This window comes from Pseudomonas sp. Lb2C2 (genome assembly GCF_052112205.1).
Taxonomy (GTDB): Bacteria; Pseudomonadota; Gammaproteobacteria; order Pseudomonadales; family Pseudomonadaceae; genus Aquipseudomonas; species Aquipseudomonas kilonensis.
In genome coordinates this window covers 1-57,671 of record NZ_JAUTYW010000001.1, presented here as the reverse complement: position 1 = coordinate 57,671, position 57,671 = coordinate 1, and the positions used below count along the sequence as shown (strand labels likewise).

47 protein-coding genes and 1 pseudogene are annotated in these 57,671 nt (G+C 61.3%); 15 read left to right on the top strand and 33 right to left on the bottom strand.

The window, feature by feature from the left end:
* Nucleotides 1–91 precede the first annotated feature (91 nt).
* Nucleotides 92–961, top strand: a complete 870-nt coding sequence (locus tag Q7F16_RS00240; protein ID WP_041476012.1) for a LysR substrate-binding domain-containing protein — start codon at nucleotides 92–94, stop codon at nucleotides 959–961.
* A gap of 230 nt (nucleotides 962–1,191) precedes the next feature.
* On the top strand, nucleotides 1,192–2,412 hold the full coding sequence (locus tag Q7F16_RS00235) for a multidrug effflux MFS transporter (RefSeq protein WP_409555370.1): 1,221 nt from the start codon (nucleotides 1,192–1,194) through the stop codon (nucleotides 2,410–2,412).
* Nucleotides 2,413–2,456: 44 nt separating this feature from the next.
* On the opposite strand, the gene Q7F16_RS00230 is transcribed toward Q7F16_RS00235, so the two are convergent.
* The 7 genes from Q7F16_RS00230 to Q7F16_RS00200 form a co-directional block, all read right to left on the bottom strand.
* Nucleotides 2,457–3,662: a DSD1 family PLP-dependent enzyme gene (locus Q7F16_RS00230; protein ID WP_409555609.1), complete on the bottom strand. Its 1,206-nt coding sequence runs from the start codon at nucleotides 3,660–3,662 to the stop codon at nucleotides 2,457–2,459.
* Nucleotides 3,663–3,844: 182 nt separating this feature from the next.
* A complete protein-coding gene (locus Q7F16_RS00225; RefSeq protein ID WP_409555369.1) occupies nucleotides 3,845–4,729 on the bottom strand; it encodes an alpha/beta fold hydrolase in 885 nt (294 codons plus the stop codon).
* On the bottom strand, nucleotides 4,716–5,621 hold the full coding sequence (locus Q7F16_RS00220) for a DMT family transporter (RefSeq protein ID WP_014339012.1): 906 nt from the start codon (nucleotides 5,619–5,621) through the stop codon (nucleotides 4,716–4,718). Before Q7F16_RS00220 ends, Q7F16_RS00225 begins: the two co-directional genes overlap by 14 nt.
* Before the next feature lie 5 nt (nucleotides 5,622–5,626).
* A complete protein-coding gene (locus Q7F16_RS00215) occupies nucleotides 5,627–6,238 on the bottom strand; it encodes a flavodoxin family protein (RefSeq protein ID WP_014339011.1) in 612 nt (203 codons plus the stop codon).
* A gap of 3 nt (nucleotides 6,239–6,241) precedes the next feature.
* On the bottom strand, nucleotides 6,242–6,925 hold the full coding sequence (locus Q7F16_RS00210) for an iron-containing redox enzyme family protein (protein WP_003200648.1): 684 nt from the start codon (nucleotides 6,923–6,925) through the stop codon (nucleotides 6,242–6,244).
* Between the two features lies 1 nt (nucleotide 6,926).
* Nucleotides 6,927–7,472, bottom strand: a complete 546-nt coding sequence (locus tag Q7F16_RS00205; RefSeq protein ID WP_046062793.1) for a hypothetical protein — start codon at nucleotides 7,470–7,472, stop codon at nucleotides 6,927–6,929.
* Nucleotides 7,473–7,480: 8 nt separating this feature from the next.
* Complete coding sequence (locus Q7F16_RS00200; RefSeq protein ID WP_046062794.1) at nucleotides 7,481–8,833, bottom strand: phenylacetate--CoA ligase family protein; 1,353 nt, start codon at nucleotides 8,831–8,833, stop codon at nucleotides 7,481–7,483.
* Nucleotides 8,834–9,490: 657 nt separating this feature from the next.
* Here Q7F16_RS00200 and Q7F16_RS00195 point away from each other — a divergent pair.
* From Q7F16_RS00195 to Q7F16_RS00185, 3 genes are all read left to right on the top strand, one after another.
* Nucleotides 9,491–10,960: an anthranilate synthase component I family protein gene (locus Q7F16_RS00195; protein ID WP_046062901.1), complete on the top strand. Its 1,470-nt coding sequence runs from the start codon at nucleotides 9,491–9,493 to the stop codon at nucleotides 10,958–10,960.
* Nucleotides 10,957–11,541, top strand: coding sequence for an anthranilate synthase component II (locus Q7F16_RS00190; RefSeq protein ID WP_409555368.1), 585 nt, complete (start codon nucleotides 10,957–10,959; stop codon nucleotides 11,539–11,541). The genes Q7F16_RS00195 and Q7F16_RS00190 overlap by 4 nt, the downstream gene beginning before the upstream one ends.
* 81 nt (nucleotides 11,542–11,622) lie before the next feature.
* Nucleotides 11,623–12,441 carry an autoinducer binding domain-containing protein gene (locus Q7F16_RS00185; RefSeq protein WP_003200638.1) on the top strand — a complete coding sequence of 273 codons (819 nt, stop codon included), beginning with the start codon at nucleotides 11,623–11,625 and terminating at the stop codon, nucleotides 12,439–12,441.
* Here Q7F16_RS00185 and Q7F16_RS00180 read toward each other — a convergent pair.
* Nucleotides 12,380–13,393, bottom strand: coding sequence for an AraC family transcriptional regulator (locus Q7F16_RS00180; RefSeq protein WP_046062795.1), 1,014 nt, complete (start codon nucleotides 13,391–13,393; stop codon nucleotides 12,380–12,382). The two genes, Q7F16_RS00185 and Q7F16_RS00180, sit on opposite strands and share 62 nt — an antisense overlap.
* A gap of 201 nt (nucleotides 13,394–13,594) precedes the next feature.
* Here Q7F16_RS00180 and Q7F16_RS00175 point away from each other — a divergent pair, with 201 nt between their 5' ends.
* Both Q7F16_RS00175 and Q7F16_RS00170 read left to right on the top strand, forming a co-directional pair.
* Nucleotides 13,595–14,446 carry a 3-hydroxybutyryl-CoA dehydrogenase gene (locus tag Q7F16_RS00175; RefSeq protein WP_409555367.1) on the top strand — a complete coding sequence of 284 codons (852 nt, stop codon included), beginning with the start codon at nucleotides 13,595–13,597 and terminating at the stop codon, nucleotides 14,444–14,446.
* Entirely contained in the window at nucleotides 14,433–15,053 is a 621-nt protein-coding gene (locus Q7F16_RS00170; protein ID WP_409555366.1) for a TetR/AcrR family transcriptional regulator, read from the top strand. The genes Q7F16_RS00175 and Q7F16_RS00170 overlap by 14 nt, the downstream gene beginning before the upstream one ends.
* A 9-nt stretch (nucleotides 15,054–15,062) precedes the next feature.
* Here the strand turns inward: Q7F16_RS00170 and Q7F16_RS00165 are convergent, their stop codons facing one another.
* Nucleotides 15,063–15,698, bottom strand: coding sequence for a response regulator transcription factor (locus Q7F16_RS00165; RefSeq protein ID WP_046062798.1), 636 nt, complete (start codon nucleotides 15,696–15,698; stop codon nucleotides 15,063–15,065).
* Nucleotides 15,699–15,702: 4 nt separating this feature from the next.
* Complete coding sequence (locus tag Q7F16_RS00160; protein WP_409555365.1) at nucleotides 15,703–17,988, bottom strand: PAS domain-containing sensor histidine kinase; 2,286 nt, start codon at nucleotides 17,986–17,988, stop codon at nucleotides 15,703–15,705.
* 238 nt (nucleotides 17,989–18,226) lie between these two features.
* On the opposite strand from Q7F16_RS00160, the gene Q7F16_RS00155 reads away from it, so the two are divergent.
* Together Q7F16_RS00155 and Q7F16_RS00150 are read left to right on the top strand one after the other, a co-directional pair.
* A complete protein-coding gene (locus Q7F16_RS00155) occupies nucleotides 18,227–19,849 on the top strand; it encodes an acyl-CoA synthetase (RefSeq protein ID WP_409555364.1) in 1,623 nt (540 codons plus the stop codon).
* 156 nt (nucleotides 19,850–20,005) lie between these two features.
* On the top strand, nucleotides 20,006–21,778 hold the full coding sequence (locus Q7F16_RS00150; protein WP_046062801.1) for an acyl-CoA dehydrogenase C-terminal domain-containing protein: 1,773 nt from the start codon (nucleotides 20,006–20,008) through the stop codon (nucleotides 21,776–21,778).
* Between the two features lie 96 nt (nucleotides 21,779–21,874).
* Here Q7F16_RS00150 and Q7F16_RS00145 read toward each other — a convergent pair whose 3' ends face one another.
* Both Q7F16_RS00145 and Q7F16_RS00140 read right to left on the bottom strand, forming a co-directional pair.
* Nucleotides 21,875–24,898, bottom strand: coding sequence for an EAL domain-containing protein (locus Q7F16_RS00145; RefSeq protein WP_409555363.1), 3,024 nt, complete (start codon nucleotides 24,896–24,898; stop codon nucleotides 21,875–21,877).
* On the bottom strand, nucleotides 24,886–25,905 hold the full coding sequence (locus tag Q7F16_RS00140) for a substrate-binding domain-containing protein (RefSeq protein ID WP_409555608.1): 1,020 nt from the start codon (nucleotides 25,903–25,905) through the stop codon (nucleotides 24,886–24,888). Before Q7F16_RS00140 ends, Q7F16_RS00145 begins: the two co-directional genes overlap by 13 nt.
* Nucleotides 25,906–26,367: 462 nt before the next feature.
* Between Q7F16_RS00140 and Q7F16_RS00135 the strand changes: the two genes are divergently transcribed.
* From Q7F16_RS00135 to Q7F16_RS00120, 4 genes are all read left to right on the top strand, one after another.
* Entirely contained in the window at nucleotides 26,368–27,342 is a 975-nt protein-coding gene (locus Q7F16_RS00135) for a quinone oxidoreductase family protein (RefSeq protein WP_409555362.1), read from the top strand.
* Nucleotides 27,343–27,375: 33 nt separating this feature from the next.
* A complete protein-coding gene (locus Q7F16_RS00130) occupies nucleotides 27,376–28,299 on the top strand; it encodes a LysR family transcriptional regulator (protein WP_409555361.1) in 924 nt (307 codons plus the stop codon).
* 312 nt (nucleotides 28,300–28,611) lie between these two features.
* On the top strand, nucleotides 28,612–28,851 hold the full coding sequence (locus Q7F16_RS00125) for a hypothetical protein (protein WP_018600403.1): 240 nt from the start codon (nucleotides 28,612–28,614) through the stop codon (nucleotides 28,849–28,851).
* A gap of 269 nt (nucleotides 28,852–29,120) precedes the next feature.
* Nucleotides 29,121–29,855, top strand: a complete 735-nt coding sequence (locus Q7F16_RS00120) for an EthD domain-containing protein (RefSeq protein WP_409555360.1) — start codon at nucleotides 29,121–29,123, stop codon at nucleotides 29,853–29,855.
* Nucleotides 29,856–29,952: 97 nt separating this feature from the next.
* Here Q7F16_RS00120 and Q7F16_RS00115 read toward each other — a convergent pair whose 3' ends face one another.
* The 19 genes from Q7F16_RS00115 to Q7F16_RS00025 form a co-directional block, all read right to left on the bottom strand.
* A complete protein-coding gene (locus Q7F16_RS00115; RefSeq protein WP_409555359.1) occupies nucleotides 29,953–31,086 on the bottom strand; it encodes an FAD-dependent oxidoreductase in 1,134 nt (377 codons plus the stop codon).
* Between the two features lie 408 nt (nucleotides 31,087–31,494).
* Complete coding sequence (locus Q7F16_RS00110) at nucleotides 31,495–32,964, bottom strand: NAD-dependent succinate-semialdehyde dehydrogenase (protein ID WP_409555358.1); 1,470 nt, start codon at nucleotides 32,962–32,964, stop codon at nucleotides 31,495–31,497.
* A gap of 16 nt (nucleotides 32,965–32,980) precedes the next feature.
* Nucleotides 32,981–33,997 (bottom strand): dihydrodipicolinate synthase family protein, encoded by a 1,017-nt coding sequence (locus Q7F16_RS00105; RefSeq protein ID WP_409555357.1) that lies wholly within the window; start codon nucleotides 33,995–33,997, stop codon nucleotides 32,981–32,983.
* A 28-nt stretch (nucleotides 33,998–34,025) separates the two neighbouring features.
* The gene (locus Q7F16_RS00100) at nucleotides 34,026–35,036 is read right to left on the bottom strand and encodes an ornithine cyclodeaminase family protein (protein ID WP_079304122.1); all 1,011 of its coding nucleotides are present in this window, start codon (nucleotides 35,034–35,036) and stop codon (nucleotides 34,026–34,028) included.
* 99 nt (nucleotides 35,037–35,135) lie between these two features.
* Entirely contained in the window at nucleotides 35,136–36,050 is a 915-nt protein-coding gene (locus Q7F16_RS00095) for a LysR family transcriptional regulator (protein ID WP_046062819.1), read from the bottom strand.
* Nucleotides 36,047–36,832: a cyclase family protein gene (locus Q7F16_RS00090; RefSeq protein WP_079304120.1), complete on the bottom strand. Its 786-nt coding sequence runs from the start codon at nucleotides 36,830–36,832 to the stop codon at nucleotides 36,047–36,049. The genes Q7F16_RS00095 and Q7F16_RS00090 overlap by 4 nt, the downstream gene beginning before the upstream one ends.
* Nucleotides 36,819–37,826 (bottom strand): NAD-dependent epimerase/dehydratase family protein, encoded by a 1,008-nt coding sequence (locus Q7F16_RS00085; RefSeq protein ID WP_409555356.1) that lies wholly within the window; start codon nucleotides 37,824–37,826, stop codon nucleotides 36,819–36,821. The genes Q7F16_RS00090 and Q7F16_RS00085 overlap by 14 nt, the downstream gene beginning before the upstream one ends.
* On the bottom strand, nucleotides 37,817–38,809 hold the full coding sequence (locus Q7F16_RS00080) for a fumarylacetoacetate hydrolase family protein (protein WP_046062822.1): 993 nt from the start codon (nucleotides 38,807–38,809) through the stop codon (nucleotides 37,817–37,819). Before Q7F16_RS00080 ends, Q7F16_RS00085 begins: the two co-directional genes overlap by 10 nt.
* Nucleotides 38,806–39,378 (bottom strand): cupin domain-containing protein, encoded by a 573-nt coding sequence (locus tag Q7F16_RS00075; RefSeq protein ID WP_046062823.1) that lies wholly within the window; start codon nucleotides 39,376–39,378, stop codon nucleotides 38,806–38,808. Before Q7F16_RS00075 ends, Q7F16_RS00080 begins: the two co-directional genes overlap by 4 nt.
* A gap of 63 nt (nucleotides 39,379–39,441) precedes the next feature.
* On the bottom strand, nucleotides 39,442–40,392 hold the full coding sequence (locus tag Q7F16_RS00070) for a PDR/VanB family oxidoreductase (protein ID WP_409555355.1): 951 nt from the start codon (nucleotides 40,390–40,392) through the stop codon (nucleotides 39,442–39,444).
* Nucleotides 40,392–41,429 (bottom strand): Rieske 2Fe-2S domain-containing protein, encoded by a 1,038-nt coding sequence (locus Q7F16_RS00065; RefSeq protein WP_409555354.1) that lies wholly within the window; start codon nucleotides 41,427–41,429, stop codon nucleotides 40,392–40,394. The genes Q7F16_RS00070 and Q7F16_RS00065 overlap by 1 nt, the downstream gene beginning before the upstream one ends.
* 48 nt (nucleotides 41,430–41,477) lie before the next feature.
* Entirely contained in the window at nucleotides 41,478–42,680 is a 1,203-nt protein-coding gene (locus Q7F16_RS00060) for an MFS transporter (protein WP_409555353.1), read from the bottom strand.
* Between the two features lie 126 nt (nucleotides 42,681–42,806).
* Nucleotides 42,807–45,335: an efflux RND transporter permease subunit gene (locus Q7F16_RS00055; protein ID WP_409555352.1), complete on the bottom strand. Its 2,529-nt coding sequence runs from the start codon at nucleotides 45,333–45,335 to the stop codon at nucleotides 42,807–42,809.
* Between the two features lie 4 nt (nucleotides 45,336–45,339).
* Nucleotides 45,340–46,443 (bottom strand): WD40/YVTN/BNR-like repeat-containing protein, encoded by a 1,104-nt coding sequence (locus Q7F16_RS00050; protein WP_409555351.1) that lies wholly within the window; start codon nucleotides 46,441–46,443, stop codon nucleotides 45,340–45,342.
* Nucleotides 46,444–46,515: 72 nt separating this feature from the next.
* Nucleotides 46,516–47,880, bottom strand: coding sequence for a DUF1329 domain-containing protein (locus Q7F16_RS00045; RefSeq protein ID WP_409555350.1), 1,365 nt, complete (start codon nucleotides 47,878–47,880; stop codon nucleotides 46,516–46,518).
* A 12-nt stretch (nucleotides 47,881–47,892) separates the two neighbouring features.
* Complete coding sequence (locus Q7F16_RS00040; protein WP_409555349.1) at nucleotides 47,893–49,572, bottom strand: DUF1302 domain-containing protein; 1,680 nt, start codon at nucleotides 49,570–49,572, stop codon at nucleotides 47,893–47,895.
* A gap of 128 nt (nucleotides 49,573–49,700) precedes the next feature.
* On the bottom strand, nucleotides 49,701–50,825 hold the full coding sequence (locus Q7F16_RS00035) for an FAD-dependent oxidoreductase (protein ID WP_079301930.1): 1,125 nt from the start codon (nucleotides 50,823–50,825) through the stop codon (nucleotides 49,701–49,703).
* Between the two features lie 178 nt (nucleotides 50,826–51,003).
* Nucleotides 51,004–51,366, bottom strand: coding sequence for a Rieske (2Fe-2S) protein (locus tag Q7F16_RS00030; protein WP_046062906.1), 363 nt, complete (start codon nucleotides 51,364–51,366; stop codon nucleotides 51,004–51,006).
* 15 nt (nucleotides 51,367–51,381) lie between these two features.
* Nucleotides 51,382–52,320, bottom strand: a complete 939-nt coding sequence (locus Q7F16_RS00025) for a VOC family protein (protein ID WP_409555348.1) — start codon at nucleotides 52,318–52,320, stop codon at nucleotides 51,382–51,384.
* Nucleotides 52,321–52,647: 327 nt separating this feature from the next.
* On the opposite strand from Q7F16_RS00025, the gene Q7F16_RS00020 reads away from it, so the two are divergent.
* Nucleotides 52,648–53,559, top strand: a complete 912-nt coding sequence (locus Q7F16_RS00020; RefSeq protein WP_046062833.1) for a LysR family transcriptional regulator — start codon at nucleotides 52,648–52,650, stop codon at nucleotides 53,557–53,559.
* Nucleotides 53,560–53,584: 25 nt separating this feature from the next.
* Here the strand turns inward: Q7F16_RS00020 and Q7F16_RS00015 are convergent, their stop codons facing one another.
* Nucleotides 53,585–54,385, bottom strand: a complete 801-nt coding sequence (locus tag Q7F16_RS00015; RefSeq protein WP_409555607.1) for a methyl-accepting chemotaxis protein — start codon at nucleotides 54,383–54,385, stop codon at nucleotides 53,585–53,587.
* Nucleotides 54,386–54,442: 57 nt separating this feature from the next.
* Nucleotides 54,443–54,739 (bottom strand): annotated as a pseudogene (locus Q7F16_RS00010) (HAMP domain-containing protein); the annotation flags it as partial.
* Nucleotides 54,740–55,935: 1,196 nt separating this feature from the next.
* On the opposite strand from Q7F16_RS00010, the gene Q7F16_RS00005 reads away from it, so the two are divergent.
* Entirely contained in the window at nucleotides 55,936–57,093 is a 1,158-nt protein-coding gene (locus tag Q7F16_RS00005; protein WP_409555347.1) for an alpha/beta hydrolase family protein, read from the top strand.
* Nucleotides 57,094–57,671 lie beyond the last annotated feature (578 nt).

The window sequence follows — 57,671 nt, the reverse complement described above, 5'->3', positions numbered from 1 at the left end:
GAGTCTCTTCACTCAAGGAAAACACAGCACAAAACCGCAAACCAATAATATAAAGTGGCCTCGGTATAAGTTGAATTTATAGGGTAGGCCCATGCGAATCCGGCAGCTTGAGTGTTTCAGGACCTTGATGATCCACGGCACGATGACCCGCGCGGCAGAGCTTTTGAGCATCTCTCAGCCGGCCATCAGCAGCACCATCGCCAATCTGGAACATGAGACGGGTCTCAAGCTGTTCGTGCGCAAAGGCGGTCGCCTGCAACCCACACCTGAAGCCCGACTGTTTTTCGTCGAAGCTGAGCGTGCGCTGGAAGCGGTGGAAAAAACCCATCGCATCGCCAAGGAGATCAGGACGGGAAAACGGGGCCATCTGGCGATCGCGGCCTACGCCAGTATCTCGATCAACCTGCTGCCGCGGTTGATGGCCGAGTTCGCGAAGGAGCGTCCAGGCCTGGAGCTCAAGATCATCACCCGAAACTCCCAGTCTGTCCGTGAGTTGATGACAACGCAGCAATTCGACCTGGCCATTGCCGAACTGCCGCTCGACTACCCGACCGCCAACATGGAGGTGATTTCGTATGAATGCCAGTGCATGGTGCCGATGGGGCACCCTCTCGCAGAGTTGGAGGTGATTACCCCGGCAGATCTGGATGGCGTACCGTTCGTTTCGCTATTCAAGGGCGATCCTATCTATCAGCAGTTGGCCATGGCTTTTTCGGCCTACGGGTCGTCCTGGAACGTGGTGGCCGAGACAGAGTTCTTCTCGACGGCGTGCGAACTGGTCGGCGCCGGCATGGGTGTCGGGATCGTCGATCCGGTGGTCAGCCGATCCTTCACTCGCCATCTTGTCCTGAGGCCCTTCTCACCGGCGATCAGATACGAAATTGCGCTACTGCTTCCCACACAGGAAGAGCCGTCACAGCTGGCGCGAGAGTTTGTGCATTACCTCAGGCAACACCTTTGACATTCGTGGTTACGGCATCGCTAAGCACAAGCGATGCGCCTCATACCTGTCCCTGAATCCAAACCACCAAGAATTAACTTGACGCCTGAGATGATGATCATCATATTTAGTCGAAATATTATGACCATCATGTTGTTGACGAGCCGTTACAGCGTGATGGGCATGCCAGCAACGCCACGGGCCGCAGACTCAGGTTGAGGCACGCCATCCACCCGCGTAGGAGATGACGTATGGAAGCCAGAACTTCATTGGCGATCACCGCTGCGCAACCGCACGCCACCACACAACCATTGACCGGCAAAGTCGTAGCGCTGCTTGCAGGCCTGGCGGCGATCAGCATGCTGTCTACCAACATCATTCTCCCGGCGTTCGCAGATATCGGCGAAGACCTGGGCGTGACTGCTCGCGAGCTCGGCCTGACGCTGTCCAGCTTCTTCATCACGTTCGCCTTGGGCCAGTTGGTGGTCGGGCCACTGGCCGACCGCTACGGGCGCCAGAAACTGGTGCTCGGCGGCCTGTCGGTGTTCGTGGTCGGCACCGTCATCGCCGGCCTTGCCACCACCCTTGATGTGCTGATCGCCGGACGTGTCGTCCAGGCGCTGGGCGTGTGCGCAGCCTCGGTGCTGTCGCGCGCCATCGCACGGGATCTGTTTGAAGGCGAGACGCTCGCCCGGGCCCTGTCGCTGACGATGATCGCCACCGCCGCGGCGCCGGGTTTTTCGCCGCTGGCCGGCAGCGTCCTGTCCGTCACACTTGGCTGGCGCGCCATCTTCATCCTCGTGGGACTGGCCGCCGTGGTACTGGCCTTTTTCTACGTGCGCGACCTCGGAGAAACCCATCCCGCCGATCGCCGGGCGCCGCACTCAGCCAAGAGCGTGGTGCTCGCCTATGGCAGATTGGCGCTGGACAGGCGCTTCATCCTCCCTGCCCTTTCAATGAGCCTGCTGATGAGCGGCCTGTTCGCCTCCTTCGCGGCCGCGCCCGCCATCCTGATGCAAGGTATCGGCCTGACTTCGTTGCAGACCGGCCTGTATTTCGCCGCTACGGTATTCGTCGTGTTCGCCGCCGGCATGGCGGCCCCGCGCCTGGCGCATCGTCATGGCACCCGAATCGTCACACTCGTGGGCATTGCCTGCGCCATGGCCGGAGGCGGCCTGCTGCTCGTCGGTCCAGCCGCGCCTGGTCTTGGGTGGTATGCCCTCTCGATGGTCACCTTCCTGTGGGGCATGGGCCTGGCCAATCCGCTGGGCACGGCAATCACCATGGGCCCTTTCGGCAAGGAAGCCGGGATGGCCTCCGCACTGCTGGGTTTTCTCTCCATGGGTGCGGCTGCGCTGACCACCTGGCTGGCCTCGGTCTTGAGCTTCGCGCCGGTCACGACGCTGGGTGGGATTCAAGCGACGGCCTGCCTGGTGGCGCTGGTGCTGTTTCTCTTGCGGGGTAGGCTTTGAGGGCGTTTTCTCGGCCAAGCCAAAAGCTCGCCTCCATGCTCCAATCAGTACACAGGCCAGGTTTCAACAATCTTCCCGCCGCGCACAGCCAGCAAATCACCAAATTGCAGCAGCACGGATTCCGTCTGGGTCGGCCGTAAAAACACCTGGTCCTCCACGTTCAACCCTACGGCCGGCGAGCCGTTGACCATTTCCTGATTGGAGCTGCGACCATAAAGCTCATTGCTTTGCAGGCCCTTGGGTGACTCGAACTCGGCCATCCAGTTACCGCCGTAGAGGAAGAATGTCGCGCGCTGATTAGGGTCCCACCAGGAGAACAATCGGGACTTGTCATCCAGGGCTGGGAAATTGACGGCCCCCGTGCTCTTTAGCACGGGCGTTGCAATAAAGGCCGCCGGCACATGCTCGGCCAGCGATGGCAGGTCGTAATGGGTCGGTTTGAGAAACGCCGTCCCCACCGAGACCTCGCTGCTCAAGCGTTCCTGTTCATGCATGCCGTAGCTGGGGCTGCCGGCCGTATTGAGCGTAAGCCCGTCGTGCCAAAGCGCGGGGAAGTGTTCGCGAACGTAACTCACATGGCCGTTGTAAATGACCATCACCTTGTCGAACAACGCCTGTGACGAACCGAGGACCCTGGGCACGCCCATGCCGACAAACGGGTCATACCCCATGAAGCCTGAAAATTCGAGCTGCTGCGGATGGGCACTGATCAGCGTCAGCATCTCGCCGAGTACCGCATGGCCAGCGACTCCGCCACGGTGCAGGCCGACATCCAGCTCGATATTGATCCGCATCCGGATGCCCAGGCCTTGCGCCAATGCCAGGTAATCCATCAGCCGCCGGGGGGTGTCGAGCAGCCATTGCAGTTGCCTGGAAGGATCGAAGGTTCCTTTGTGGGTTTGGTAAAACACCTCGGCCGAGCGTACCGGTAAAGGCTTGCCGAGCAAGATGTCAGCCTCGGGAAAGGTCACTGCATCGTGATTGAGAAACGGCTGATGAAACGACATCAGCCGTCGGGTATCGGTACGTTTGGCGATGTACGCCAACAGTCCCGGTGATGGCAGGGATTTCTCCACCAGACGCAAATGTTTACCGGCGCGGGTGACGGATTGCTTGACCACATTGATATTGTGATCGAGCAGGTCCAGGTCAATCAGCATCACGGGGCGCATCGGACCATGGCGCTTCAGCTCCTGGTTCAGCGCGCGAAAGTACTCGTTGTAAGGGCTGCCCCGATCGCTCGGACGCAACAGCGCCCCCGCCCCGACCATCAATGCACCCACTCCTGCGGTGCCGAGCATAAAGGTTCTACGATTCATCAAGACGCTCCCGCGTGCGCAGTCAGGTGCACGTTACGGCAGCGGTACCCGGCTGTTGAGGCTATGGGAGGTCAGAAAGGGGACTTTGGCGGCCAGGCTTTGATCGAATCCACCTAACCCCTGGACGTCGCAATGAACCGTGTAATGGCCGCCACCACCTCGGCGCCCCGTTCAAGATAGGGCACATGCCCGCAGTCCTCGATGAACTCGCCGCGTGCATCGGGGAGTTGCCGGAGCAGGTTCTCCAGGGTCGCCGGCAGGAACACCTGGTCATGCCGCCCCCAAATCACCAGCATCTTGGCAGCAATCTGTGGCAACCGTTCGAGCAGCATGTCCAGGCCTTCACGACGGAAATCCTCAACGACCCGCTGCACAGCGGCAAACCTCGACCTGCCGCTGGCCGCCATGGCCTGGGCCAAGCGCCCTCCTACCTCAGGCGGCGCCTTGAACACCAGGCTCCAGAAGCGCTTCATCTCCTCGACCGTACGATAGCCAAACACCGTCCCCGGCCCTTGCAGGCTGGCTTTCAATGTGGGGCCTAGCGCTTGCTCACCCAGACCGGCAGGCGCCAGCAAGACCAAGTGACTGACACGCTGCGGGTGTTTGGCGGCATACAGGCCGGCCACGCACCCACCCAAAGAGCTGCCGACCAGCACGAAGGGGCCCTCGACGAGCGTATCCAGCAGGCCTTCGAGTTCCGCCAGCATTGCCTGGGGTCCAAAGCTAGCGCCCGCCTCGTACACGGATTGGCCATGCCCCGGCAAGTCGACGAAAACGCAATGGTGATGGCGCGCCATGCCCAGCATCGCAGGGCCCCACTGGTCCTTGCTGGCACCCAAGCCATGGAGCATGACCAGCGTCGTCCGTGGGTTCCGTGCAGGGTTTTGCAGATAGGCCAGGCGTCCATGTGTACCGGTGTGCCAGCGCAGTTTCAAACCGAACTGCCAGCGGTGGACCAGGCGCAAAGTGCCGAGCAGCAGTCGATCAACGCGGTTCATCCGCCACTCCTTGTCCTTTGTTAGCCGCCTTGAGGGAGAACTTTGCCGGCAGGCGCAGTTGGCATAGCGCCACACCTGACAGCGTCAACACGGCGCCGATCACCAGGCGCTGGCTGAAACCTTCGGCGAGCATGACCTGGCTGACAGCAATCGCGAACACCGGCACCAGGAGCAGGTACGGGCTCAGTTGCTGCATCGAGTTGCGGCCGAGCAACCAGAACCACAGGCCGAACCCCAGCAAACCACCACTGAGCGCGGTGTAGAGCACCGCCCACCACGCCTGGGCGCTGGCCGTGTAGACGCGTGTCCATTGCTCGCCTTCCTGGACGAACGACCACAGCAACAGTTGCGGTGCGGCGATGACCGCCGTCCAGGCACTCAAGGCCAGCGGATCCAGGGGCCCGAGACGCTTGGTCAACACTGACCCGGCAGCGAATGCCAAGGCCGCCAGCGCCACCAGCAACATGCCGATGAACGTCCCGCCCGCCGATGGCGTAGCCAGTAGCACCAGGACACCGGCGAACGCCAGCAAGATGCCCGCCAGGAGCCTCAGTTTCAGGACTTCCCCCAATAACGCGAATGCCAGGACGAGGGTAAACGGTGCCGCCAATTGATAAATGATCGCCGAGGTGGAGGCATCTACCCGGGCGATACCGCAATACAGCAAACCGAAATGCAAGGTCCCGGTAATCGTGGCGATCAGGGCCACGGACGCCAACTGCTCACGCTTGACGCGCTTGAGCAGCGGCAGGAGAAACAGCGCCATGATCGCGTAGCGCATGGCGACCATGAGGATAGGCGGCAACTCGGCGCCGCCGATTTTCACTGCGGTGACCTGCGCGCCCCAGAGAAACGCGACCAGTAACGCGAGCAATGAATCTTTCAATGGCATGACAGTTATCCCTTCTGAAATTGAATGGGCCGCAGGATTCTTTCCGGCTTGCCTGTCGCAAGGGCTGGGGGGTTAAGTCGACAGTGATGCTCACAGAGCCGGTCCAATGTCTCGCGCAGGGCCTGTTCCGCTTCAGGATCGTGGGCCAGCTGGGTCTGGAAGCACGGTGGAAATCCCGAGCCGACCAGAATCATTTTGTTGAGCAGCACGTTCAGCGCGACCTGGGAGAAAACCGCCGTGTGTCCATAGCGTCGGCCGACGACCGCAATCGCCGCGAGCTTGTCGCGCAGCGGACGCTCCCGTGGTCGCAGGAAGCCATAGCCGACTCGCTCCAGAAACGCCTGGAAGCGACTGTTGGTGCCGTAGGCATGCATGACGGGGAGATAGAGCACCGCATCGGCGCGGTCCAGCCGCGCCACCAACTGCCCGACGTCGTCCTGCACTTGGCAGTCCTGGTCGGCACAGGCGTTGTCGGCGTCGCAGTAATCGATCCGGTAATCCTTGAGCCAGATGTCATCGACCGCGACCTCCTCGCCCAGGTGGCGGCGCACAAGCGCCACCACCCGTGCACTGACACCACAAGGTCGGCTTGACCCGACAATGATGGTCAGATTCATGATTCAGGACGCCTCCCGCAACCCTTCTTCGCCAGCCAGGTAGGCGCGCAGCGCCTCTTCCATCAACTGCCCGGTCAGCCACAGCGTGACGCGTGCCACTTCCTTGATCTGACGGCGATCTTCTTCGGTCTTCACCGCACGTTGCATCGCCATACGCACTTCCTCGGCGTGCTTCTCGTCGATGGTCGAGTGGGCGACGAAGAAGGTCATCTGCTCATCCTTCAAGCCCAGGTCGGCACGGAACCGTTCCAGGATCGGTTGGATGTGCTCGTAGACGTCCTCGGCCCAGTAGCTGTAGCCCAGGCGAGCGATCGGCCCCTTGCGGATAGCCACATCGTTGAGAAAGGCGATCAGTGCCTGGGTCGGCGCCAGGGGTGCCGGCATGGCTTGCGGCAGCAGCCCGACCGACTCGAGGTCACGCAGCACCATGCGCTCGTGGCCCAGCTCTTCCAGGGCGTGCTTGTAGACGAAACGCAACAGCGTCGTCTCCTCTGGATCGGCACTGAAGGCGCAGGCAGCCTGGTTCACCGAGTTGTAGCGGGTGTAGTGGTAGACCTGCAGCATGAGCTGTTGATAGAGGGCTGGCGGCGTCGGGTTGTCCAGGCTGAATTTCCAGTAGGCGCCCTGCTTGATCTGGGCCCAGCCCGCGTCGACGATAGCGTCGAGTTCCTTGAAGAATGCTTGCATTTCAATTGGCTCCTTTAACATTGAGGTAAACACTTTCGAGTTCCAGGTACACGAGGCTGTAGCGCCGCTCGACCTGTTCCCCGGTCCAGGTAACGTCATCCACCAGCACGCGCCCGCCCAGGCCGACATAGAGCGCAGCCAATTGACCGCGGCACAGTGCCGAGATGAATCGCAGGTGGGTGTTGGCTTTCAGCCAAATGGCCGCTTGCAGGAGAAACAGGCGCAGGTGCCGACCGCCGCGGTATCGCTCGTCCAGCACCAGGCGATTGGCATCGAAGGCATCCGTCGATTGTTCGAAATAGGCCTGCACGTCGACCGCTCGCTCGACGAAGCTCAGGCCATGACCCAGGGGGGTGACGCGCAACGTCCCGACCACTTCGTCCTTGTCCAGGTAGACCAGGTGATAGGACAAGGCGTCGCGCACCTGCTCCCTGCGCTCGAAGTCATCCTCCCGTGCCGGGTTGGTCCCCAGGTAGCGACTCCTGAGTTGCCGGACGGACTCGAACAGTTCATTGGCGTTGTCGATCACGCGAACAGACAGGCTCATCGCTGACCTCACTGGCCTTGACGCTGATCGACGATGCGCGCTTCTTTCCAACTGAACCAACTGCCAAGGTTCACATGCTCGGCCAGATCGCCCACCACCATGACCGTGGCATCGACCCCCAGCCGTTCGCGCAGGCGCTCCTTGATCAGCAGCACCAGACGCCCACGATCGCCTTCGAAGAAGCGCGACATTTCCAGCTTGGCGATGACGGTGTCGCGATCATTGGCGCGACTGAGGATGATCTGGTAGCCAAGGCATTGTTCGACGCCTTCAAGCAGCGCCTGCTCGATCTGTGCGGCCGAGAAGGCGCGATCGTTCAGTTGCACGGCATCCTTCACCCGACCGACGACCTTGACGGTCTGGCGCATCGATTGCGGATAGCCGGGGCGCGACTGGATCGAGACCAGGTCACCCGTGCGGTAGCGGATCAACGGCTTGCTGCCAGGGATCAGCATGGTCACGCACAACTCACCGTCGCCGGTGCAGCCCAGGCTTTCCCCGGACTTGGGATCGAGCACTTCGATGATGTAGTTGAGGCGATGCGGCACCAACTGGTCGTTGGCGTTGCAGGCCGCGATGATCATCGCTTCCTGGGAGCCATACAGGCTGTTGTAGGCCTGCGCGCCCCACAGGCTGTAGAGGTTGTTCTTCAATGCAGGGGTGCACAGCTCGCCGCTCATCATGAACGCGCGCAGGGCGAAGTCCTCGCGTGGGTTCAAGCCTTGGCGCTCGGCTTCCTTGGCCATGGCCAGCAACAGCCCCGGTGCCGATGCGAGCACGCCGATCCGCAGGTCCTTGAGCAGTTGCAGGGCCTTGGGCCAGCCGATCACCGGTGAGTGCGGCCAGATCTTGGCATTGCACAGGTCAAGCTGGGTGCAGACATCGCCCAGGGTGTCACCGAAGGAATGGACCTCGGTGGGTCCCATGATGCCGACCACGGTCTTTTCGCCCGGGAAATGCTTTTCGATCACGGCCTGGTAGGCCATGGCCAGTTGGCGATTGCTCGCGTAGCTTTCCTTGCGGTCCCGCGGGCATGGCGTGGCTGGCCCGGTGGTCCCCGTGGTCTCGTAATAGAAGATGCTGTCTTCCAACGGGCCGGACAAGATGTCGAAGCCAGCCTCGCGCAGATCATCCTTGGTCGTGAATGGCAGGGTGGCGAGGTCATCCAAGGTCAGCGAACGCTCGTCGACCTGGGCAAGGTGCCTGGAATAGAACGGCGAGGACCGCTTCACGTGGCCGATCACTTCCCGTAACTGTGCCTGGTGCCAGGCCGCCAGCTCGGTGTCGCTGAGGACGTCGGTCCAATAGGCATGATGAATCGGATCGTACCGCTTCTTGAATGTCTCTAAATGCTCTTTCATTTCAGCCGCTCAGGTTTGATGGGTTACTGGAACTCAACGGCCGCTACGTTAGTAACAGAACTTATAAATACCCAGCTGCGCTATCTCGCAGTTGTGCGCGCACGAGTTTCTTGTTAAAAGCACGCGCGGTTACATACGCGCAGGGGTAGCTCTTCGCCCGGTCGACATTCAGAAATGAATCAAAGATTAATATTCCCTCAGCAGTTGACAGCCCCAGGGCACGCTGGTAATTTCGCCGCACTGCCAATTATTCCCGCAGTGCTTAGCCAAGACTGGGATGTCTAAAAATGTACTATCACCTTTCTGCTATCAGTTCCTCCCACAGCTATCCCGACAGCTGTTCCCGGGCCATTCTGGCCATCTTCAAAAGCAATATCTGGCGTCGCTAATCTAGCGAAGACCGGAGCCTGTCTGCTGCCTGCCAGCAACGTCCTGATCTTTCCCCTCTGAAATCGAAGGCGCTCGCGCCTTGTGCCCCGCGCAACAATTGGCTGCAATCCATTGCAAGCTTTTTAGTGCGCGCGACATGAACAGCGTTCGCCCCGCCTATTCAGAATATCCGTCAACACGTATTTAAAGTGCCTGCGCGCTTTATATTCCCGTGGTGCTCTCTTAATCGAGCGCCTGAATCGTTACACCTTGAATATGGTATTAACCGTGAATAAAAATCTAATTGGCGTAAATGTTCTTCGTCGCGAAGAACGTCGACCTACGGATGCACTTGGCATATATGCAAATGCACTGGAACAACTGGGTCGCGAGTCTGTTTTCATTCTTGAATCACTGTCCGGCCCAAGCCGCGATCGCCGGGCGACGATCATCGGGCTCGAACCGCTTTTCGAGGTATGTATCAATGAGGGCCAGGCCCAACTGCGAGGCTGCGCCGCCCTGTGTGAACATTTGTCCGCCAGCCTGCGGCAAGCGGGTATGCAGGTCGACCAGGAACACAAGATCCATCTACCCGACAGCGAGGCGGCGTGGAACCTGCTGCGGGCTATCCAGGCAACGTTCCAGCCTGCGTCCAATGCCCCTTCCAGCCTGGCTTTCTTCGGCTATTTCGCCTACGACTGCGTTCGCCTGATCGAGCGACTTCCCGATCTGGCCAAACAGACCTACGACTACCCGCTCATTGCCCTGTCGGTCTATCAGACCCTGGTTTATTTCCACAGCAATGGCATCGTCGAAACCCTGATCAACAACCACGATCTCTGGTCGCCCCGTACGTTGGAGGACTACCCCTTCCTGAGCACAACCCCGGCAGCCGAGGCGCTGGCTCCGCTACCCTACCCCGAGGGCTTCGAGGAAGAGCGCACGGTGACCCCGGAGCAATTCGTCGAGCGTGTCGAAGTGGCGATGGAGCACATCCGCGCCGGCGACGTCTACCAGATCCAGCTCGGCCATGAGATTCGCATCCGCTCGCAGGTTTCGCCGTTCGATGTGTACCAGAACCTGCGCCTGCGCAACCCTTCCCCCTACATGTACCTGGCCCACGTAGGCGGCATCGACCTGATCGGCGCCAGTCCGGAGCTGTTCGTCAGGATCAAGGACGACTTGATCGAGATGCGCCCGATCGCCGGCACCGTGGGCAAGAAACCTGGCGTCGATCCGACTCAGTTGGTCCTGGAGCTGACCCGCTCCGAGAAGGAGCGCGCCGAACACCTGATGCTCATCGACCTGTGTCGCAACGATATCGGTCGCGTGTGCCAGGCCGGCTCGCTGGAGGTCGATGAGTTCATGCTGGTGGAAGAGTACTCGCACCTCTACCACATGGTGTCGAACGTTCGCGGTTTGCTGCGCCCGGGCCTGGATGCCTACGATGTGATCAAGGCCTCGTTCCCCGCGGGCACCATGTCTGGCGCGCCCAAGGTCAGGGCGATGGAGCTGATCGAGGGGATGGAAAGCAACCGCCGGGGCATTTATGCCGGGGCCCTTGGCCTGGTCGGCTTCGATGGCAGCGTCAACACTGCGTTGTGCATCCGCTCGACGGTCTTCGACGAGGGCACGTACCACTTGCGTGCATCCGCCGGAGTGGTGGCCGATTCGGTGCCAGAGCTGGAATGGAAAGAGACGCTGTACAAGATGGGTTCCGTCTATCGGGCAGTGACCGGCCAGGAGATCGCACTGTGAAAGTATTCTTGATCGACGCCTATGACAGCTTCGTCTTCATCATCAGCCAGTACCTGGAACAACTGGGGCTGGAAACCCACGTCGAGCGCCACGACGTACCGGACCTCATCCAGCGCATTGAAGCGTTCTCGCCGGATTTCTGCGTGCTGGGCCCTGGGCCTGGGCATCCGGCGGATGTGGGCTACATCGAAGTGATCAAGCACTTTCAGGGGCGCCTGCCGCTGTTGGGTGTGTGCCTGGGTCACCAGGCCATCGGCCTGGCCTTCGGTGCCCAGGTTTGCCGGGCCCCACACGTGATGCACGGCAAGGTGAGCACGATCGAGAACGACGGCAAGGGCGTCTATGACCACACCCAGGCACATGCGATTCGGGCGACCCGCTACCACTCGTTGATGATCAGCGAGCAGCCGTTACCCGACTGCCTGGAGATCACATCCAGATCCACGGACGACGGCTATGTCATGGGCGTGCGCCATCGCCACCTGCCGGTGGAGGGCGTGCAGTTCCACCCTGAAAGCATCCTCACCGAAAACGGCCTGGACCTGTTCCGCAGTTTCATCCGGTGTCACGTGCACAAGTGATCCACCCGGAAGGGGCCTGCGCCCCTTCTTTCCCCCGCACTGCGACTGCTTCATTCCTGCTACAACTAGAGCGATCCGTTTATGGACAAACACCACTCCCCCGCCTGCGGCCGGACCCAGGCCGAGCGTGCCGCTACGCTGACCGCCTTCACGAGCCTCGCCAAGGATGCCAACCGTTGCGATTGGGAGCGCCTGCTGAACAAAGTGCTGCGCCAACTCGGCTTCGGCAGCTACCTCATCAGTCTGGGGCCGGTAGCGCCGAGGGATACCGACCCTCTCGCTGGTCTCATCACCACCTTTCCCAAACGCTGGCTGGAACACTACCGCTGTGACGGGCTGATCGAGATCGACCCGATACTCAGGCACTGTCGACGCGAACTGGTGCCGCTTTTCTGGGACAGCGAACGACGGCGCGCCCGGGGACGCTCCCGGCACTTCTGGGAGCAACGCGAGCAACACGGCCTGCGCAGCGGCGTGAGTATCCCGCTGCGCTACGAAATGCTCAGGGGAACACTGAGCGTGGCCTTCGACGACACACAGATCACCGAACAGAAGGGTTTTTCCAACCCCGCCGTCTATCAACTGTTCATGCTCATCCCCTACTTGCTCGCCGGGATACGACATCAGTTACAACGACCTGCCCAACCGCGCCAGGACCTGACGCCCAAGGAAATGGACTGCCTGTATTGGGCCAGCGAAGGCAAGACCACCTGGGAGATCAGCCACATCCTGACCTGCTCCGAACGCACCATCGACTTCCACCTGCTCAATGCCCGACGCAAGCTGGGTTCGGTAAGCCGCCAGCAGGCCGTCAGTGCTGCGGTGGCCTGTGGGCTGGTCATGCCGACCGCTGGAAGCGTGCACGATAGCGACCGGGGCTTTCGCCGGTCCATTTCTTGAAGGCACGATGAAAGGCGCTGGGCTCCTGAAAGCCGGTCTGTTCGGCAATGTCACTGATGCTGCTGCCGGTCTGGCGCAGCAGCTCGACGGCCAGCCCACGACGGACCTCGTCCTTGATTTCCTGGAACGAACTTCCTTCGCGCTCCAAGCGTCGACGCAAGGTGCTGGGGCTCATCCGCAAGTCACTGGCAAAGGCTTCCAGGGTCGGCCACTGGCTGTAATGGCTGTGACGCAGGCACTGATGAAGCCGCGTAGCCAGGCCATGCTGATTGCGAAAACGGATCACCAGCCATTGTGGCGCACTGCGCAGAAATACCTTGAGGGAGGCCAGGTCCTGAACGACTGGCAAGCGCAGGTAGCGGCTGGCAAATTCGATTTCCGTGCGCTCGGCGCCAAAGCTCAGGTTGGGCCCCCAGAGCAGCGCATCGTCGCTGAGGGCCAGGCGCGACTGACGAAAGTCCGCGCGATCGATGGGAATGCGCCGCCCGCCCAGCCAACACAGCAGGCTGATCATCAGCACAAGGAAGGTTTCCTCACCAAAACGCCGGGCATCCGGGTCCGCCGAGCACGTCTGCAGACTGATCACCGCCCGCTTGCCACGCACGCTGAGGCTGCCGCGAAAGTCCCTCAGGAACAACCCGAAGTTACCCAGGCACTGGCGCAAGGCCTTGCCCAGGTCGGGTTCCTGAATCAATCCCCGACAAATCAGGGCAAAACTGCCGACCGGCATGCCGTGGGAATCCAGCTGGAAGAACTCGTCCTGTAGTTCGCGAATCTGGATCAGCCACAAAGCAGCAAAAGCGCTCGCTGAAACCCGGGCCTCAGGCTGCCCCAGCAACGCCGGGTCGATGCCGGCCTCGGCCAGTATCGCCGCCAGCCGTTGAGGCTGGTCCCGCAGCGCGTGGATCATGGTGTGCACGAAGTAGACCGCGACCGAATCCTTTTCCCGCATAAACCCAGTTTCCCCACTTCCCGGATGGCAAAAAACGCCAGCATCGCTGAGCAGTTATGGCATAGGCCCACCCAACGGCGGCCTCTAGACTGGCGGCATTAAGGGGCACGGCACACCATCTGTCGAGCCCCCTCCAGCGGACCGCGTCCAAGGCCAGCCATTGACTGCGCTGGGGCGCGCTAAAAAAGGGAAACACCTCACATGCATCTGCACACAATCGGCGTGATCGGCGCCGGCACCATGGGCAACGGCATAGCACAGGTTTGCGCCCTGGCCGGTTTCGAAGTGATCTTGCTGGACATCTCCGGCAGCGCCCTGGAAAAAGCCCTGGCCACCGTGACCAAGAACCTCGACCGGCAAATCGCCAAGCAGACCCTGAGCCAAGCGCAGAAACATCTCGCCCTGGACAAGATCCGCACCAGCACCGACTACGCCAGCCTGGCCGATGCACAACTGGTGATCGAAGCCGCCACCGAGAACCTCGAGCTGAAACAGCGACTGCTGCAACAGGTTGCCACTCAAGTCAGCAGCGACTGCGTGATCGCGTCCAACACCTCTTCCCTCTCGATCACACAACTGGCTGCCGGCGTCAGTCACCCCGAACGTTTTATCGGCCTGCACTTCTTCAACCCGGTGCCGGTAATGGGCCTGATCGAGGTGATTCGTGGCCTGCAGACCCACGACGCGACCCACGCCATGGCCCTGGAAATGGCCCGACGGCTGGGCAAGACCGCGATCACCGCCGGGAACCGTCCGGGCTTCGTGGTCAACCGGATCCTGGTGCCGATGATCAACGAAGCCATCCTGGTCTTCCAGGAAGGCCTGGCCAGCGCCGAAGATATCGACGCGGGCATGCGCCTGGGCTGCAACCAGCCCATCGGACCGCTGGCCCTGGCCGACCTGATCGGCCTGGACACCTTGCTGGCAATCCTGGAGGCGTTCTACGAAGGCTTCAACGACAGCAAATATCGCCCGGCTCCACTGCTCAAGGAAATGGTCGCCGCCGGCTATCTGGGACGCAAGTCCGGGCGGGGTTTCCATGCCTATGGCTGAGCGTTGTTCGCGCTTCGCCGAAAGCCGGGACAAAGCCTTGGAACTGTTCGCCAGCAAGGGCTTCGGCCAGGTCGGCATGCGGGAGCTGGCGAGCCACCTGGGGCTGACGCCCGGCTCGCTGTATCACCATTACCCAAGCAAGCAGCACCTGCTGGCCGATCTGATCGAGGAGTTTTTCGAGGAGCTGTTGGCCACCCTCGGGCGCATTGAACAGCAACCCCGGGACAAGCGCGGCAACCTGCAACGGTTGATCCGCGCCCACCTCAAGCTGCACCGGGAGATGCCCTGGCATTTTCGCCTGGTGGAGCGCGACAGCGGGTGCCTCAACCTCGAGCAACAACAGCGGGTGCAGCATTTACGCGAGCAATACGAACGGCGGCTGTTGCTGATGTTGGGTGCTCCTCGGCGCCTCCCCTCCCGGGCAATAGCCGCGGCCGGCCACGCCATTGCCACCCTGCTCAACAGCGCGCCCAGTTGGCTGGCGCACCACCCCCTTGGGCAGCACGAACACGATGAGTTGCTGGAGAACCTGCTCGCTGGCGCCATAGAACGGGTGTTGGCGTCCAAGGTCGCCGCCGAACCGACATTGCGCGTCACCGCGGCCTGAGCCAAGCCCTCAGCGCAACTGCAACGGGTCGATCAGGCCAGCGACAATCGCCATGCCCACCAGTTGCGGCAGGTTCTCGGCGCCCATGCGCTTCATGACCCGGGAACGATAGAGGTCGATGGTCCTGACATTGACCCCAAGCTGCTCGGCAATCTCACGGTTGGTGTAGCCCCGGACCAAAGGCAGCAACACGTCATTTTCCCTCGGGGTCAAGCTCTGCAGCCGGGCCTGCACCCGCGCCTGGCCCGCACTGACGGTCTGGCTGTCGTCGGCCAGGCTCAAGGCCTGTTGCACGCTGTCGAGCAGCAACTGTTCGTTGTAGGGCTTTTCGATGAAATCATGGGCCCCGGCCTTGAACGCCCGCACCACAATCGGCACATCGGCATGCCCACTGACGAAGATTACCGGCAGGCGCAGCCCACGGTTGCGCATCTCTTCCTGCACGTTGAGCCCCCCCATGCCTGGCATGCGCACATCCAGCAGCACGCAGCCATTGAGCGGGTTGTCGCAGGCCTCGAGAAATTCCCGGCCACTGGTGAACGAGAGGGCCTTGAGGCCCACGGACTCCAGCAGCCAGACCGTCGAGTCGAGCATGCCTTGGTCATCGTCGACCACATACACCACCTGCTCCGCCACACTCACCATTGCCTTACTCCTCTTGTTGTCGGGCCGAGCCGGCCAGGGTCGGCCCCGGCAAGTTGCAGCGCATCTGCAAGCCCACGGCCAAGGGCCGGGCCTGCAACTCGCCACCAAAACCTTCGATGATGCTGCGACTCATGGACAGCCCCAACCCCAGGCCGTTGACCTTGCTGGAATAGAATGGGGTGAAAATCTGCTCCAGTTGCGCCGTCGGCACGCCGTGTCCCTGGTCGCTGACACTGACCTGCACCCCGCCGTCGGCCCCAGGCTCGACCGCCAGGACGATCTGCGACGACTGGCCGGGATGGGCCTCGCGATTGGCCTCGATGGCGTTGCGCAGCAGGTTGAGCAGCACCTGCTCCAGCAGCACCCGGTCGGCGTAGACCAGCGGCAGATTATCCGGCAACCGCTCCACGATCTCCACCTGGCAACTGTTCGCTTCCCAGAGGCACAGGCGCGTGGTTGCCCGGGCCACTTCACTGAGGTCCAATGCCTCCATACGGCGGCGACCTTTACGCAGAAAGGCGCGCAGGCGCTTGATCACCTCCGATGCGTGATTGGCGTGTACGGCGATCCGCTCCAGCCCCTGGGCTACCTTCTCGGCGGCCTCGGAATGACTGCCCAGGGCCTGCAAATAGCGCTGGCTGGCGTTGGCATAATTGACCACCGCCGCCAGCGGTTGATTCATCTCATGGGCAATGCCCGAGGCAAGTTCACCAAGGGTCACCAGGCGCGCTGTGTGAGCCAGTTCGTCCTGATGATGACGCTGCTGGGCTTCACGCAACTCTCGTTCAGACTGGTCGTGAGCCACCAGCGAATAGAAACGCTCGCCACTGGCCGCGCGATGGGCCAGAAGCATCAACGACACCGGCACCGAAGCCCCTCCGGCCGGCGGTTGCAGGCGAGCCTCGATGCTCCAGCGGCCGCTGCGCTCGGCATAATCCCACCCTTCCTGTTCCAGGCTGGCCAGCACCTCGGCGCTGAGAAAGGCATCCAGCGTAGGCAGGCTGTGTTGCGCCTCCAGTCCAAGGGTGCGCCGCGCCGCCGGGTTGAGGTAGGTCACCGCGCCATCGGGCTGGATGAACAGCACCGGGTCGGTGTTGGCTTCCACCACCTCCGCCAAACGGCGCTTGTTTTCTTCGGCCTGGACCCGGGCGGTGATGTCCCGAGACACGCTGATCACCTCAACCACCGCGCCGGTGTAGGTTTCGCGAATGGCACGGCACGCGGTCTCGAACCACAAGTAATGGCCGTCGCGATGGCGAATGCGGTAGGTCATGGTGTGATAGCCGTCCAGCTCCAGGGCATCGCGGGTGCGTTGCATCAGGCCAGCCTGGTCCTGCCGGTGAAACAGGCTGTGGGCCTGGCGCCCATGCAGCTCCTGCGGCCAGTAGCCAAGCAGCGTCCAAGAAGCCAGTGACGCATCGAGGAAGCAGCCGTCCGGGGTATGGCGGGAAATCAGATCGGTGGTATTTTCGGTGATCAGCCGGTACAGGCGCCGCGCCTTGGCCGACTCACGCTCAGCGAGGATCTGCGCGGTGGCCTGGCGACAGCGGGCCAGCACGCGATTGGCCTTGGGGTCGGGAATGAACGTCCAGATCAGGATCTGCTCGGCGACCTGCACCTCCACGTTCTCGATGGCTCGCTGCTGAGCCAGACAGGCCTGTACCAGGTGCGAGTGGCTGACCGGCAACAGGCTCGAGGCATCGACCAACGACAGCTGTTCGAGCAGCGCCATCAGCGCCTCATTGAGCTCCAGCGGTCGGCCTCGCGAATCAAGCAATGCACTTGGCTGCGGGTCATGGCCGAGCAGCGGCGAATCGCGCAACTGGCCACCGACACTGGCCAACAGCAGATTCAGCAATTCGTGGACGGCCACCAGCCAGTCCTGGCCCACTTCCGGCTGTAGCTCAACCAGCAGCAAGCCTTGCTGCCCCGACTGCAGGGTCAACTCCAGGACCTGGCCATGCTCGAGGGCCGCACGACGCAGACGACCGGCCAGCCAGCAATCGAGCTGGCGCACCTGCGTCAGCTCCAATCGTCCCTCGTCCTGCAAACGCTGGAAAAGCGCCCGGTCACTGCTTTGCAAAGCTTCACCAAAGCCCGGCGGCAAATGCCGGGCACGGCCTTCATGCCGATAGATGCCACTTGGCGCATGCCAGCTCAGGTAGACCGCCCGGCGGATTTGCGCGCAATCCTGCAAGGCCCGGCAAAGGGCATCGGCGCAAGCCGCCAGGGCCATGCCATCACGTTGCAGGCGCAACCAGCCGTGCAAGCGAACGGAGGTGGAGATCATCAGGAAACCTGTCGTGAAAAGAGGATCAGCAACATATGGTATATATACTATACAACTCAGGTAGTACTTCCATATCAATCGGCAAACAGTATATAAATTCCCCCGGATAAGTCACCGAGCTTTTCTGTGGTGAACGCGTCTGCCGACAATCGCACTGCGATTCAGCTGGCACCGGCAGCCCGTGACCACGAGAACCTCGGCCAATAGAGCTAATAATCAGCCACCGGGTACCCCAGCCATGTCCATCTACGAGCAAGGTCTTGCGCCAACTGGCGTCAACCACATCGCCCTGACCCCCCTGAGCTTCATCGAGCGCACCGCAAGCGTCTATCCCGATTACCCGGCCGTGATCCACGGCTCGATCCGGCGCACCTGGACCGACACCTACAGCCGCTGCCGGCGCCTCGCCTCAGCCCTGGCCGGACGCGGCATCGGTAAAAACGACACGGTGGCAGTCATGCTGCCGAATATTCCGGCCATGCTTGAAGCGCATTTCGGTGTGCCGATGATCGGAGCGGTGCTCAACGCCCTCAACGTACGCCTGGATGCCGAGGCCATCGCATTCATGCTGGCCCATGGCGAAGCCAAGGTGTTGATCGCCGACCGTGAGTTCCATGATGTGGTGCAAGCGGCCATCGGCATGCTCGACCACCCGCCCCTGGTGATCGACCTCGACGATCCGGAGTACGGCGAAGGCCAGGCAAACAGTGAACTGGACTACGAGGCGTTTCTTGCCGAGGGCGACCCGAACTTCGCCTGGCAGTGGCCAGACGATGAATGGCAGGCCATTTCCCTGAACTACACCTCTGGCACCACGGGCAACCCCAAAGGCGTGGTCTATCACCACCGCGGCGCCTACCTCAATTCCCTGGGCAACCAGATGACGTGGGCCATGGGCAATCATCCGGTGTACCTCTGGACCTTGCCGATGTTCCATTGCAACGGCTGGTGCTACCCCTGGACCGTGACCGCCCTGGCCGGCGTCCATGTGTTCCTGCGCCGGGTCGATCCGCAAAAAATCCTCAACCTGATTCGCGAGCATCAGATCACCCATCTTTGCGGTGCGCCCATTGTGCTCAACGCCCTGGTGAACATGCCCGACTCGGCCAAGGCCGCGATCGATCATCCGGTCAGTGCCATGGTTGCAGGAGCGGCACCACCGGCCAAGGTGATTGGCGCCGTCGAGGAAATGGGTATCAAGGTCACCCACGTCTACGGTCTGACCGAGGTCTACGGGCCGGTGACTCTCTGCGCCTGGCACGCGGCCTGGGATGAGCTGCCACTGGAACAGCGAGCCCAGATCAAGGCTCGCCAAGGCGTACGCTACCCTACCCTGGAAGGGTTGATGGTGGCCGATCCAAGAACGCTCGAACCAACGCCTCATGACGGCCAGACCATCGGTGAGATCTTCATGCGCGGCAACACCGTGATGAAGGGTTATCTGAAGAACCCCAGCGCCACCACCGAAGCCTTTGAAGGCGGCTGGTTCCACACCGGCGACTTGGCCGTCACCCATGCCGATGGCTATGTGGAAATCCGCGACCGGCTCAAGGACATCATCATTTCCGGTGGCGAGAACATTTCCACCATCGAACTGGAAGGCGTGCTCTATCGACATCCGGCGGTTCTGGAAGCCGCCGTGGTGGCCCGTCCTGACGAAAAATGGGGAGAAACCCCCTGCGCCTTCATCACCCTGAAATCCGACCGTGAAGAAGTGCACGAAGCCGAGATCATCAGCTTCTGTCGCGAGCACCTGGCAGGTTTCAAGGTGCCACGCACGGTGGTTTTCACCCAGTTGCCCAAGACTTCCACCGGCAAGATCCAGAAGTTCGTACTGCGCGACATGGCGAAGAATCTCTAGCCCGATCGCCGAAAAACCCCAGGTATCGCTGACAGCCCCGGCGTCTCACCGGCCGTCTCGTGGGCCGGCGAGCACCCGCACGTCAGCGGTGCCTGGGATCGTGAACCGCGCGACTGCGGCCATCCAACCTCCTTTCCTTGCATGAGGCTCATTGCAATGCCCGAATTCAACGCCCCTTTGCGAGACATGCGTTTTGTCCTGCACGAAGTCTTCAACGCACCGAACCTCTGGGCCCGCCTGCCCGCCCTGGCGAATACCGTCGATGCCGCCACCGCCGATGCGATTCTCGAAGAAGCCGCCAAGGTCACCCATAACCTGATCTTTCCACTCAACCGCAGCGGCGACGAGGAAGGTGCCCAGTGGCACGATGGCCAGGTCAGCACGCCGAACGGCTTCAAGACAGCGTATTCGACCTACATCGACGGCGGTTGGGTTGGCCTGAGCGGCAACCCGGCCTATGGCGGCATGGGGATGCCAAAGATGCTCGCCGTACAGTTCGAAGAAATGCTCTACGCCGCCAACTCCAGCTTCGCCCTGTACTCGGCGCTGAGTTCCGGCGCCTGCCTGGCCATCGACGCCCACGCCAGCGAAGCACTCAAGGCTCTGTACCTGCCGCCGATGTACGAGGGTCGCTGGGCCGGCTCAATGTGTCTTACCGAAGCCCATGCCGGCACCGACCTGGGCATCATTCGCACCCGTGCCGAACCCCAGGCGGATGGCAGCTACCAGATCACCGGCAGCAAGATCTTCATCACCGGCGGTGAGCAGGACCTGACGGAGAACATCATTCACCTGGTCCTGGCCAAGCTGCCGGATGCGCCCGCCGGGCCTAAGGGCATCTCGCTGTTCCTGGTGCCGAAAATCCACGTTGATGCGCAGGGTAAGCTTGGGAAAGCCAACGCCGTCAGCTGCGGTTCGATCGAACACAAGATGGGCATCAAGGCCTCGGCCACTTGCGTGATGAATTTCGACGGTGCCAGTGGCTGGCTGATCGGCGAGGCCAACAAGGGGTTGGCGGCGATGTTCACCATGATGAACTACGAGCGGCTGTCCATTGGCATCCAGGGCATTGGCTGTGCCGAAGCCTCGTACCAGAACGCCCGCCGCTATGCCCAGGAACGCATCCAGAGCCGGTCCCCCGCAGGCGCCCAGGCCAAGGACAAAATCGCCGACCCGATCATCGTCCATCCCGACGTGCGCCGCATGCTGCTCAGCATGAAAGCCATGACCGAAGGCGGCCGGGCCTTCGCCTGCTACGTCGGCCAGCAACTGGACCTGGCCAAGTTCTGCGACCACCCCCAGGAGCGGCTTGATGCAGAAGCCTTGGTGGCCCTGCTGACGCCAGTGGCCAAGGCATTCTTCACCGACACTGGCCTGGACAGTTGCATCCATGGCCAACAAGTATTCGGCGGCCACGGCTACATCCGCGAATGGGGCCAGGAACAACTGGTACGCGATGTGCGCATCGCTCAAATCTATGAAGGCACCAACGGCATCCAGGCCCTCGACCTGCTGGGGCGCAAAGTAGTGGGCAACGGCGGCGTGGCCCTGCGGCTGTTCACCGCTCAGGTCCGTGACTTCGCTTACCTGCCCGGCGCCGCCTATGCCGCCGAGCTGCTGGACGCCGTGCAACGCCTGGAGAACCTCAGCGACTGGCTGCAGCAACAGGCCAGCCTCGATCCCCACGCCATCGGCAGCGCGTGCGTCGAGTACCTGCACCTGTTCGGCTACGTCGCTTATGCCTACATGTGGGCACGCATGGCCCAGACAGCCGAACACCAACACGCCACAGACCCTGCGTTCTATGGTGCAAAGCTGGGCACCGCGCGCTTCTACTTCGGCCGTCTGCTGCCGCGCATCCTCAGCCTGGAACAAAGCATCCGCGCCGGCAGCCCGTCACTGTTGCAACTGCAACCCGAACAGTTCTGAGGCCGGAAAACACCGAACACCTGCACACCCGTGTGGGTGTTCGCGCCTGATTGCAGACTTGGCCGGCACAGCAGCGCGCTACCGCACGCTGCGTCATCAGCGCCCAGACATTGGACCGCTCGGGCGTTTTACATCGCGTTTTTTTTGCCTGACCGAACCAGGGCTGGCAAGGCGGCCTGGTTCAAACACTCCGGACGTACGCAGTAACCGGCTGATTTCCTGCGCACTGACCGCCTTGCTGAAAAAATGCCCCTGGATTTCATCGCAGCCGTTATCACGCAAGAAGGTTTGCTGCTCCTCGGTTTCGACACCTTCGGCAATGACCTTGAGGTTCAGCTTGTGCCCCAACGAAATCACGGCGGTGGCGATGGCTTTGTCGTTCTCGTTGTCGGGCAGATCGCGCACGAAAGACTGGTCGATCTTGAGCCTCGCGATCGGGAAGCTTTTCAATGCGGCGAGGCTGGAATAGCCGGTGCCGAAGTCGTCGATCGAGAGGCTGATCCCCATGGCTTGCAGGGCCTTCATTTTGCTGATGGCTTGCTGAAGGTCTTGCATGATCAGGCTTTCGGTCAGCTCCAGCTCAAGGTACATCGGGTCCAGTCCGGTTTCCTGCAAGGCATGCATCACCCGATCGATCAGGTCCCGTTCGATGAACTGGCGAGCCGAGATGTTCACCGACATGGTGATCGGCGGCCAGCCGGCATCCTGCCACGCCTTGTTCTGTCTGCAGGCGGTATGAATCACCCAGTCGCCGATGGGCACGATCAGCCCGGTCTCTTCGGCCTGGGGAATGAATTTGATAGGAGAGACCATGCCCAGCTCGGGATGCTGCCAGCGGATCAATGCCTCCACGCCGATGATCTGACCTGACTGCAAATCCACCTGTGGCTGGTACAACAGCAGGAACTCGTCGTTGTTGAGTGCGCTTCGCAGCCCGTCTTGCATGGCGAGCTTGCCCTGGACCTTGTTATTCATCTCGCTCGTATAGAACTGGAAGCTGTTGCGCCCCAGCTCCTTGGCCCGGTACATGGCCGCGTCCGCATTGCTGAGCAACGTGTCGGTGTCGGTGCCATCGGTAGGGTACGTGGCCAACCCCATGCTGCAGGTGACGTGGAGCGTATGGCCGCTGAGTTGAATCGGCCGCAGGATCGCTTCCTGGATTTTGTGCAGGACGGGCGTCACGCCGTCCAGGTCCGAGGGCTGGTCGAACAGGATGATCACAAACTCGTCGCCGCCCAGTCGCACCACGGTGTCGGTACGCCGTACACACCCCAGCATGCGCTGGGCGACGGTTTTCAGCAGTTCGTCCCCGGCACTGTGCCCAAGGCTGTCATTCACCAGTTTGAACTTGTCCAGGTCGAGAAACACCACTGTCACCAGCCGGTTGTAGCGCTGGGCGTATAGCATCGCCTGCTTGAGGCGGTCTTCGAGCAGCGTGCGATTCGGCAACCCGGTCAGTGCGTCATGGTCGCCCATGAAGCGAATGCGCTTTTCGGTCAGTTGGCGTTCTATCGCAATGCCGGCGAGCGGTGTGGCCAGGTCGATCAGTTGCGTCTCGGCCGCGCTGGGGCTGCGCACGGTGTTGGCATACAAGGCAAACGTACCCAAGACCTTGCGCTCATGGGACAGGATCGGCGTCGACCAGCAGGCGCGAAACCCATAGGGCGCAACGAGTGAACGGTACGCTTCCCACAGTGGATCCTGCTCGATGTCCGTGACGATGACCGGCTCTCGTCGATACGCCGAGGTACCACATGAACCGACGTTCGGACCGATCTCGATTCCGTCGATGAGCTGGCAATAGGCTTTCGGCAAGCTGGGTGCAGTCCCGTGCAGCAGGTGTTTGCCCTCCTCATCCAGCAGCAGGATGGAGACCTTCATGCCCTCCAGTTGAGACTCGACCAGGTGCGCCAGGCTGTCGAGGACTTCTGCAAGCTCGGTGCTCCTGGCGATCAGTTCCAGGACATGACCTTGTCCGGTACGGATGATCGCTTCTTTTTCCAATCGGTCGTTTTGCACGGCGAGTCGCTCCGTGGCGATACTCAATTGAACCGTTCTTTTTTCCAGCTGAAGCCGGTCTTTGAGAAATTGGTTCACCGCCCGCGCCATGTTGCCGATCTCGTCGTTCCCATGGTCGGCCATCATCACATGGGTTTTGTCCGTGTGCTCCTGACGCAATTGCCGGCTTATTTCATTCAGGCGCACGAGCACATGACGGCCCATGAAGACCCGGGTGACAAACCAGGCGAATACCAGGCTGGCGCCCAACATGATCAGTACCCATTGCTGACTGCGATTCGAGGCCTCGACCAGGCGCTGCACGGCTTCGCGATAGTCTTCGGTGTAGGCGTTCGATTGCTCACGGGCCACCGTAACCAGGACCCCGGCCTCGTTCTTGAGTTGCTCATTGAAGCGCTGCAAGACGTTGTGTTGATTGATGAGCGTCTGGCGCAGGGAGAAGAGATCCGGCGTCTGCACATCAGCGTCGGATAACGCGCCTGCGGTACGTGGCAGGCGCTCATATCGGGCCCGCAGCCGTTGCACGGCCTCACTGTCAACCGCCTGCGGCAGATCGAAAAGCAGCACCGCCAGCTCCAGGCTGGCCCGGGTCTGGGTCGCCGTCAATCGGGCGGTGCGATCCTCCAGGGCCTGCGCGAAGGTGACCTCGGTTTGCAGCAGGCTTTCTCGCAGCTGCGCAACGATGTTGGCAGTGTTGCGGAACATCTGACTCGACTGATGCATGTCGAGTATCGCCACGCCACTGTTCGCGGCAGTCAGTTGCTGCACCCGTTGATCGAGGGCTTCAAGCTGTTCGACGGTCGCCGCATAACTTGAACGCAGGATGTCCGGGGAACGGGTTGTCAGAAGCTGGTCGGTCTGGCGTTCGATCAGCAAGGTGCGCTGCACCATGTCTTGCCCATTTTGCATGCGGACCAGTCGTTCATCCGTCAACTGGCGAGTGGCGCTGTTAGAGGTGCGCAACGCGTAGACCGCCGTGGCGGCGCCTGCCAGGATCAGCAGCGCCAGCGTCAGGAACGCCAGGGTAAATTGTGCACGCAGCGATTGTGGCAATAGCTGGCGTCCAAACCGGGAAGTCATATCCAACGTCAGGGGTTCCATTGGTGGCGATAGATGTCTCGATAGCCATTGTCAGGATCGTACTGGAATTTTTTCCCGCCATCGAAGGCGATATTGTCGGCATTGACCAAGTGAATCGGCGCGACGAAGCCGCTCACTGGCTGACCTGCAAACAGCCGGTTCAATTCATCCATCACTTGCCAGCCATGCTGGTTGAGCGGCTCGGCCACAGTAACGGTCTGGTAGGTTTTTGCCTGTATGCGCAAGAAAGCCGAAGCGCTGCCGTCACCGGCAGACAACAGACTGATGCCGTCACTGGGTATCGCGGCGCTGGTCAGCGAGGCAATCGAGTAGTCGAAATAGATGTCGTTGATGGCCAGCGTGTGGGTCCAGCGTTTGCCATGGCGCTGAAGCAGCTCCTTGGTGATCGCCGGCATCTTCTCGCCACTTTCGGAAATCGCCACATCACGCACCTCCAGCAACGTACATTCTCGACAGCCCCGAATGACGTCCTCCATGACCTTGGCTTTCGCCATGGCAATGCTGTACTTGGAGTCGGTCAGGATGACCACGCCGGCGCGTCCGCTTGACTGTGCCACTGCAGCCATGGCCGTGAGGCGCGCCACTTCAAGCGGGTCGGTCGTGACGTTCATGGCCACCGGTGTGCCGTCAATCGGCCCCGGGCGTGCCCCAGCGTGCCAGCCAACCACCGGTACCTCCTTGTTGGCGAAGAGCAGCAGCGCCGCCTTGTTCTCAAGGGCATCGGAGCCGCACAGGATGAGGCCGTCGGGCTTCGCGGCCAGGGCATCGGAAAAGGCCTTTGCGCGCCCGGCCGATGAGCCGGCACCATCGTATATCTTCAGCGTCCAGCCCAACGCATTGGCGGCCTCCCGGGCACCCTGCGCGACACCGACAATGCCGCCGTTACGCAAATCTTCAGCGATAAGCGCAATGCTCTTGCCCCGCTGGGCTTGCGGGCCGGATTCAGGGCCGCTCCAACGAACGGCACCGAGGGTGGCCTTGGAAACGATTTCCTGCGCTTGCATCACCGTGACCGTGGCGTTTTCGAGACCCGCTGCGGTTGGCAGGTCCTGGCCGTATCCGGCAGTTGCCGTGAAAAGACAGGAAACCGTTATTGAAGCCATCCGGAGTAACGAGGATCGCGGAAACCTGGGCCCCATCGAACAGGTTCGATCAGCGCATGTAATGCCGTATCCGGGGCTGGTGGCGCGATCAAAGTCAGGCATGACGTCCCTTTTTGCCAAGAATGCAGTGTTCCAAAAGGATAGCCGGTTCTGCTGCCATCAGGTTCTTTGTGGGTGAAAGTGCGACGCAGGGGATAAAGAATTACAGGATTCCGAGCAAAGACAGGGGCAGCCCACCCACTGATTCAATCAACCGGATTGCTGCACAGGGTGCAGCTATACCCTGCATGTCCAAGGTATTGCCCATGCCCTGATCCGCAATCATTCTCCAGTGACACCTGGTTCAAATCCTGAGGAGTCGCTGAAATGGTCACTGTCGTTGGTTTTTCTTCCACGGGTGGGCCGGACGTTCTAGAGGTCCGACAAAACGATCATGCTGCGCCCGGCCGCGATGAGGTGTGGGTAGAGCAGCATGCCATTGGCATCAACTACCTTGACGTCACCCAGCGCAACGGCGCGGTTCCCGTCCCCCTGCCTTCGGGGTTGGGTCTGGAGGGGGCCGGGTTGGTCGCTGCCGTGGGGCCGGATGTCACTCATGTCAAAGTGGGTGATCGCGTGGCCTATGCCACCGGCCCGTTGGGTGCCTACGCAAGTGGTCGATTGGTTCCGGCCGGGAAACTGGTGCCCCTTCCCGACTCGATCAGTTTCCAGGATGCCGCCGCCGTTCTGTTCAAGGGCATCACTGCCCAGTACCTGCTCAAGAGCACTTATCCAGTGGGTCCGGGAACGGTCATGGTGTTGTATGGCGTCGCCGGTGGTGTGGGCGCCATCATGGCCAAGTGGGCCAAGCACCTGGGCGCGTTCGTGATCGGTGTCGTCTCCCGTGCGCAAAGCGTCGAGAAGGCACGTGCACTGGGCTGCGATGAAGTTCTGGTTTTCGATGCGCAGACGCTGGCGCAGGAGGTGGCTCGAATCACCGACGGCAAGAAGGCCGATGTGGTTTACGACCCGATCGGGCGTGTCTCGTTCGCGGCATCGCTCGATTGCCTGCGCCCGCGCGGGCTGATGGTGTCTTTCGGCGCGTCGTCAGGTGCGCCACAAGCGGTCGAAGTGGGCCTGCTGAACGCCAAGGGTTCGCTGTTCCTCACCCGCCCTTCGATTGCCGCCCACACCAGCAGCGTCGAGGAATATCAGGCCCGCGCCAATGACGTCCTGGCCGCACTCCAGGCCGGGATCATCGAACCTGCCGTCTGGAAAACCTACCCACTGGAGAACGCCGCACAAGCCCACGCGGACCTGGAAAGCGGCCGCGCTTCAGGTACTCTCCTGCTCATTCCCTGAGATGTCCTTGAGAAGCCTGGAGGCTGTGGGCACGTGATCACACTGGATAGCCGCCACACGGACGAATTTGCCGCTTTGCTGGCGCTCGAATCGCAAGGTTCATTTGTGGCGGCCGCGCGGCTTTTGCAGCGCCACCCCACGATCATTTCCAAGCGCCTCGCGGCGCTGGAAGCCCGGCTGGGGGTCAGGCTGCTCGAGCGCAGCACCCGCCACATCCGCCTGACAGATGCAGGAGCCCGCCTGGTCAAGCGCCTGCGGCTGGCGACCGAGTTGATGGCTGAAGCAGAGCAAGAGGCAGCGTCAGGGGCTGCCGAGGTGCGCGGCAATCTGCGGCTTGCGGTGCCGGCCGCCCTGGGCAGGCTCTGGTTGGCGCCGATACTGCCGGAGTTCCTGGCCGCCCATCCGCATTTAACGATCACCGTGAATTACAGCGAGCGTTTGGTTGATGTGATCGCCGAAGGCTTCGATGTGGCGATACGCCTGGGGGAACTCAACGATAGCCGCCTGATTGCCAAGCGCCTCGGCGATCATCGGCGCATTCTTTGCGCGTCTCCTGGTTATATCGAACGATATGGCTGGCCAGCGTCACCCACGGAGCTGGCCAAGCATAACTGCCTGGGGTTCACGGGGCTGGCGTCTTATCCTGAATGGAAGCTGATCAGCGCCAGTGAACAAGTGACCGTACGCCCCCAAGGCTCTTTGGTGTCCAACGACAGTGAAGCGCTTCTGAGCGCGGCCATTGCAGGTACCGGCATTCTCGGTGCAGGGGAGTGGCTGTTCAGCCGTGCGCTGGCAAACAAAGAACTGGTCAGGGTATTACCGGACTGGGAGTTGGGGGCAAAAGGAGGGATCTACCTTATCCGCCCCTCGGCAAAATTCGCCTCCTCCGCCACGCTGGCGCTGAAGGAATGGCTCGAGGCCAAGCTTGTCCAAACGGACACTGCCAGGTCTTCGTAAAACAGGACGACGGCACAATACCAGCCAACAAGAGAAAACCTCTGCGCCATTTCACCGCCCGGTGACGGCCCTCCCAAGCCACCTCAAGCACGTCCACTTAACCCCGGATGACGCCAAGTTATTGGCACAAAAACCGGTGAGATAAAAATAAATTAATACAGTGACGGTTTCCCGACGCACGGTACCCATGTGCCATTGCTGGGGGTTCAAATCGAAGCTCATCATCCGCAGGCAACCCCCGCAAAACGTTCAGGCCGCCGACCTGGACTACAGGAAGTAATCAATCGCATCACTCAATGGAGCGACACCGAGATGATGACTGTCTATTTTGTTGTGATGACGATCTGCAGTGGCTTCGAAGGCTGTGTCGATGAACGACAACCAGGGCCAACCTTTGCTTCCAAGGCAATGTGCATGGAGACGGCCAGAGTCATGGCGCCGCGCAAAGGGGTGAAGTTCAAGTGTCGCAAAGAACGTACGTTGGTGGTCGAGACACCGCCAGCAGAAAATTACGGCAAAATTGTCTCCACCAAGACCGCAGGCCAGCCTTAGCAATTTGTTTTTTCGCCGGACGGGTCAGGCAGTGGAAGGTGCCGAGGCTTATCCTCAGAGCATTGGCAGAGGCCTCAGCCAGGTAAAGACGCATCAAGCATGTTCTTACGTGATACCTGCTAGCAGAAACCCTGATTGGTTTGGAGGACAACGTTGGTCTTATCTTGTTTCTAAAACATCACCACGGTGAATACCGCCTGCAAAAGCGCATTCGATGTTTAGAAAGATAAGACCAATGTCATCAACCCTGACCAGACGCGAGTGCCCCCATGATTAAAATGCTAGCTGCCGTACGCCGCAAACCCGGCATGACGCATGCTGAGTTCTTGAACTATATAGAACACCAGCATGGAGAAATCGCCCGGGCTAAACCCTTAGGCGTCAAACGATACGTGCAAAATCATGTTATCGACTCAGCTTTCGGCGTTGACTCCGATAACGCCTACACACAAACATTTCACCGGGACTCCGTCACGGAATTATTTTTTGATGATATGTCAGGTTTGATTCACACCTTCAGCGATCCCTATACCCAACAAACTGTTGGGCCTGATGCAAAAAACTTCGCCGACCTGTCAAAACAGGCCGCTCAGCTGATGGATGAAGTCGAGATTTCCAATGCCGATGCCGCCTCCTCCAAATGGAAGGCGATCGTCTTCCTGAAAAAGAACCCAACGGTGCAACTGGATACCTTTTTCACCGCCTGGGATTCAGCTCACGACACGGTTGCCAATCAATACCCGGACTTCCAAAAGGTGCTACGTCGGCACACTCGCTCCAGATACCTTCCCGAAGGCGACCGAGTGACGTCCTATTTCGGGCCAGACATCACGGTATACGAAGGCACTTCCAGCCTGTGGTTTGAAAATGAAGCCGATCTTTCTGTTTTTCGTCAGTATCAGCGAGCACTGTTCCAACAGCTGTCTGACGAAGGAGTCGTGCTGGCGTCGGAATCTTTTTTTGTATACGTCAAGGAGGTCGTCATTTTCGATCTGGGCCAGTAAACATTTAATGAATTAATTAACTGCATCATGTCCACTGCCCCTCTTCGAACTGGATGCTGAAGTGATTCAAGGCATCCAGTCGAAGAGGCTGAATCACTCAGATAGGCTCAGCCAACGTAGCAGTGGACTCTCGCATGATCTGGGCATGCTCATCCTTGTCACCCGCACTTTTTTCTATCTCGCACAGCCGTGCAGAGTTCTCGACCACCAGTTGGCAACGCTCCCAACGCCGCGCTTCGAACCGGCTCAGGGCAGCCTGTAGATCGCTGTCGGCGAACAGTTCTTCAGCAAGCACGATGGCACTCTCGATGCCAATCCCGGCCCCGGAAGCCAGATGGGGCGTGGTGGCATGCACCGTGTCCCCAATCAGCACGATACGGCCTTTATGCCATGGCAACGGCACCAACAAATTGGCCAGCGGGCGGTAGTCGATATTGGCTCCCGGCTCGAACAGTTGCGGCACAAGCGTTTGCAGGATCGGCGCTGGGAACTCACCCAACAGACGCGCCATTTCGCCTGGCCAACTGGCCGGATCGATCCACTCGGAAAACTCGCGGTTTTCCATGAGGAACATGTACATATGCGTTTCGGAAATCGGATTGACGCCGACCTTGGTGCGCCCCAGCCAATGACTGGGCCGTACGATTTCCTGCGGACGCTTCAACACCGCGCGCCAGACACTCTGGTGAATGGGTTTTGGTGAGGGCGCCTGCGGGAAAAACTCCTTTCGCATCCGCGAATGCACACCGTCGGCGGCGATGACCAGGTCGTAGCGCCCGGAGGTGCCGTCAGTGAAAGACACTTCAACGCCATCGGCATGCTCGATGAGGCTGTCGAACGTAATGCCCAGGCGCACCTGGGTGCCCACTTCCCGCGTCTTGTCGGCAAAAATGCGAGCCAGCACCGGGCGCAGGATGCCGCCGCCACAGGGAATCGGTTTATCGCTGACCGGTGGTCGAAGCGCCAACTGCACGATCAGTTCGCCAACCGGTGAAAACACATCGAAATTGGTCGACAGATACCCTTCTGCGGCCACCCGTTCAAGAATCCCCACCGTATCAAGCGCTCGCAACGTCGGCCCGCTGAGCGTAATACCGGCCCCCAGGGGACACCACAGAGGATCTATCTCGACCAGGTCCACTTCGACGCCCTGGCGGGCGAGCTGGATAGCCGCGGTCATACCGGAGAACCCGCCTCCGATTACCAGGACCTTATTGACTGCTGCAATCATCACGCTCTCCTAATTATTCTTATTTCAATCGGGCTGACATTGCATGGCACACCGACGGGTTCTGCAGCGCGATCGACTCAATGCCGCAGACTCATGAAATTCCGACCGAAAAGTGCCGGATCAACGACGAGACTATCGAATTGGCTGTCAGCGCTGAAATCGCTTTCCACAATCCGAGGTATCGCAGGAGGTGATGGGTGTCAGAGGGTATGCCTGCTCGACTGCTGAACACCCGCAGTCCCCTTGTGGGAGCGAGCCTGCTCGCGATCGAGGAGAGTCAGTTGGCGATGATGTTGGATGTACCGACGCCTTCGCGAGCAAGCTCGCTCCCACAGGTTTTTGTGTTGTGTCCAGGTGCTGTGAACACCCACAAACCCATGTGGGAGCGAGCTTGCTCGCGATAGCGATTCACACGCTTTCCAAGCCATCCCAGCAGAGGTATTTCACTTCAAGGAACTCGTCGATCCCCAGGTGAGATCCTTCTCGCCCCAGACCGCTCTGCTTCACGCCGCCGAAGGGTGCGACTTCATTTGAAATCAAGCCACAGTTGATGCCCACCATGCCCGATTCGATGCGAGCGGCGTTGCGCCAGATGCGGGCCGCGTCACGGCTGTACAGATACGCCGCCAAGCCAAACTCGCTGTCATTGGCCATCGCAATGGCTTCGTCATCACTGTCGAAACGCACCAGTGGCATGACCGGGCCGAAGATCTCTTCGCGAGCAACCCGCATGCCATGAGTCACATCAGCCAACAAGGTGGGCTGGAAGAAACACCCACCCAGCGCATGAGGCTTGCCGCCGGACAGCAGTCGAGCACCTTGCGCCAGCGCATCATCAACAAGGGCCTGGGATTTTCCTACCGCCGCGTCATCGATCAACGGCCCGACCTGTACACCCGGCTCCAGGCCATTGCCCACCGTCAAGCGCGCCATGCGCTCGACGATACGTTCGGCCAGTGCGTCATAGACCCCTGACTGCACTAGCACCCGGTTCGCGCCGATGCAGGATTGCCCACCATTGCGAAACTTGGCCAACATCACCCCGTCGGCTGCCGCATCAAGATCGGCATCGTCGAAGACAATGAACGGCGCGTTGCCGCCCAGCTCCATGGAGCATTTCTTGACCGTTTGGGCCGCTTGCGCCAACAGCAACCGGCCCACTTCCGTAGACCCGGTGAAGGTGAGTTTGCGCACCAACGGGTTGGCCGTGAGTTCACCGGCAATGTCTCGGGTGTCATTCCCCGTAATCACACTGAACACACCAGCCGGCACACCCGCGCGCTGCGCAAGTTCAGCGAGGGCCAGGGCGGTCATGGGCGTCTGGCTGGCCGGTTTCACGACCATCGTGCAGCCCGCCGCAAGCGCCGGAGCGGCCTTGCGCGTGATCATGGCCGCGGGAAAATTCCACGGCGTGATCGCGGCGCAAACCCCGATGGGTTCGCGCAGTACCACAATGCGCTGCGTGTCCTTTACGCCGGGAATCAAATCACCGCGCACCCGCGTGGCTTCTTCGGAAAACCATCGCACAAACGACGCAGCGTAATCGACCTCCCCCCGCGCCTCCTCCAGCGGCTTGCCCTCCTCCAGGGTAATCAGCGTGGCGATATCCTCACGATGTTCAACCATCAACTCATACCAACGGCGCAACACCTCACCCCGGCGTTTAGCCGTCAAGCGTCGCCATGGACCAAAGGCCGCATGCGCCGCATCGATGGCGTGCCGGACTTCAGTTTCGCGGCAGCGTGGCAACTCGGCCAGCACCGCTTGATCCACCGGATTACGCAGCGTGTACCGACCGTGCGGCGTCTCGTTCAACCACTCGCCGGCGATGTAGGCACCGGTGCGCCACAGCGTCGGATCCTTAAGTAAATGCTTCACTTTGCAATCCTCTTAATCAGCAAGGGTGACGCCCGATCATGAAGGCGCTATCCGGGTCCGAAGTCACCGGCAGGCCCGCCGCAACCAGCCCTTGGCGCAAAGACTTCATGAGGCGATCCGGCACGCGCATCGCCGGGGCACGCAGTGGGCCGCCGTTGAAGCCGGCGAGCCAGTCCTGGTATTTCCACATCGTGCGATTGAGCACCCCGGTGCCGCCGGCATAGCTTTGCGCGGCGGCGCCATTGGCACTGCGTGCCGGGTTGACCTTCCAATACAGTTCCATCGCCTCTTCGAAGCGGCCCGTGCGGGCCAGTTCGAAAGCTTTCGGGTAGTAGTCGCTCATCCAGGCGGTGTTGCTGGTGCCGGAAAACTGCAGCTTCATCAGGCTCATCAACGGGATTGCGTCAGCTTCGATCGGGCAACTGATCACCACCTGATCACGGAAGTGGTAGTACATCTCGCAAATGCCCGCCGGCAACGGAAATCCTTGCTCGGACTTGATGGCGGCGATATTCGGGCAATCGGCCAGAAGGCGACGGACCAACTCCAACGACATACCCGCCGGATGCACGCGCTCAAAGCCCCAGAGCGGAATCGGGAAGAGCATGACGGCCAGGTCCGTCGCGTCGCAGAACGACTTGGTGTAGTCGTAGATTTCCTGCTCGCTGGTCGGCCAGAACTGCGGTGGATAGGAGAGCAGGACGATGTCGGCACCGGCATTCTCAGCGAGTTTCACCGCCTCGATGTTCTCGGCAAGCGTGCCAAAAGCCGCGTGAAAGAACAGGATCAGGTCTTTCCCCGACTCACGCGCCCAGGCGGTGAATTGAGCGTTTTCCTGGGCAGAGATCGCCAGTTCGCTGCACAGCAACGTGCTGCTGTAACCCAGTCCAACCGTATGCTCGATGTCGTGGCGTATGCCACGCTCATTGAGACGCTTCAGATCAGCACTGAAGCTTGGGATGGTGACAGCCGAGCAGCCCATCAGGTTTTCACGAGCCCAGGCGCGGGCGTCAGCTTTCTTGTAAGTAGCCATGATGATTTTCCTTCGAACAGTGGAGGGGTTATTTCGAGACAGGGACAATGCTGGCAGGCAGCTCGATGCCGAGGCCTTGTTGCCTGGCGCGCTCGTACAACGCTTGTGCGATGACGACATCCTGCAGCGCCGAGCCAACTGACTTGTAGAGAACGATGTCGCTTTCTTTCTGGCGCGGATTGACGCGACCCGCGACCAGATCCGACAGCGCGACTAATTTGTCGGCGACATAAACACCGGCACTGATCGCAGCAATGGCGTCGCCGGTATCGTGAAGTACCTCTTGCGGCATATCCGCGACGATGCAGACGGCTCGCTCCATCGTGACCGGGTCAACCTCCCGTTGCTCAGGCAAGGTGGAACCCAACGACACGACCGTCACGCCTGCGCAAAGCCATGCCCCTTGCAACACTGGAGACTCGTCACGACTGCGTGCGGCACAGATCACCACATCGCAGTCCTGCACGGCTTCTTGCGCAGTGTTCACTGCTTGGATATCCAGCCCCGGCCTGAAGCTTTCGGCAAATCGCTCGCGGCTCGCGGGCGTTGGACTGAACACCCGGACACGGGCGACATCGCGCACGGCCTTGAGGCAGTCAAGCGCGCCACGCGCCTCAAACCCGGCACCAATCACGCCCACCCGCAGCGCTCGTTGAGGCGCCAGCAGATCAACCGCCAGCGCAGCGGTTGCAGCGGTGCGCAAGCCCGTCACCCGATTGCCGTCGATCAGGGCACTGAGCGCCATGGTTTGCTGGTCGAACAATGCAATCAGGTAGCTGGCGCAGCGCGCCCGCATGGAGGCCGCGATCAACTTGCAGCCCATCTGGCCGCCAGCGGGAGGTACAGCAGTCAAACTGCGCAGCCAGATACCGTCGCCGCGGGCCATGGAACGAGGCGGCACCATGGCATCCGTCGTGGGACAGGCATACGCCTGCGCGAGCGCGGCAACGGCTGTGCTCCAGTCAGCGAGCGAGGCAACATCGGCGTCGCTGAGAAAAAGCGTCGGGGCAATGACTTGGGGTTCTTGGGCGTGATGCATAGCGCTAACCTCGCAATCGGGGATCAGTCGTTGATTGACTGACACCCTACGAGGCGCGCCCCCCACCGAATACTGCTGGGGATGCAAAGCAGCTATCGCTCAAATCGATGGCATGGACAGATTGCAAATCAGCCGTCGCACTTCACGGGAAGCACGGGTCAAGGGACGACGGGGCGACTCGACCAGCACGACAAAGCGCTCCAGCACGGGCTCGATAATGCGCGATGAAATCAGTCGTTGATCCAGCGAGCCCGGCAGCACAGAGGCAATCGCATAACCTCCGCCTGCCGCGACGACTTCGTACTGGAGCTGGACGGAGTCGGCTTCCACGGCAACGCACAACTCCACGCACTGTTCGGCGGCCAGATGATCGAGCCTGGCCCTTAACAGATGGGGACGTCCCGGGACTACCAGTGGCAATCCGGATAGCCGCTTTAACGCAATGTCTCGCTCGGCAAGGAGCGGATCACTGGCGGGCCCTATCAAATGCAGCGCCAGCCTGGCCAGTAGATACGCCTCGCCGATGCTGGCTTCGTTCTCGCGCAGGACCAGCGCCATATCCAGACGACCATCCTGCAGCTGCTCTTCGAGTTGCGCACTCGCGCCCTCGATCAGGTGCAATCTCACACCCGGCATCTGTGCTTGTACCGCCGCAAAAAGCGTACCGGCAAACCGCCGGACCGCCGAAGGCAGCATCCCTACGACCACCTCCCCCACGGGTTTCCCACGCCGGGTACGAATGTCATCGGCCAGGCCTTCGGCGTCCGCGATAAGACTCGACACGCAAGGCAGCAACTGCTCCCCAAACTCAGTCAGGAGCACTCCACGGCCAGTACGATGAAACAGCCGCTCGCCACATTGCGATTCGAGCTGCGCAATGTTTCGACTGACCATGGACTGCGGCATATCCAGCAAAACAGCCGCTTTACTGAGACTTCCAGCCGCCGCGACCCGCACAAACAATGTCCATCGAGGATCGACAATCGTCAAAGCAGCGTCCGCAGTCACGCTCATTCCTCGAAAATCGCTACGGCACGGACGAAACCAGCCGAAGCGTGCCTGATCTTGTAGGGGAAACAGGACACCTGGAAACCGTGGGCTGGCAGGCATTCCAGGTTGGCCAGTTTCTCCATCTGGCCGTAGCCGATGTCACGTCCGGCCTTGTGCCCTTCCCAGATGATCGAGGCGTCGCCCGTGGCGGCGAAGCGTTCGCGCGTGTACTTGAACGGCGCATCCCAGCTCCAGGCATCGGTGCCGACCACGCGCACGCCGCGCTCGAGCAGATACAACGTGGCCTCGCGGCCGATGCCGACCCCGGCATCCAGATACCCAGGCTGGCCAAACAGCGCCCCGGCGCGGGTGTTGACCAGGACAATGTCCAACGGCTGGAGGACGTGCTCGATGCGCGCCAGCTCAGCCTGCACTTCGGCGGCGCTGACCACATGGCCATCCGGCAAATGACGAAAGTCCAGTTTCACGCCCGGTTGCAGGCACCAGTCCAGCGGCAGTTCGTCGATGCCGAAAGCCGGCTTGCCACCGTCCGTGGTCGAGGCGTAGTGCCAAGGGGCGTCCATATGCGTACCGCTGTGCGTCGTGATCTGCAGGCGCTCGGCCGCCCAGGACTCGTCGCCGGGCAGTTGCGCCTTGGACAGGCCGGGAAACATCGCGGCCATCTCAGGCCAGCCTTGCTGATGGTCCATGTAGTCGATTTTCGGTAGCAACGGCGGTGGATCGGTGTAAGGGTTGTTGTCCAGGGTAACGGACAGGTCCACCAGGCGGCGTTTAGTTGATTGCATTTTCGCTCACTCCAAGCGCCACCCGCCCACGCGCACGACGCATCGGGGTAGCCGTGTTCAAGCTGTTACGAATCAAGGCGGCTGCCGAGCCGTCATGGCGAAAGCCAAGGGCGCGGGCCAGAGGGGTTTTCATCGCGGGGAAATTGCCGAACAACGCTTGCAGCCCGGCATCCGGAGCGAAGCTGATCAATGCGCGGCGCTCCTGGCCATAGGCCGCGGCCAAGGCATCGATGACCTGGGCAATGGACAGGTGTAGCAGCGGCAATTGCCAGACGCGTGACTCACCGAGCTCGGCAGCCGGCAGTTCGGCGGCCCGCAGCAGGTTATCCACGCAACACCGCACGGACATCCACCAGGCCTGTGCCTGCGGCGAAACCGGGCAAGAATATGGCTGGCCCTCGGCGAAGGCGTGCAACAGATCGCTCATGAAAGCCGAACGCAGCCCATTGGGTTCACGTGGACGGGCGACAATGCCGGGCAGGCGCACGGCGCGACCGTCCACCTCGCCTCGTCGGGCAAGGTCGTTGAGCGCCATTTCCACCATCACCTTGTGCGCGCCGTAACTCAACTGCGGGCTCGGCACCGCACGCTCATCCATGCGGGCCGGCAGGTCGCCGCCGTACACCGCCACGCTGCTGGCATACACCAGCACCGGCCGGCCCGGCTGTCCGCGCAACTGGTCAAGCAATTCCAGGCTTGCCAACAGGTTGACCTGATAGCCCAGCGAATAGTGCTGCTCGGCCGCGCCACCCGGGACGCTGACCAAGTGAAAAACCACATCAATGCCATCGGCCAACGCACGGCGCAATAACGCGGCGTCGGTCACACTGCCGCAATGCCGGCGCAGGCGCTTATCGTCAGCAAAGCCCACTAACTCTTTATCCAGCAGGATCAACGCACTGATCGTCCGGCCTTGTAACTCATGGGTTTCGAGCAATCGTTTCACCAGCGCCCGGCCGACAAAACCATTGGCCCCGGTAATCATCACGCGCATGGGAGGCCTCCACGCACGACACGCTGGTCTATCGCCCCGAACACCGATTGCCCTTGCTGGTCGAAGACTTCCATGCGCACGCGATCACCGAAGCGCATGAACGGTGTCTGTGGCGCGCCTTGCTCGATCATCTCGACGGCACGGCGTTCGGCGATGCAGGCCGCGCCAACCGTTGGGTCGGCATTGGAGACGGTTCCTGACCCGATCAGGCAGCCCGCCCTGAGGCGCCGGGTCAGCGCCGCATGGGCAATCAACTGATGAAAACCGAAATGCATGGCGCCGCCATGGGCATGGCCAAACCACTTGCCGTTCCATTCAACCTTCAGCGGCAAGTGCACACGCCCATCGCGCCAGGCCTCGCCCAACTCGTCGGGGGTGATCGCCACCGGGGCAAAACTGGATGAGGATTTGGCCTGGATAAAACCGAAGCCGGTCTTCATTTCACGGGGGGCGAGCGCACGTAAGCTGACATCGTTGACTTGCACGATGAGCCGAATATGGTCGACGGCGTCTTGCGCCGAGCAGCCCATCGGGACTTCATCGACCAACACCGCGAATTCACCTTCGAAATCGATACCATGGGTTTCACTGGGCAGCACGATGTCGTCGTGGGCCCCCAGAAAGTCATCGCCACAGCCTTGATACATCAGCGGCGTGTGTTCAACGCCTTCGATCGGGTCAAGCCCGAAAGCCTTTTGCATCCGCTCGCCATGACTGAGGAAAGACGAGGCATCCAGCCACTGCCAGGCGCGCGGCAAGGGGGCGGCGGCTTGCTGCGGATCAAAGGCGAAGGCACCGGTCAGCGCGCCTTCATTCAAGGCGTCATACCGCGCGCGCAAATCGGTTTCGACGCTCGGCCATTGCTCAATGGCATCCTGCAGCGTCGCGGCAATATCGCTGGCATCCACCGCCCATGCCAGGTCGCGGGACACCACCAGCAGGCGACCGTCACGGCTGTGATTCTTGAGAGTACTGAGTTTCATGCCTGTTCTCCTTGCAACTCGGGCGCGAAGCGACCATCGAGCAGCACGAACAGCATGCGGGCCATCTGCTCGGTGCGATTGCTCCAGGCGTGATTGGTGCCTCGCTGCACGACGATGTCACCGCGCTTGAGATGCACCTCCTCGCCATCGAGCACCAGCCAGACCTCGCCCTCGGTGACCACGCCGTAATCGAGGGTTTCGGTGCGGTGCATCAGCTTGTGCTTGGAATCAGCCTGCCCCGTGCCGGCATGGGCCTGGCCAATTTCGGCAAAGGCCGCCGCGGCCTCCTCGGCGCTGATTTGGTTCTGCATGCTGTCGGGCGGGATATCCACCACGCGGATGACACTGCCCAGCGGTGCCGGGCTCAACTGAAGCGGTTTGCAGGTGGGGTCATCGCCGTTATCCAGCACGGCCGGGCTGGCGCCACTGTTCCAGATCTCATGGAAGACCGTGCCGGGTACAGCCTTGAGCGCGAAGCTGTTAGGCGTCGGGCCGCTGAGCGCGACCACCGCCTGGCCTTGGGCATCGTGCCCGGTGACCACCCGTTTGAAACCAGGAAGTTGTTGCATGTTCGACTCCTCAATCAATTGGCGAAGCACAGCAGCAGGTAAAAATGGATTCATGGAAAAACCTTAAAGATCGAGCACCAGCCGTGCGCTCCTGGCACGCGAGCAACACGGCGTGAACTGGTCGTTGCGGGCTCGCTCGGCATCGGTCAAGAACATGTCGCGATGGTCCGGTTCGCCTTCCAGCACGCGCGTGATGCAGGTGCCACAGATGCCCTGCTCGCAGGACAACGGAATATCGATCCCCGCCTCCAGCAGCACCTGGGCAACGCTGAGCGCGGCCGGCACCTGGAAACACTGTCCCGTGCTGGCCAGTTGCACCTCGAAGCCGCCCGCCTCACCCGTCGGGACAGCGGCGGTAAAGTACTCACGGTGCAGTTGCGCCTCGGCCCAGCCCTGCTCGCGAGCCGTGCCGAGCACGTGCTCCATGAAGCCAGTAGGACCACAGACATACAGGTGACGGTCACTCGCCGGCACGGACAAGACCCGAGCACTGTCCAGACGCTGAGCATCCTCACCATCGTCCACATGAACGTGCACGCAATTGGCAAACGCCGAATGGCGGATGTACTCGATAAAGGCCATGCGCCCGGCCGAGCGACCGCAGTAGTGCAGCTCGAAAGGCGCGCCGATCCGCGCCAGGCGCTCGGCCATGCAGAGGATCGGCGTAATGCCGATACCGCCGGCGAACAGCACGCTGTACCCGGCCGCATGCTCCAGCGGGAACAGGTTGCGTGGCTCGCTGATGCGCAGCCGGCTGCCTTCGTGCACATCTTCGTGCATGGCCTGCGAGCCGCCGCGAGACGCCGGGTCGAGCAACACGCCCAGCAGGTAGCGATGGCGCTCTTCAGGGTGATTGCACAGCGAGTACTGGCGCACCAGGCCATTGGGCAGGTGCACGTCGATATGCGAGCCGGCGCTGAAAGCCGGCAGGATGGAATGCTCGGCCGGGGCCAGTTCAAAGCTGTAGATGCCTTCGGCTTCGAGGCGTTTGCGGGTCACAACGACATCGATCATCACTGGCTACCCATCGGCTGTTCAGCGGCGATCAACCGACGCAAGACACGTCGGCAACGCACAGCCCCTGCATCGACTGGCAGCAGCACCGGGTTAAGGCCAAGCAGCTCAACCTCGCCAATCTGGCGCTGTTGAGCCTCGACCATGGGTTTGTCCTCACCGGCGAAAATACCGATCAACATTTCCTGGACGAAGGCATTCAACTGCGCGTTGTCCTGCTCGAAACTGCGCGTGTTGGCAAAGAAGTAATGGGTATTGGTCCCGTCCTGCGGTGTCATGAGGTGCAGGTTCCATGTCACGGGCCCCTCTTCCCTGGGGCGCCCTGGAGGCGTGGCGCCACTGCCCAGCAGCATCAGGCCGGGGGCGTGCCAGATGACCTCGGCCCAGACGTCCGCCCGAGTCGGATCTTCAAGGTGAGCGCCGAAGGCCGGTGGAGGCACATCATCAGGCGCCCACCAACTGATGCGCACGCGATCGTTGGGCAACTCCTCGATGGTGGCGCGCGTGCTGGACAACGCTCCGCCACCGAGCGTATCGGGGTGCAGGAAATCAACGTGGCTCAAGTCCATGATGTTGTCGGCCAGCAGCTCGTAGTGCGCGCGCGTAGGCAAATACCCATGGCCCTTGGCATCGGTTGGCGCCTGCTCGAAGAAGGAAAAATCAGGGATCAGCGCATCGTTGGCCAAGCTCGGATCTCCAGGCCAGACCCAGATCGCGCCATGGCGCTCAGCGACCGCGAACGCGCGGACACAGGCGGCCTTGGGGATACTCCCATCGCCGTGGGGATTGTGCGTACATTGGCCACTGCCATCGAAACGCAAGCCGTGGTACGGACACTGAACGCTGTCGCCGACAATCTTGCCCATGTGCAGCGGGGCAAAACGGTGCGGGCAACGATCGGCGAGCGCCTGGATCGCGCCCTGGCTATTGCGAAAGAACACGATGGGTTGCTCGACGATGGTTCTGCCCAGCATGCCACCTTGCGCCAGCTCGTCTGCCCATCCAGCGATGTACCAGGTGTTGAGCAAATAACTCATGATGTTCTCCTCATTTTTCTTATTTTGATGAAGCGTCTAATGGGCAGATCAGCGATCGGCGTCTGCGGCCACCGCAGCGGGAAAAGCTGACCCGCGACCACGCAACCGAATGCAGGCCAGGGCCACCAACAGTTGAACACCCGCGACGATTCCCAGTGCGGCGGGCAAAGCGCTGATCATTCCCCCGGTAATTGCCAACACCACCAGCGGGCTGGCGAACTCACCGGCAAAGAACATCGCCGTGAAGCCGCCCGCGGCGCGTCCGCGTTGCTGGAAGTCGACCTGGCTCATGATCCAGGTGAGCAGGGTCGGCATCATCAGGCCGATGCCCAGGCCGTTGATCAGGACGGCGATCACCACCAGCCCATGACTGTCGGCCACCGCCAGCAGCCCGCCACCGATACCGGCCGCGACGAAAGCCAGGAGCATCTGCCGGTGCGCAGGGACACCACGCAACAGACGGAAACTCAGGGCGCCGACCAGGACGCCAAACTGACTGGCGCCCATGGTCATGCCGATCTGCTGCGAGCCTTCGACATGCAGCAGGTTGAGCAGGTAACCGACTTGCACCGGCACGATGAACAGGCTCAAGCCCGCCAGGAATGCCAGGGCATACAACGGTGCCAGTGGGCGCCAGGGGAATGCCCTTCCCGCCACTGTTGTCGCGGTGACGACCTGCGCCCGCGGCTCCCACAGCAACCAGACCATCAGCGGCAGAAACACCAGCCCCAGCCCATACAGGGCAAACGGCGTGCGCCAGCCGTGCTCGCCGAGCACGCCACCAACAGCAATAAAAATCGCCGCCGACAACGAGGTCGCCACCATTTGCAGGGCGAACATGCGTTCACGCCGCGCACCGTTGTAGTAGTCGCCCATCATCGTGGTGCAGCAGGTCATGATCGCCGCCTCGGCCACACCGATGCCGGCGCGGCTGATGACGATGACCTCTAGCGACTCCAGCCATAGCGGCAGCACCCCACAGACGGTGTAGAGAAACATCGCACCGATCAGCAACGGCTTGCGCCCGAGCCGGTCGGCGATAATCCCGGCCACGGGTGCCAACAGCGCAATCATCAATGCCGGTAGCGTCAGGGCAATGGGCACCAGCACGGCTACACCCGGCGTGTCGGCGAAGTGCTCCTGCATACGCGGCAGGATGGGAGCCAGCAGCACCGCACCGAGCACCGGCAGGCAACTGCCGAGTAGCAGTAACAACGACTGTGGCAAACCTGCCTGGCGCTCAACGCTCATCGTGCACCTCCGCAGGTTGGGCCGCGCAGAACGCCATGCCGAAGGCGCTCAGGCCGGCGATAAGGTCAAGCCATAGAGACTGCTGGAACAGCGATACACGAGGCATGGGAAAGTCCTTTCTTGTTGTTATGACGCGACGGGATTGGCGGCTGTTGTCGTGTGATCGTGTCCCGAAGTCAGGCGCAGCGAGTGCTTCACGCAGGCCCCCTCCTCGGCTACGGCCGGCATCAGCGGCAGGCTCGTCAGGTGGCTGGGTCTGGCCTCAGCCTGCCCCGTGCTGACACGTTTGCTCGGCAACAGGAAGTGAGCCAGGGCCGGCAACAGAACCAGTGCACCGACCATGTTCCAGACGAACATGAAGGCCAGCAGCACGCCCATGTCAGCCTGGAACTTGATCGGCGAAAACATCCAGGTGGCCACGCCGATCGCCAGGGTCACCCCGGTCAGCATCACCACCTTGCCGGTGGACAGCAGTGCCCGGTAGTACGCCTGCGACAAGCTGGTGCCCTGGCGCATATGACCGAGCAGAATGCTCATCACATACAGCGCGTAGTCGACGCCGATACCCACGCCGAGGGCGATCACCGGCAGGGTCGCGACCTTGACGCCGATGTTCAGCCAGACCATCAGCGCCTCACAGAGGATCGACGTGAGCATCAGCGGAATCACCGCGCAAATCGTGGCGCGCCAGGAGCGGAAGGTGATCAGGCAGAGCAGGATCACGGCACCGTAGACCCAGAACAGCATTTCGCGGTTGGCCTGCTTGACCACGATGTTGGTCGCCGCCTCGATCCCGGCATTGCCAGCGGCCAGGAGGAACTGGACCTCGTCGGTATTGTTCGCCGCGGCGAATTGTTCGACGTGCTCCACCAGGCGGGTCAGGGTTTGCGCCTTGTGGTCGGAGAGGTAGACGTACAGCGTCAGCAGGCTGCAGTCTTCGTTGTACAACCCGCGCGGCGCCCCGGCGGTGACCATGTTGAGCATCGCCTGGTTGTTCTGCAGCTCGTACCACTTCGGGCTGCCTTCGCTCAGGCCCACCAGCATCCGGCGGTTGAGCAGCGCCAGGGAATTGGTCGAATCCACCCCTGGCAAGGTGCGCAACTGCCAGTCGAGGGCATCGACCTTGCGCAGGATGTCGTAGCGCGAACAGGCGCTGGCGGGGGTCTTGATCATGACCGCGAACAGATCGCTGCTGGCGCCGTAATGACGGGTCAGGAACGCGTCATCCTGGTTGTAGCGCGAGTCGGCCCGCAGCTCGGGTGCGCCGGCATCCAGGTCTCCGACGTTCAATTGCAGGCTGACCACAAAGCCCGCCGTCGCCAGTGCCAGGCTCAAGGCAATGCACAACGCCGCCCAGCGCCGCTGGGTGAACAGGTCGAGGAAACGCCAAAACCCGTGGCGATGTTGGCCGGCCTGTTCAGCGTGCTCGCTTTTCAGGCTCAGCCGCGCGGCGCGGCGGCTGACGCCCACATAGGAGAGCAGGACCGGCAGCAAGATCAAATTGGTGAAGATCAGCACCGCCACACCGATACTGGCGATCATCGCCAGGTCCTGGATCACCTGGATCTTGATGATCATCAGCACCGCAAAGCCGACCGCATCACACAGCAGCGCGGTGAGACCGGCGAGAAACAGGCGGCGGAAGGTGAAGCGCGCGGCGACCACCCGGTGCATGCCGCGCCCGATGTCCTGCATGATGCCGTTCATCTTCTGGGCGCCATGGCTCATGCCAATGGCAAACACCAGGAACGGCACCAGCACCGAATAGGGATCCAGTTGATAGCCCAACAGCGGCAGCAGGCCGAGCTGCCAGACCACTGCCACCAGCGAGCAGAACACCACCAGCAAGGTGCTGCGGATGCAGCGGGTGTACCAGTAGAGCACCACGGCGGTGATCAGGATCGCCACGGCAAAGAACACCAGGATCTGCCGCAGGCCGGCGATCAGGTCACCGACTTTCTTGGCGAAACCGGTGATACGAATGTCGATGCTGTCGCTCTGGTACTGGCTGCGCAGCGATTCGAGTTGTTGCGACAACCGGGTGTAGTCCAACGGCTGGCCATCGGGGGTGCGCTGCAGCAGCGGTACCTGGATGATGCTCGAGGCCTGGTCGAACGCCACCAACTGGCCGATTTCGTTGGACAGTTGCACATTGCGCCGCAATGCCGCCAGGCTCGCGGCGCCGCCATCGTAGTTATCCGGAATGACCGGCCCACCGTCCAGGCCCGCTTCGGTCACCGCCACCCAGCGCGTGGCCGGTGTCCAGAGCGACTTCATGTACGCGCGGTCGACACCGGGCAGCAGATAGATCTTGTCGCTCAACGCCTGCAGCGTCTTGAGGTAGGCGCTGTCGTAGATATCGCCCCGCTTGTTGACCACCGCGATGCGCACCGAGTTACCCAGCCCGCTCAGTTCCCTCTGGTGCTCAAGGTAGTTGGCGATATAGGGCTGATGGGTGGGGATCATTTTTTCGAAACTGGCGTTGAGCTCGACACGACTGGACTGCCAACCCAACACCAGCGTGGTCGCCAGGCACAGCAGCAACACCCACAGGCGATGGTTGAACAGGGCTCGCTCGAGCACCGAACCGGAACGCGGATCAAAATTTTCGAACGCATTCGCGGGGGACTGGGAAAAATTACCAGGGGACGTCATAACCTCACTCCGAAGCGGCAGTGGATGGCTGCGCAAGACGCTGCAGCCCGGTGAAACCGGCAACGATCAAGCTGCCATCGGCGGCCTCGATCACACTTGAAACAGGTTTGCCCAAGGGCTCGCCCAGTGGCTGCAGCGTCGCCCCGGTCTGCTCACCATTGAGAAACAGTGCGCCACCCTGGTTGACCAGCAGCACTTGGCCGCCGGCCAGGCAGGTGGCGTCGTTGAAAGAAATCGGCATAGGGACAGACAGGTGCTGGAAGCTTGCGCCACCGTCATTGGAGATAAAGGCATTGCCTCTCAGGCCGCCAACCAGCAGCGCACCATCGGCGCGGCTCTGCAAGGTGAAGAAACTCCCTTCATAGGGGCTTTCCAACTGACTGAACGACACCGCGTCATCATCCGAGCGCGCCAGGTAACCCTGCTCGCCAGCCAGGAACCAGCGCGTTCCCTGATGACTGATGGCGTACAAATGCATCCCGTTCGGGTTGGCGATGTGCCCCATCAGCGACTGCCACGTGGCGCCGCCGTCCGCGGTCCACAGCGCCAGGCCATAGGCACCGACGATCAGCCCGTGTTGGGCGTCGATGAATTCGAGTGCCAGGAAGGGTTTGTCGGCGCCATCGGCGACGAGACGCTCGGCATTTTGTACACGTACCAATGCGTCATCCGGGTTGGCTGCCGTGGCTTGTTCAGCCTTGGCTGCATCCAGTTCAAGCTGTGCCGCACGCGCGCCATCGAGTTGCAGCGTCCAGTGCTCACCGCCATCACGCGTGGCCAATACCACGCCAGCGTGACCCACCGCCCAGCCATTGCGCGCATCGACAAACTGCACCGCCGTCAAGCTGACCGAAACCGGCACCGAGGCCTGGCGCCAGTTTTGTCCATTGTCGTCGGAGAGCAGCACCAGGCCGCGCTCGCCCACCGCCACCAGACGTGTGCCGGCCCGCGCCAGATCGATCAATACGCTCTTCTGCGCCGCCGGCACCGGCATGGCCGGAGTACTCAGTGGCGCGCCCACGGCAGTCGGCCCTGCCAGGCACTCGGTGGCGGCGAAGGGCAAATACAGGGCCAAGAGCACAGCGCTCGCCTGACTGATTCTGTTCATAACCTAACCTCGGAAAAACACTCGCACCCCAAGGGCAGACCGACAGGCCTGCCCTTCACGCTCAGCTCAGACTCAACGCACGCCGCGACCGGCCATCGCTGCGGGCGAGAACTCCGAGGCCTTGTAGCGATCCACCGCGCGATACTGATCCGGCAATCCGGCGTAGACGTTCTGGATAAACCACGCCCCCGAAGTCAGGTCATAAAAACCGGCAGACAGTTGCACCACGGCTGGCAAGTCGGGCAGTACGGAAGGCAGGGACCAGAGGGTCTTGGCCAGTTGGCCGCTGGCGTCCCAACGGTCGCCGAGCAGGGCTTGCCAGGTGTCTTCGTCAAGGTAGTAGCGACCTTTGGGCAACTGGTGCCGCTTGCCGGCGGCCAACGTCGCCTCGACTACCCAGACGCGGTGCAACTCCCAACGCACGTAGTCCGGATTCAGATGGTGTTTGGCGAACAGGTCTTGCGGCTGGGCAGCGGTCTGCACCTTGTTGGTGTTGTAGGGAACATACATTTCCTGCTTGCCCACCAGTTTCCAGTCGAACCGGTCGGTACGGCCCTGCCACACGAACAGTTCGTCGAAGGACATGACCCCGGCGGTGGACGGCGTCGGCGTATCGCAGCAGGCGTTGGGCAACGTGCGCACCCGGCGCTGACCGGCCAGATAGACATGAGCCTGGGATTTTTCGCCGTTGATGTTCTCGCGTCCCAGGATCTGTTCGCCGGCACGAATCGCCGGGCCGGAATTGACAAAGTGAACCTGCCAGTAGTCACCCGAGTAGTTTTCAGGGCTGCCTTCCTCGAAGTAGTAGGGCATCTCCTGGGTCAACAGGCCGTCGCTGGTCATTACCTGATTACCGTCGGCCGTCATCAGATAGTGGCGGAAATGCGCCGCCACCGAGGTGCCGCGCCAGTTCAGCTGATGGTTCCAGATGGCTTCGGTACCGTTTTGTGGAATCGGAAAGGGGATTCCGCCATAGGCGCCGTCGGGGATCAGGCCGGCGCTGCTGTCGACCAGTTTGGCGCGGGTCGCATTTTTGAACGTGTTGTCATAGACCCACTGCGGCGCGGCCGCCGTGCGCCGGGTCGGATAGACGTCGATGCGATAGGTGTCCGGGAAACGCTTGAATAGTTCCTTGGTGCCGTCGCTGAGCTTGTCGGCGTACTTGGCCAGGTTCTGGGCAGTGATGCTGTACAAGGGTTTGTCCGCGGCAAACGGATCGCCACGTTTGCCGCCCGGAACATAGGCCGGATCGACCTTGCTGTAGCCACCGTCCCAGGCCGGGATGCTGCCGTCGGCATTGCCCGCCTTCTCGGCACCAAAGGGTGTCAGGGTCTTGCCCAGCGCGGCCGCTTGTTCAGCGCTGGCGGCCAGGGTCATCGGCGCGGCGGCGGCCAGCAGGGTTAAGCACAAGGCCTTTAGAGTGAACTGAATGGTCATGCGCAAATCCTCTTAGAACGTGGTCTTGACGGAGAAAGCCAGGTAGTCCCGGTCCTTCAACGACTGCTTGTAATTGAACTGGTTGGCGGCGTTGAGGCTGGTGTCCTCGGGACCGTAGAAGTGGGTGTAGGTCAGCCCCACGGTCACTTGGTCCAGGTAGGTGGCGGAGACGCCGATGTTCATGTCCCCTCCTCTATCGGGGCCGAACCCGCTGATCACCGCCGACTTGCCCATGGGGAAGTAGCTGATGCCCAGCGGCACGCTGATGTCGACGCCAGGGAAAAACTGGCGATAGGTGGGCGTGTACACCAGTTTCAGGCCCAGGCCGTCATCGGTGGCGTTAGGGTCCAGGGCGGCGCGATTCCTGGTCACGGCCAGCAGGCGGTTCCAGGCCACTTCCCCTGTCAGGCTCGCTTCATTGGCGACGAAGGAAGGGCCCAGCGACGCCAGGACGTTGAGGTTGACGTGGGCCGTCCGGCCAACGGCGTACAAGGCGTCATCGTTGTTGTCCGCGTCGACACCCGCCAGGACGGTCTGGGCGTTGGACACCAACGGCATGTTCCAGCGCATCGATGCCTCGCCGGCAAAGCTGTACTCGTCCACGGAGGTGGCGAAACTGGCCCCAAGGACACGGATATCTTCCGGGTAGACCCAGGAATATTCGCCGACTTGCCCGGTACTGAAGTTCGGCCCGGTGGCATTCGGCTTCAAGTACAACGTGGGCGTTTTCTCGTGATACTGCAGCGCGTACAGGCCGTAATCCGTCGTCCCGGTGTTGTACTTGAGCTGCAGGCCGCCCTGGCCGGAGCTCCTGGCTTTCTTGTCCTTGCCATGGAAAAACGCTGCCGGGCTGTTGGCATTGCCGCCAAGGAAATCCGGGAAGGGTCCGCCAGTGATCAGCCGTTCATTGCCTTCACCGATGGTATCGCTGGTGGAGAAATAGCTGCCGGCGCCCGGCAAGCGGGTGGCCTCCCACTCCAACTGGTAGAAGGCACCCAATGACACATCGTCGGTCAGTTGGTAGGCGGTCGAGAGCTGATTGACCGGCCGGGTGATTTCCTTGAACTGGGTATTGGGCACCGATTGCGCCTTGACCACGTCCACCGGCGCCATGGCACCGGCAATGCCGTTGCCGCCGAAGAACAGGCTTTCACCCCAGATCAGGCCGTGGCGCCCGGCGCGAACCGACAAGGCACGGTCGGCCAGCTCACCGTTCCAGTAGACGAAGGCATCCAGCAGTTCGCCGTCACCGCCATGCAGATGACGGGTGTCGCTGGTGAATTCGTCGAAACCCACCGAACGCTGGTTGGCACTGGCCGCATCGTTATTGTCGTTGCGGTCCTGGTAAACCGTGTCATACCAGGCGGCACCGCTCAGGCGGGCACCGAAGTTGTGATAACCAATGTCCAGTTCGGAAAGAATATCCAGGCGATTGGAGATCAGCCCCTTGCCGAAGTTGTTATCGCCGTCATTCTGGTTCAACGCCGTCTGGCCCTGGCTGAGCTTGCTGCTGGGGTCCTTGAGACGCCAGGCCGCGCTGTACTTCAGCGTGTTATCCCAGCGCAAGCTGAGATCGGGATTGCCGGTATCGATCTGAAAGGCCTGGGCAGCCGAAGCGCCAAGCCCCAGGCTGGCCGCGAGGGTCAGGGTGAAGGGGACGCGCCGCGACGCAGCGATCTTGCGAGTAGCCATCGAAGTAACCCTCTTTATTGTTGTTGTATGTCAGCTCTTCTGGTGAAACGGCGCCCGCAGTCGAGCCGGGCCCAGCCTGCACAGGCATGAAGCATCCATGGGAGAGCGAATTCGGTTTTGCCGGCGCCTCAGATAGGCTGTGCCGTGACCTCGAGCATCCGCCTGACCAGACCGATCCGGTCGAAGCTGCTGTCGTGGGCCATTTCCTTGTCTCCGGCCAGCACCGAGCTTTCGCTGATGAATTTGCAGCGCTCATAACGGCGCGCCATAAAGCGTTCGAGCTGCTGTTCGACGCTGCCACCGGCGACCAGCTCTTCGCCAAGCACGACGGCATCTTCAATGGCCATGCCGGCGCCCTGGCCCAGGTGCGGCGTCGTGGCGTGTACCGCGTCGCCAATCAACACGACACGGCCGCGGTACCAGGGCTCACGGACGAACACCACCTCCAGCGGCTTGTAGACCACCTGTTCGCTGTCGCTGATCTGCTCGCGCAGTTCGCCAATCAGCCCGGTAAAACCGCTCAGGCGCTGGCGCATCTGGGTCGCCAGCGTGGAAGCCTCCATCCTCGGGTTGGCGGGCTCGTGGGAGGTCATGAACAGGTACATCTGGTCGTGACCCAGCGGCACCAGCCCGGCATTGCCGGCGGGTCCCTGGAAGGTGGCCAGATGATCGATTCCAGCGGCGCGCGGGAAGTTGTAGCGCCACACCGCTTGGCCGGTGAAGCGCGGCGGGTACTGCTCGCCGAACAGCAAGCCGCGCATTGTTGAGTACAGGCCATCGGCGCCCACGACCAGGTCGTAACGACCGCGACTGCCATCGGTGAACAGCACCTCAACGCCCTCGCCCACCTGCTCCAGCGTCTCGACGCTCAGGCCCAGGCGAATCGAGGCGCCCAGGGCGATAGTGGTTTCGCTGAGGACTTGATGCAGGGCCAGGCGCGAAATACCGACATTGGCCGGATACTCGGGGCCAGCCAGGCGCTGACCGGGGATTCGCGCCAGCTGCTCACCAGCCGTGGTATTGATGGTCAGATCCTCGAACGCGTAGGCGGCGTCCAGGTAGCCGTCCAGTACACCCAACTTGGCCATCTCCCGCACGACGTTACTCTGCTGGATGATGCCAACGCCGTAGACGGTCCACTGCGTCTTGAGCTCGACAAGGTCGACGACGATGCCTTTGCGACGCAAAGCGATTGCGGCACACAGGCCACCGATACCACCACCGACGATAAGCACCTTTTTCACTGCGTTCATGCTCGTCTCACTCTTATTCTTGTTATTCACGCAAGCGTTCTGCCGGAGCGTTCCCAGGCTTCACGACCGGCTGTTTCTGCACGCATTCGCTACCGCGTTGTGTTCACTTTCTCGGCAAAGCAGGCGTTTGACTAATCGCATGTAGGGATACGATGTATCAGCAACCGCGATACGTTAACTAAGGTCCACACGCTTCCAACTGACCCGCTTCGAGCACCAGCCAATCGGCCTCTGCATGCCATTGCAGCGCACTCAGGCGTTCCCCCAGGCAAGGCCCGTAGACGCACAGGCCACTGTCCGGAAGGAACCGGGCACCATGGGCGTAACAGACGATCTGGCTGCCATCGACACTGAGAAAACGGTCCTTGCGGTACTCCAGGCGCACCTCCAGGTGCGGGCAACTGTTGCGATAGACCCGCACCTCGCCGTCATGGCGCAGGGCGAACACGCTGTCCTTCCCCGTGCCCAGGGGATCGAACCCGCGGGCCTGCCCTTCGACCACGTCATCCAGGCGACAGAGAACAATGGCGTCGTGACTCATGGACGACATCCGCACTCAGGCCTGCTTGGGCGGCGGGCCGCTGGGGAACCATTTTTCCCGGGAAGTGAACAGGAACAATTGCGAGTTATCCGCCGACAACGGCGCCTGGCGCGCTTGCCAGGCGTCATCGTGCTTGTCCATGTCTGCGTCGTATTCGATGTGGCAGCCCAGCGGGCTGTTGAAGTACCAGAACCAGTTGGAGCCAAAGAGGTGACGGCCCGGTCCCCAGAAGCTGGTCCAGCCTTGCTGCTCGAAGCGACGCCCGGCCAGCAGCACTTCCGTGCCGCTGCCCATGTGAAAGGTGAAGTGCTCGCAACCCTTCATGTGCGGTGGCGTCTGGATCATGAACAAACAGTGATGGTCATCGGAACCGGCGGGACGCATGAACGGCCCCGCGCCAACAAAGGTGTCGGTGGTCATGAAGCCCAGGCGCTTGTAAAAGGCCTCGGCCTTGGCCGCATCCGGCACGAAATACACCACGTGGGACAGGGTCCGTGGCAGGGCCTGCATATCGGGGCTGATGCCCGGTTGATTGACCGGGCGCTGAGGGGCATGGCCCGGTGCATTGGTCAGGTCCGCTGGCGCGCTGTACGCACGCCGCACACTGATCTGGAAACCAATGGCAAACCCCATGTCGTCCACACTGTGCACGGAACCATCGGCATCGCGAGTCACCAGACGATCGCGCCCCAGTTCATCGGCGATGGCCTCAAGATCAGCCGCGCTGGCCACGCCGTAAACGGTTTCACGAATCGAAGGCGCAGGCCCGATGGCCGCCGGCAGACGGGCATCGTCCGCACGACGGATAATCACGGCAGTGCCGTCGAGGGCTTCAAAACGACCGCCCTCGCTGTCGACATCGACAGGCAGCAGGCCGTAGTCACGCAGGCAATGAGTACAGGCTTGAATGTCGTCGACGCCAAAAATCAAGGCATCAAGGCCAATGATGTTCATTGAGTTACCACTCCATTGTAATTATTCAGCGCAGGCCAGCACCCCGCTTACGGGAGCCGTGCCAGGCGAAGCGCTGCCGAGGCGGGTCTTGGAGTCGATAAAGCCTCACGGCCAACCGACTGTGGGCCGATACTGAAGGGGCAGAAACGCACTGACTAATCGCTTGTCGGGATGCGACCTATCGGCAAATGCGATACCTGGCTGCACAGCGCCAAGTGCCGTGAAAAATCGAACAGGCATCGCTCGATTCGCCCACTCATGGGGCTTGACGCCGCGATAGGAAGGTCGGAAGGTATTTACAAAATAAATACAAGAATCGAGACCGCCATGCGTTTTAACCACTTGGATCTCAATCTCCTGGTGGCGCTTGATGTGTTACTGGAAGAGCAGAACATCACCCGCGCCGCCGAACGCCTGCACATGACCCAATCCGCCACCAGCGGCGTACTGGGCAGGCTGCGCCTCTACTTCGAAGATGAACTGCTGGCACAGGTCGGACGCAAGATGCAGCCCACGCCTTATGCCCGCGAACTGGCGGCGCCAGTGCGCCAGGTGTTGCTGACGATCCAGTCCTCGATCACCGCCAAACCGGTGTTCGACCCCGCCACCAGCAAGCGCCATTTTCGCCTGATCACTTCGGACTATCTGATCAGTGTCCTGTTCGCCCGGGTGATCCAGAAGATCTCCCTGGAGGCCCCGCACATCACCTTCGAACTGCTGGGCCCCGGCGACACGTCCACCGAAATGCTGATGCGCGGCGAGGCCGACATGATGATCGTGCCTGAGCGCTACCTCCTCGAAGGCCACCCATCGCAGCTGCTGTTCGAAGAAGAGCATGTATGCGTGGTGTGGGACGGCAACACCCAAGTGGGCGACAGCATCACCCTCGATCAGTACATCGAGATGGGTCATGTCTCGGTGATTTTTGGCCGCAACCGGCAGTTAAGCGTCGAAGAATGGCTGATGAGCCAGTACGGTTTCACCCGCCGCATGGAAGTGGTGACCCACGACTTCAACACCCTGCCGCAACTGATCGTCGGTACCCAACGCGTCGCTACCATGCTCCAGCGCATGGCCAGGCTCTATGCCAACTACCTGCCGCTGCGCATCCTGCAACCACCGGTGAAAATCCCGGTGATGCGTGAGTTCATGCTCTGGCACCGGACCATGGAGGGGGATCCGATGCACCGTTGGCTGCGGGCGAAAATCAGTCAGATCATCAACGAGCTGGAGCAGTAGTAGCGGCCATTACTAGCAGGCAAGGTCAGGTACGAAAGTGCCCGACGGCCGCCTTGAGCTCGCCGCCAACCTGTTGCAAGTCGGCCGTTGAGACTTGCAGTTGCAGGCTTTCCCTGGCACTGCCCTCGGCCACTTCGCGCACCCGCGTCATACTCTGGCTGACTTGCTCGGCCACCACGCTCTGCTGCTCGGCGGCCGCGGCAATCTGCTGGTTCATCTGCTCTATGCTGGACACCGCCCGGGTAATCCGCGCCAGTGCCTGGGAGGCTTGTGCGGCAAGCACCACCGTTTCATCGCTCAGCACATGGCTGCCTTGCAAGCGCTCGGCGGCTTGTTGGGCAACACTGCTCAGACGAACGATCAGCCCTTCGATTTCCGTGGTCGAACGCTGTGTGCGTCGTGCCAGGCCACGCACCTCATCGGCGACCACAGCGAAGCCGCGACCATGCTCACCGGCCCGCGCGGCCTCAATGGCGGCGTTGAGCGCCAGCAGGTTGGTCTGCTCGGCCACCGCCTTGATGACATCGAGCACACCACCAATCGCCGCGCTCTCCACCAGCAAAGACCGCATGGCCTCGGCACAACCACTCATTTCCACAGCCAGGTGGTCGATCTTGCCACCCGCCTGGCGCACCAGCTCGTCGCCCTCACGCGCTTGTTGGTCGGCATGCGCCACCGCTGCGCTGGCCTCACCCGCGTTGCGCGCGACCTCCTGCGCCGTGGCGGCCATCTGTTGCATGGCGGTGGCGGCCAGTTCGGTTTCCTGGCGTTGGCGCTCAACACCACGGCTGTTGCTCTGGGTCACTTCGGCCAGACTGCCGGCCATACCGTTGAGCGAGCCGACACCACGTTCGATGCGCCCGACCAAGCCACGCAGGCTGCCCAGCATGCTGCCCACGGTGCCCAACAGTTGGCCCAACTCATCACGACGACCACTGTCTGACGGCGGATCACCCAGGTCCCCCGCCGCCACGCGCTGGACCAACTGCACAGCCTGGCGCAACGGCTGCACAATCAACTGGCGGATCAGCAGGCTGGCGCCAATGCCCAAGGCGAGCGCCAGGACAGTGATCAAACCCAATTGGCGATCGACATCGCGATTATCGTCCAGTACCGCCTGCCTTTGCTGTTCATCGGCCTGGGTCAGCAGCTGACTTACCTGCTCGGTTTGCGCGTTCATCGCCGCACTGCTTTGCGCACTTTGCCGACGACTGTCGACGAACTCGACGAAGGCCTTGCGGTAGTCACCCAAGGCCGTGTTCGCCTCCTGCAGCGACTCGCCTTGCTGCTCGCCAAGATCAAGCGCCTGCATGGCTGCCAGCAGATCACTCATGCTCATTTCCCAGTCGCTGCGGTAGCGCTCCTCGCCATCGAGCGAGTAGTACAGCTCGCTGTCTCGCAGTTTGGCGAGCTTGTCCCGCAACGCAGCTGTCTGCTCAAGCCGCACCATCTGATCGCTGTCCGGCGGTGTCCCCTGCCCCAACCGGGTGTTGAGCGCATCCAGTTGATCGAGAAACAGCAGGGTAAAACTGTCGCCAGCCGTCTGCGCCAGTGCCTGCATGCGCAGGCGCGCTTCCCGGGCTCGACGCAACGAATCGGCATAACCGAGGAACTGCTCCAGATACGTGCTAGCGGCCGTACGTACTGCGCTATTGTCGGGCTCGGCATCGAGTTGCTGACTCAGTTTCCCGATCGTCTCGCGTACCTGGTCCTGGCGTTGCGGAGCAAGATCCAGGGCGAATGCCTTCTCGGCGATACGCGCACGCAGGATCAGTGCCTGGATCGATGACGCCTGACGCGATTGTTCACCGCGCTGCTGCAGCACACTCAGGGAATGAAAAGCAGTGACCGCCACCGCCAACGTCACCAGTAGCACCAGGCCGAAACCCAATGACAGCTTGGCCCCCACCGATAGATTGCCAAACACACGGCTCAGTACAGGCATGTCCGGCTCCTCGCACCGTCGTGGAAAAACAGGCTGCCTTTGGCGCCCAGACTGATCGCTGTGCCGGGTTTGGACTCACTCATCTGCCGATACCTTGTTCTTGTTGTTGTGCGCGCCCGGGACTCCAGCCAACGACGCGGTGTAGCGCCAACTCTAGTGAGTCGTACCTCAACGGCACCAATCGCGTCCTGCGTTATGAGCAATCGCAAAGTACGATGATAGGTATCTGGATTTGCTGCTTGAACTGTGAGTAGAAAACCCTTAGGCCAGTGGTCCACACACGCTCTATCAGCGTTCGCAATACCTCCCATCCCGACTCGCGATTGGCCAAACCATTGGCCTCCCCTTAGCCTGCTTCGAACCGCCAGGCCTAGCCATTCCCGCGCCGGACCTGGCCGCCTGCCTTTGCTTGCACAAGGACAATAACAACCATGTTCCGCTACTTCCCGACCAACTACGTGTGGAATCTTTCCGTCGACCTGGCCATTGAAATGGGCGCCCGCATCGGCGAAATCGAAGAGATGTGCGCGCCGCTGCAGGAGGCCGCCAAGCAACCGGACGCCGCTGGCAGCAAGGCCTTCCGAGAGACCTGGGCGAACATGGCCGACAAGCTGTGCGGCCTGGCTGAAGAAGACGAAAGCAAGGGTCGAATGTTGTCTGCCGGTGAAAAATACAACCGCGCCGCGACCTACTACCTGAGCTGCGAACGCTTGCAGGCCCATGGTGCCCCCGGCCGCACTGAGCTGTACCAGCGCTTTCTGCACACCTTCCAACGCGGTATCGAACTGGCACGAGAAAACTGCGAGCGCGTTGAAATCCCTTACGAAGGCAAACACATTTCCGGCCTGCTGGTGCGTGCCGAAGGCGTCAGCGGCCCAGCGCCGATTCTGGTACAGGTCAATGGACTGGACTCTACCAAAGAAATGAAATACCGCGTCGGCCTGCCCACCTGGCTGGCCAAACGGGGCGTGTCGTCGTTGATCATCGACCAGCCGGGAACAGGCGAAGCACTGCGCCTGCATCACCTGACGGCGCGTTTCGACAGTGAGCATTGGGCCAGCCGCGTGGTGGACTGGTTGGAAAACCGCGACGATGTCGATGCCAAACGCATTGGCCTGGAAGGCGTATCGCTCGGCGGCTATTACTGCCCGCGTGCGGTCGCCTTTGAGCCGCGCTTCGCTTGCGGCGTAGTGTGGGGTGCCAACCATGATTGGCGTGATGTGCAAAAACGTCGCCTGGAAAAGGAAGGCAGCTTTCCGGTGCCGCATTACTGGTCGCATGTGGCCTGGGTATGGGGCGCCGAAGACACCGATGAGTTCATGACCATCGCCGAGAATGTTCATCTGGACGGCATCCTGGATCGCATCAAGGTGCCATTCCTGGTCACCCACGGTGAAAAGGATTCGCAGATTCCGCTGAAGTGGGCACACCGCACCTACGAACAGTTGGTCAACAGTCCGAAGCGCGAGCTGAAAGTCTTCACCGAACGTGAGGGTGGCGTGCAGCATTCGAGTTTCGATAACAGTATCAATGCTGGTCAGTACATTGCCGATTGGGTGGCTGAAGTGCTCGGTGGTCGTACTGCGTGAGGTGGGTGTGAAATTCGTGCGCTGCGAGGGTTTGAACGTCCAGATGCGACTGTAATGCTGTTCACTTAGGAAAAACGGCGCTTCTTTTCAGAAATGGAAAATGTCGTTTTTTGGGTTTTTAGAAAGCTCGGTGTTTAGTTGCTTTGGTGTGTATATCCATTTCTGCGGTGACGGCCGCTTATGGTTCCGCTTTTACAGCGGCTCACTTTTGAAGAGCGCAAAAGTAAGCAAAACGCTTTTGCCCCACCACTTGGTGCCTCGCCTAGGCTCGGCATGCCTGAACGAAGGCATTGCTCCGTGGGCCGCCGCGAAGGGCCATCCATGGCCCTGCGCGGCTAACCCGGCATCCATGCCGGGTTGCCCACTGCGCAACACCTTCGTTCAGCCAGCGTGGTTAACGGGGCGCCCGAGATCAACGTCCACCGCGAGGCGGCCTAGTAGCCGACCTGGCTCTTGCGGTCGTACACCCATTAGATCTGTGGGAGCAAAGCTTGCTCGCGATGACGGTGTCCCAGTCAATGAAGATGTTGGATGTGCCGGCCTCTTCGCGAGCAGGCTCGCTCCCACAGGGGGCTCTG

What these genes read in the sequence shown, in the direction of transcription:
- Q7F16_RS00240 (WP_041476012.1), top strand. Translation starts at nt 92, where the DNA reads ATGCGAATCCGGCAGCTTGAGTGTTTCAGGACCTTGATGATCCACGGC.
- Q7F16_RS00235 (WP_409555370.1), top strand. Translation starts at nt 1,192, where the DNA reads ATGGAAGCCAGAACTTCATTGGCGATCACCGCTGCGCAACCGCACGCC.
- Q7F16_RS00225 (WP_409555369.1), bottom strand. Translation starts at nt 4,729, where the DNA reads ATGAACCGCGTTGATCGACTGCTGCTCGGCACTTTGCGCCTGGTCCAC.
- Q7F16_RS00220 (WP_014339012.1), bottom strand. Translation starts at nt 5,621, where the DNA reads ATGCCATTGAAAGATTCATTGCTCGCGTTACTGGTCGCGTTTCTCTGG.
- Q7F16_RS00215 (WP_014339011.1), bottom strand. Translation starts at nt 6,238, where the DNA reads ATGAATCTGACCATCATTGTCGGGTCAAGCCGACCTTGTGGTGTCAGT.
- Q7F16_RS00210 (WP_003200648.1), bottom strand. Translation starts at nt 6,925, where the DNA reads ATGCAAGCATTCTTCAAGGAACTCGACGCTATCGTCGACGCGGGCTGG.
- Q7F16_RS00205 (WP_046062793.1), bottom strand. Translation starts at nt 7,472, where the DNA reads ATGAGCCTGTCTGTTCGCGTGATCGACAACGCCAATGAACTGTTCGAG.
- Q7F16_RS00200 (WP_046062794.1), bottom strand. Translation starts at nt 8,833, where the DNA reads ATGAAAGAGCATTTAGAGACATTCAAGAAGCGGTACGATCCGATTCAT.
- Q7F16_RS00185 (WP_003200638.1), top strand. Translation starts at nt 11,623, where the DNA reads ATGGACAAACACCACTCCCCCGCCTGCGGCCGGACCCAGGCCGAGCGT.
- Q7F16_RS00180 (WP_046062795.1), bottom strand. Translation starts at nt 13,393, where the DNA reads ATGCGGGAAAAGGATTCGGTCGCGGTCTACTTCGTGCACACCATGATC.
- Q7F16_RS00175 (WP_409555367.1), top strand. Translation starts at nt 13,595, where the DNA reads ATGCATCTGCACACAATCGGCGTGATCGGCGCCGGCACCATGGGCAAC.
- Q7F16_RS00170 (WP_409555366.1), top strand. Translation starts at nt 14,433, where the DNA reads ATGCCTATGGCTGAGCGTTGTTCGCGCTTCGCCGAAAGCCGGGACAAA.
- Q7F16_RS00165 (WP_046062798.1), bottom strand. Translation starts at nt 15,698, where the DNA reads ATGGTGAGTGTGGCGGAGCAGGTGGTGTATGTGGTCGACGATGACCAA.
- Q7F16_RS00160 (WP_409555365.1), bottom strand. Translation starts at nt 17,988, where the DNA reads ATGATCTCCACCTCCGTTCGCTTGCACGGCTGGTTGCGCCTGCAACGT.
- Q7F16_RS00155 (WP_409555364.1), top strand. Translation starts at nt 18,227, where the DNA reads ATGTCCATCTACGAGCAAGGTCTTGCGCCAACTGGCGTCAACCACATC.
- Q7F16_RS00150 (WP_046062801.1), top strand. Translation starts at nt 20,006, where the DNA reads ATGCCCGAATTCAACGCCCCTTTGCGAGACATGCGTTTTGTCCTGCAC.
- Q7F16_RS00145 (WP_409555363.1), bottom strand. Translation starts at nt 24,898, where the DNA reads ATGGAACCCCTGACGTTGGATATGACTTCCCGGTTTGGACGCCAGCTA.
- Q7F16_RS00135 (WP_409555362.1), top strand. Translation starts at nt 26,368, where the DNA reads ATGGTCACTGTCGTTGGTTTTTCTTCCACGGGTGGGCCGGACGTTCTA.
- Q7F16_RS00125 (WP_018600403.1), top strand. Translation starts at nt 28,612, where the DNA reads ATGATGACTGTCTATTTTGTTGTGATGACGATCTGCAGTGGCTTCGAA.
- Q7F16_RS00120 (WP_409555360.1), top strand. Translation starts at nt 29,121, where the DNA reads ATGATTAAAATGCTAGCTGCCGTACGCCGCAAACCCGGCATGACGCAT.
- Q7F16_RS00115 (WP_409555359.1), bottom strand. Translation starts at nt 31,086, where the DNA reads ATGATTGCAGCAGTCAATAAGGTCCTGGTAATCGGAGGCGGGTTCTCC.
- Q7F16_RS00105 (WP_409555357.1), bottom strand. Translation starts at nt 33,997, where the DNA reads ATGGCTACTTACAAGAAAGCTGACGCCCGCGCCTGGGCTCGTGAAAAC.
- Q7F16_RS00100 (WP_079304122.1), bottom strand. Translation starts at nt 35,036, where the DNA reads ATGCATCACGCCCAAGAACCCCAAGTCATTGCCCCGACGCTTTTTCTC.
- Q7F16_RS00095 (WP_046062819.1), bottom strand. Translation starts at nt 36,050, where the DNA reads ATGAGCGTGACTGCGGACGCTGCTTTGACGATTGTCGATCCTCGATGG.
- Q7F16_RS00090 (WP_079304120.1), bottom strand. Translation starts at nt 36,832, where the DNA reads ATGCAATCAACTAAACGCCGCCTGGTGGACCTGTCCGTTACCCTGGAC.
- Q7F16_RS00085 (WP_409555356.1), bottom strand. Translation starts at nt 37,826, where the DNA reads ATGCGCGTGATGATTACCGGGGCCAATGGTTTTGTCGGCCGGGCGCTG.
- Q7F16_RS00080 (WP_046062822.1), bottom strand. Translation starts at nt 38,809, where the DNA reads ATGAAACTCAGTACTCTCAAGAATCACAGCCGTGACGGTCGCCTGCTG.
- Q7F16_RS00075 (WP_046062823.1), bottom strand. Translation starts at nt 39,378, where the DNA reads ATGCAACAACTTCCTGGTTTCAAACGGGTGGTCACCGGGCACGATGCC.
- Q7F16_RS00070 (WP_409555355.1), bottom strand. Translation starts at nt 40,392, where the DNA reads ATGATCGATGTCGTTGTGACCCGCAAACGCCTCGAAGCCGAAGGCATC.
- Q7F16_RS00065 (WP_409555354.1), bottom strand. Translation starts at nt 41,429, where the DNA reads ATGAGTTATTTGCTCAACACCTGGTACATCGCTGGATGGGCAGACGAG.
- Q7F16_RS00060 (WP_409555353.1), bottom strand. Translation starts at nt 42,680, where the DNA reads ATGAGCGTTGAGCGCCAGGCAGGTTTGCCACAGTCGTTGTTACTGCTA.
- Q7F16_RS00055 (WP_409555352.1), bottom strand. Translation starts at nt 45,335, where the DNA reads ATGACGTCCCCTGGTAATTTTTCCCAGTCCCCCGCGAATGCGTTCGAA.
- Q7F16_RS00050 (WP_409555351.1), bottom strand. Translation starts at nt 46,443, where the DNA reads ATGAACAGAATCAGTCAGGCGAGCGCTGTGCTCTTGGCCCTGTATTTG.
- Q7F16_RS00045 (WP_409555350.1), bottom strand. Translation starts at nt 47,880, where the DNA reads ATGACCATTCAGTTCACTCTAAAGGCCTTGTGCTTAACCCTGCTGGCC.
- Q7F16_RS00040 (WP_409555349.1), bottom strand. Translation starts at nt 49,572, where the DNA reads ATGGCTACTCGCAAGATCGCTGCGTCGCGGCGCGTCCCCTTCACCCTG.
- Q7F16_RS00035 (WP_079301930.1), bottom strand. Translation starts at nt 50,825, where the DNA reads ATGAACGCAGTGAAAAAGGTGCTTATCGTCGGTGGTGGTATCGGTGGC.
- Q7F16_RS00030 (WP_046062906.1), bottom strand. Translation starts at nt 51,366, where the DNA reads ATGAGTCACGACGCCATTGTTCTCTGTCGCCTGGATGACGTGGTCGAA.
- Q7F16_RS00025 (WP_409555348.1), bottom strand. Translation starts at nt 52,320, where the DNA reads ATGAACATCATTGGCCTTGATGCCTTGATTTTTGGCGTCGACGACATT.
- Q7F16_RS00020 (WP_046062833.1), top strand. Translation starts at nt 52,648, where the DNA reads ATGCGTTTTAACCACTTGGATCTCAATCTCCTGGTGGCGCTTGATGTG.
- Q7F16_RS00015 (WP_409555607.1), bottom strand. Translation starts at nt 54,385, where the DNA reads ATGGCCGGCAGTCTGGCCGAAGTGACCCAGAGCAACAGCCGTGGTGTT.
- Q7F16_RS00005 (WP_409555347.1), top strand. Translation starts at nt 55,936, where the DNA reads ATGTTCCGCTACTTCCCGACCAACTACGTGTGGAATCTTTCCGTCGAC.